General features: G+C 37.0%; 44 protein-coding genes (1 of these 44 cut by a window edge). 27 read left to right on the top strand and 17 right to left on the bottom strand.

Annotated elements, in window-relative coordinates; genetic code table 11:
• From argB to ACOXY8_RS02905, 10 genes are all read left to right on the top strand, one after another.
• On the top strand, positions 1-818 hold the 3' portion of the coding sequence (gene argB, locus ACOXY8_RS02860) for an acetylglutamate kinase (RefSeq protein ID WP_458330051.1). The gene continues 13 nt to the left of window position 1, outside the view; only the last 818 of its 831 coding nucleotides appear in the window; its start codon lies off the left edge, out of view; its stop codon occupies positions 816-818.
• 1 nt (position 819) lies between these two features.
• Positions 820-2,004: an acetylornithine/succinylornithine family transaminase gene (locus ACOXY8_RS02865; RefSeq protein WP_458330052.1), complete on the top strand. Its 1,185-nt coding sequence runs from the start codon at positions 820-822 to the stop codon at positions 2,002-2,004.
• Position 2,005: 1 nt separating this feature from the next.
• On the top strand, positions 2,006-3,043 hold the full coding sequence (gene argC, locus ACOXY8_RS02870) for an N-acetyl-gamma-glutamyl-phosphate reductase (protein ID WP_458330053.1): 1,038 nt from the start codon (positions 2,006-2,008) through the stop codon (positions 3,041-3,043).
• A gap of 4 nt (positions 3,044-3,047) precedes the next feature.
• Positions 3,048-4,259, top strand: coding sequence for a bifunctional glutamate N-acetyltransferase/amino-acid acetyltransferase ArgJ (gene argJ / locus ACOXY8_RS02875; RefSeq protein ID WP_458330054.1), 1,212 nt, complete (start codon positions 3,048-3,050; stop codon positions 4,257-4,259).
• Positions 4,260-4,526: 267 nt separating this feature from the next.
• A complete protein-coding gene (locus ACOXY8_RS02880) occupies positions 4,527-5,228 on the top strand; it encodes a response regulator transcription factor (RefSeq protein ID WP_458330055.1) in 702 nt (233 codons plus the stop codon).
• Positions 5,229-5,292: 64 nt separating this feature from the next.
• Positions 5,293-6,672 (top strand): sensor histidine kinase, encoded by a 1,380-nt coding sequence (locus ACOXY8_RS02885; RefSeq protein WP_458330056.1) that lies wholly within the window; start codon positions 5,293-5,295, stop codon positions 6,670-6,672.
• Positions 6,673-6,926: 254 nt separating this feature from the next.
• Complete coding sequence (locus ACOXY8_RS02890; RefSeq protein WP_458330057.1) at positions 6,927-7,424, top strand: hypothetical protein; 498 nt, start codon at positions 6,927-6,929, stop codon at positions 7,422-7,424.
• Between the two features lie 14 nt (positions 7,425-7,438).
• On the top strand, positions 7,439-7,906 hold the full coding sequence (locus ACOXY8_RS02895) for a hypothetical protein (protein ID WP_458330058.1): 468 nt from the start codon (positions 7,439-7,441) through the stop codon (positions 7,904-7,906).
• Between the two features lie 9 nt (positions 7,907-7,915).
• Positions 7,916-8,722, top strand: a complete 807-nt coding sequence (locus ACOXY8_RS02900) for a YoaK family protein (RefSeq protein ID WP_458330059.1) — start codon at positions 7,916-7,918, stop codon at positions 8,720-8,722.
• Positions 8,723-8,955: 233 nt separating this feature from the next.
• Positions 8,956-9,921, top strand: coding sequence for a cytochrome c (locus tag ACOXY8_RS02905; protein ID WP_458330060.1), 966 nt, complete (start codon positions 8,956-8,958; stop codon positions 9,919-9,921).
• Positions 9,922-9,957: 36 nt separating this feature from the next.
• Here ACOXY8_RS02905 and folK read toward each other — a convergent pair whose 3' ends face one another.
• Positions 9,958-10,458, bottom strand: a complete 501-nt coding sequence (folK, locus tag ACOXY8_RS02910) for a 2-amino-4-hydroxy-6-hydroxymethyldihydropteridine diphosphokinase (protein ID WP_458330061.1) — start codon at positions 10,456-10,458, stop codon at positions 9,958-9,960.
• A gap of 168 nt (positions 10,459-10,626) precedes the next feature.
• Here folK and sppA point away from each other — a divergent pair, with 168 nt between their 5' ends.
• The 7 genes from sppA to ACOXY8_RS02945 all read left to right on the top strand — a co-directional run bounded on the left by sppA (position 10,627) and on the right by ACOXY8_RS02945 (position 16,627).
• Positions 10,627-12,384, top strand: coding sequence for a signal peptide peptidase SppA (gene sppA / locus ACOXY8_RS02915; RefSeq protein ID WP_458330062.1), 1,758 nt, complete (start codon positions 10,627-10,629; stop codon positions 12,382-12,384).
• A gap of 26 nt (positions 12,385-12,410) precedes the next feature.
• A complete protein-coding gene (gene bioB / locus ACOXY8_RS02920) occupies positions 12,411-13,397 on the top strand; it encodes a biotin synthase BioB (RefSeq protein ID WP_458330095.1) in 987 nt (328 codons plus the stop codon).
• Positions 13,397-13,732 (top strand): SdpI family protein, encoded by a 336-nt coding sequence (locus ACOXY8_RS02925; protein WP_458330063.1) that lies wholly within the window; start codon positions 13,397-13,399, stop codon positions 13,730-13,732. Before bioB ends, ACOXY8_RS02925 begins: the two co-directional genes overlap by 1 nt.
• A gap of 145 nt (positions 13,733-13,877) precedes the next feature.
• Positions 13,878-14,714 (top strand): alpha/beta fold hydrolase, encoded by an 837-nt coding sequence (locus ACOXY8_RS02930; RefSeq protein WP_458330064.1) that lies wholly within the window; start codon positions 13,878-13,880, stop codon positions 14,712-14,714.
• Complete coding sequence (locus tag ACOXY8_RS02935) at positions 14,711-15,199, top strand: RNA polymerase sigma factor (protein WP_458330065.1); 489 nt, start codon at positions 14,711-14,713, stop codon at positions 15,197-15,199. The genes ACOXY8_RS02930 and ACOXY8_RS02935 overlap by 4 nt, the downstream gene beginning before the upstream one ends.
• On the top strand, positions 15,186-15,779 hold the full coding sequence (locus ACOXY8_RS02940) for a hypothetical protein (protein WP_458330066.1): 594 nt from the start codon (positions 15,186-15,188) through the stop codon (positions 15,777-15,779). Before ACOXY8_RS02935 ends, ACOXY8_RS02940 begins: the two co-directional genes overlap by 14 nt.
• 95 nt (positions 15,780-15,874) lie before the next feature.
• Positions 15,875-16,627: an SDR family NAD(P)-dependent oxidoreductase gene (locus ACOXY8_RS02945; protein ID WP_458330067.1), complete on the top strand. Its 753-nt coding sequence runs from the start codon at positions 15,875-15,877 to the stop codon at positions 16,625-16,627.
• Between the two features lie 12 nt (positions 16,628-16,639).
• On the opposite strand, the gene ACOXY8_RS02950 is transcribed toward ACOXY8_RS02945, so the two are convergent.
• The 10 genes from ACOXY8_RS02950 to ACOXY8_RS02995 form a co-directional block, all read right to left on the bottom strand.
• Positions 16,640-17,968, bottom strand: coding sequence for a TolC family protein (locus ACOXY8_RS02950; protein ID WP_458330068.1), 1,329 nt, complete (start codon positions 17,966-17,968; stop codon positions 16,640-16,642).
• Between the two features lie 13 nt (positions 17,969-17,981).
• Entirely contained in the window at positions 17,982-18,662 is a 681-nt protein-coding gene (locus ACOXY8_RS02955) for an ABC transporter ATP-binding protein (protein WP_458330069.1), read from the bottom strand.
• 225 nt (positions 18,663-18,887) lie between these two features.
• A complete protein-coding gene (locus tag ACOXY8_RS02960) occupies positions 18,888-21,257 on the bottom strand; it encodes an ABC transporter permease (protein ID WP_458330070.1) in 2,370 nt (789 codons plus the stop codon).
• A gap of 123 nt (positions 21,258-21,380) precedes the next feature.
• Entirely contained in the window at positions 21,381-23,843 is a 2,463-nt protein-coding gene (locus ACOXY8_RS02965) for an ABC transporter permease (RefSeq protein WP_458330071.1), read from the bottom strand.
• Positions 23,844-23,855: 12 nt separating this feature from the next.
• Positions 23,856-26,255 (bottom strand): ABC transporter permease, encoded by a 2,400-nt coding sequence (locus ACOXY8_RS02970; RefSeq protein ID WP_458330072.1) that lies wholly within the window; start codon positions 26,253-26,255, stop codon positions 23,856-23,858.
• Positions 26,256-26,290: 35 nt separating this feature from the next.
• A complete protein-coding gene (locus ACOXY8_RS02975; RefSeq protein ID WP_458330073.1) occupies positions 26,291-28,693 on the bottom strand; it encodes an ABC transporter permease in 2,403 nt (800 codons plus the stop codon).
• 84 nt (positions 28,694-28,777) lie between these two features.
• Positions 28,778-31,144: an ABC transporter permease gene (locus tag ACOXY8_RS02980; RefSeq protein WP_458330074.1), complete on the bottom strand. Its 2,367-nt coding sequence runs from the start codon at positions 31,142-31,144 to the stop codon at positions 28,778-28,780.
• 53 nt (positions 31,145-31,197) lie between these two features.
• Complete coding sequence (locus ACOXY8_RS02985) at positions 31,198-33,600, bottom strand: ABC transporter permease (RefSeq protein ID WP_458330075.1); 2,403 nt, start codon at positions 33,598-33,600, stop codon at positions 31,198-31,200.
• A 70-nt stretch (positions 33,601-33,670) separates the two neighbouring features.
• A complete protein-coding gene (locus ACOXY8_RS02990) occupies positions 33,671-34,369 on the bottom strand; it encodes an ABC transporter ATP-binding protein (RefSeq protein ID WP_458330076.1) in 699 nt (232 codons plus the stop codon).
• Positions 34,370-34,371: 2 nt separating this feature from the next.
• Positions 34,372-35,625 (bottom strand): efflux RND transporter periplasmic adaptor subunit, encoded by a 1,254-nt coding sequence (locus tag ACOXY8_RS02995; protein ID WP_458330077.1) that lies wholly within the window; start codon positions 35,623-35,625, stop codon positions 34,372-34,374.
• A gap of 383 nt (positions 35,626-36,008) precedes the next feature.
• Between ACOXY8_RS02995 and ACOXY8_RS03000 the strand changes: the two genes are divergently transcribed.
• Positions 36,009-37,394, top strand: coding sequence for a sigma-54-dependent transcriptional regulator (locus tag ACOXY8_RS03000; protein WP_458330078.1), 1,386 nt, complete (start codon positions 36,009-36,011; stop codon positions 37,392-37,394).
• A 49-nt stretch (positions 37,395-37,443) separates the two neighbouring features.
• Complete coding sequence (locus ACOXY8_RS03005; RefSeq protein WP_458330079.1) at positions 37,444-38,739, top strand: sensor histidine kinase; 1,296 nt, start codon at positions 37,444-37,446, stop codon at positions 38,737-38,739.
• Between the two features lie 67 nt (positions 38,740-38,806).
• Here the strand turns inward: ACOXY8_RS03005 and ACOXY8_RS03010 are convergent, their stop codons facing one another.
• The 5 genes from ACOXY8_RS03010 to ACOXY8_RS03030 form a co-directional block, all read right to left on the bottom strand.
• Positions 38,807-40,177 carry a cystathionine beta-synthase gene (locus ACOXY8_RS03010; RefSeq protein WP_458330080.1) on the bottom strand — a complete coding sequence of 457 codons (1,371 nt, stop codon included), beginning with the start codon at positions 40,175-40,177 and terminating at the stop codon, positions 38,807-38,809.
• An 86-nt stretch (positions 40,178-40,263) separates the two neighbouring features.
• Positions 40,264-41,214 (bottom strand): aspartate carbamoyltransferase catalytic subunit, encoded by a 951-nt coding sequence (locus tag ACOXY8_RS03015; protein ID WP_458330081.1) that lies wholly within the window; start codon positions 41,212-41,214, stop codon positions 40,264-40,266.
• A complete protein-coding gene (gene pyrR / locus ACOXY8_RS03020; protein ID WP_458330082.1) occupies positions 41,214-41,762 on the bottom strand; it encodes a bifunctional pyr operon transcriptional regulator/uracil phosphoribosyltransferase PyrR in 549 nt (182 codons plus the stop codon). Before pyrR ends, ACOXY8_RS03015 begins: the two co-directional genes overlap by 1 nt.
• A 119-nt stretch (positions 41,763-41,881) precedes the next feature.
• Positions 41,882-43,429, bottom strand: a complete 1,548-nt coding sequence (locus tag ACOXY8_RS03025) for a hypothetical protein (RefSeq protein ID WP_458330083.1) — start codon at positions 43,427-43,429, stop codon at positions 41,882-41,884.
• Positions 43,426-43,836, bottom strand: a complete 411-nt coding sequence (locus ACOXY8_RS03030) for an EVE domain-containing protein (RefSeq protein ID WP_458330084.1) — start codon at positions 43,834-43,836, stop codon at positions 43,426-43,428. The genes ACOXY8_RS03025 and ACOXY8_RS03030 overlap by 4 nt, the downstream gene beginning before the upstream one ends.
• Before the next feature lie 202 nt (positions 43,837-44,038).
• Here ACOXY8_RS03030 and polX point away from each other — a divergent pair, with 202 nt between their 5' ends.
• The 4 genes from polX to ACOXY8_RS03050 all read left to right on the top strand — a co-directional run bounded on the left by polX (position 44,039) and on the right by ACOXY8_RS03050 (position 49,875).
• Positions 44,039-45,742 (top strand): DNA polymerase/3'-5' exonuclease PolX, encoded by a 1,704-nt coding sequence (gene polX, locus ACOXY8_RS03035; protein WP_458330085.1) that lies wholly within the window; start codon positions 44,039-44,041, stop codon positions 45,740-45,742.
• Positions 45,743-45,745: 3 nt separating this feature from the next.
• Entirely contained in the window at positions 45,746-46,753 is a 1,008-nt protein-coding gene (locus ACOXY8_RS03040) for a glycosyltransferase family 9 protein (protein ID WP_458330086.1), read from the top strand.
• Positions 46,754-46,959: 206 nt separating this feature from the next.
• Complete coding sequence (locus tag ACOXY8_RS03045) at positions 46,960-47,706, top strand: hypothetical protein (protein WP_458330087.1); 747 nt, start codon at positions 46,960-46,962, stop codon at positions 47,704-47,706.
• 573 nt (positions 47,707-48,279) lie between these two features.
• Positions 48,280-49,875: a tyrosine-type recombinase/integrase gene (locus tag ACOXY8_RS03050; protein ID WP_458330088.1), complete on the top strand. Its 1,596-nt coding sequence runs from the start codon at positions 48,280-48,282 to the stop codon at positions 49,873-49,875.
• Positions 49,876-50,125: 250 nt separating this feature from the next.
• Here the strand turns inward: ACOXY8_RS03050 and ACOXY8_RS03055 are convergent, their stop codons facing one another.
• A complete protein-coding gene (locus ACOXY8_RS03055; protein WP_026750972.1) occupies positions 50,126-50,515 on the bottom strand; it encodes a winged helix-turn-helix transcriptional regulator in 390 nt (129 codons plus the stop codon).
• A 129-nt stretch (positions 50,516-50,644) separates the two neighbouring features.
• On the opposite strand from ACOXY8_RS03055, the gene ACOXY8_RS03060 reads away from it, so the two are divergent.
• The 4 genes from ACOXY8_RS03060 to ACOXY8_RS03075 all read left to right on the top strand — a co-directional run bounded on the left by ACOXY8_RS03060 (position 50,645) and on the right by ACOXY8_RS03075 (position 53,522).
• On the top strand, positions 50,645-51,526 hold the full coding sequence (locus tag ACOXY8_RS03060; RefSeq protein WP_073098406.1) for an SDR family oxidoreductase: 882 nt from the start codon (positions 50,645-50,647) through the stop codon (positions 51,524-51,526).
• A 4-nt stretch (positions 51,527-51,530) separates the two neighbouring features.
• Positions 51,531-51,938 carry a DoxX family protein gene (locus ACOXY8_RS03065; protein ID WP_099542992.1) on the top strand — a complete coding sequence of 136 codons (408 nt, stop codon included), beginning with the start codon at positions 51,531-51,533 and terminating at the stop codon, positions 51,936-51,938.
• 6 nt (positions 51,939-51,944) lie between these two features.
• Positions 51,945-52,838 (top strand): dioxygenase family protein, encoded by an 894-nt coding sequence (locus ACOXY8_RS03070; protein WP_084097626.1) that lies wholly within the window; start codon positions 51,945-51,947, stop codon positions 52,836-52,838.
• 96 nt (positions 52,839-52,934) lie between these two features.
• Complete coding sequence (locus tag ACOXY8_RS03075; protein WP_073098402.1) at positions 52,935-53,522, top strand: glutathione peroxidase; 588 nt, start codon at positions 52,935-52,937, stop codon at positions 53,520-53,522.
• Positions 53,523-53,619: the final 97 nt, after the last annotated feature.

A 53,619-nucleotide genomic window follows, 5' to 3' on the forward strand; every position in this document is an offset into this window, starting at 1 on the left:
AAAAGCCAGTAATTGTAATTAAATATGGCGGTAACGCCATGACCGAAGAATCCCTCAAAACCAATGTACTACAGAATATTTGTAACCTTCAAGAAGAAGGTTTCTATGTAGTAATAGTCCACGGCGGCGGCCCATTTATCCAAAGAATCTTAAGTCAGGTAAATATCGAATCTGAATTTATAGACGGGCACCGTAAAACAACCAAAGAAGCCTTAAAATATGTGGAAATGGCGCTCAAAGGTGAAGTAAATGGCTCCTTAGTCAGTATGCTCAACCAAATGGGTCAAAAAGCAGTTGGCCTCTCCGGAAAAGATGGACAACTGGCTATAGCTACCAAAAGGTATCATAACAAAACTATAAATGGCAAAGTCGAAAAGATCGATATTGGCCAAGTGGGAGATATCGTAGAAATAAATACCGAGCTAATTTCCCTCCTATTACAAAATGATTATCTACCCGTAGTTACTTGTATTGCTGCTGATAAGGAAGGTAATGAATACAATATCAATGCAGATATGTTTGCTGGTCATTTGGCAGGCGCATTATCTGCATCCCAATTTATTGTGTTGACAGATGTAGATGGGTTGCTTATGGATAAAGATGATCCAAGCACAATTATTCGTAACTTGACCATTAGCGAAACAAGTGAACTTATCTCTAATGGAACCATCCAAGGTGGCATGATTCCGAAAATTGAATCATGTATAGTAGCGCTAAAAGCAGGAGCACATTCCTCCCGCATAATCAATGGCACAAAGCCTCAGCAAATCACCCAACTAGCTGAAAATAAAAATACTGGAACAACAATTTCAAAGTAATATGACTGACATAAACCAAAAATATCAGCAAATTGACAAAGAAAATTATCTTCAAACATTTCGTCGCTTCCCAATTACTCTCAAAAAAGGTTTGGGAGCAAAAGTATGGGATGTGGACGGGAAAGAATACATCGATGCGCTGGCTGGTATTGCGGTAAATAATGTAGGCCACTGTCACCCAAGAGTAGTAAAAGCCTTACAAGATCAAGCCGCTACATTAATGCACATTTCTAACTTTTTCTTAAGCGAGCCACAAGCAATGCTTTCCAAAAAATTGGTAGAAATATCTGGTTTAGATCGTGTATTCTTTAGCAATAGCGGTGCAGAATCGGTAGAAGGAGCTATAAAAATCGCACGCAAATATGGCCACTCCAAAGGCCGCTCTGGCACCATTTTGTCGATGAACGACTCATTTCATGGCCGAACGATGGCAACTATTGCCACGGGCAAAAAAGCCATGCAAGTAGGCTTCGACCCTATTCCGCTGGGCTTTAAGCAAATTCCTTTCAATGACTTTGATGCATTAGTGGAAACGGCTGACCAAAGTGTAAGTGCCATCCTGATGGAACTCGTACAAGGTGAAGGTGGCATCAACGTAGCTGACAAGGAATTTGTACAAAAGGTAAGAGCCTTCTGCGACGAAAATGATATTGTCCTGATTTTTGACGAAATACAATCAGGTATCGGCCGCACTGGAAAGTGGTTTGCAAAAGATCATTTTGGAGTGCAACCTGATATTATGACCTTAGCTAAAGGGCTTGGCGGTGGTGTACCTATTGGAGCAATATTATCAAACCAAAAAGTGAGCGATGCAATTGACTTTGGTGATCACGGGACTACTTTCGGCGGGAATCCGCTTGTTTGTGCTGCCGCTCTTGCCGTAATTGAAACCATCGAAGAAGAAAATTTACTAGAAACCACGCTTGAAAAAGGTGAATGGTTTAAGAAGAAGCTTGAAGAAATAGAAGACCCGAGACTGAAGCAAGTAAAAGGCATTGGGCTGATGATCGGAGTAGAATTTGACTTCGAAACCAAACCTCTAGTTATTGAAATGCTTGAGCAAGGAGTAATTGCCAATGCAACAGCAGGAAACATACTCCGTCTTGTCCCGCCTCTTACGATCAATTATGAGGAGTTAGGAAAAGTATTAGTTGTATTGAAAAATGCACTTAAAAAATTAGAATAAGATGACAAAAAAGAAAATAGGCGTAATAGGTGCAACCGGATACACAGGATCAGAACTTGTGCGCATACTCAAATATCATCCTGAAATAGAGATTTCAATTATCACTTCGGAAAGCAGAGCAGGCGAAAAATTCTCCGATGTCCATCCTTTTTTTCAAGGTATTGTTGACGATGAATTACATACTGCTGATAAGGTAGATGATATGGAATTAGATTTGGTATTTCTTGCCCTTCCTCATGGGGTATCGATGGACTATGTGAAGCGGTGGAAAGACAAGAAATTCAGAGTCGTGGATTTATCTGGAGACTTTCGTTTAGATAGCCCAGAAATCTATGAGGAGTGGTACAAAAAGGATCACACATTTAGAGAGGGATTCGCAAATTCCACCTATGGTTTACCTGAATTGTATAAGAGCAAAATTAAAACTGCTCATTTGGTCGCCAATCCTGGTTGCTTCCCAACTGGTAGTATTTTAGGCCTTGCTCCTGTGGTAACTAAAGGAATGATAAATGTGCAAAACATTATTATTGATGCTAAAACAGGTGTGACCGGTGCAGGCATAAAAGCAAATGCAGTGACTCATTATTCCAATGCCAGTGATAATTTTAAAGCTTATGGATTAAAATTCCATCGTCATAGCATTGAGATTCAGAGTAATCTAGAAAAAAGCGGGAGGATAGAGCCTAATATTCAATTTACCCCTCACCTATTGCCAGTAGATAGAGGCATATTAACAACTGCTTATGGACAGGCTACAAGACCAGCCAGCCAACAAGAATTACAAAAAGTGTATCAAGATTTTTATCAAAATATGCCTTTTGTCAGAATTGTAACAAAGCCGCCATCAATTAAAGATGTGAGAGCGAGCAATTACTGCAATATATATGTAGATTATGACGAGCGCACCAATAACATAATTGTAATAAGTGCAATCGATAATTTAGTAAAAGGAGCTGCTGGTCAAGCAGTACAAAACATGAACATTATGTTTGATCTTGAAGAAACCTTAGGCTTAAACCATATTCCAATTAATCCATAAAAAAATGATTAAAAATATAACTAACGTAAAAGGAATTAAATGCTGGGGCGCCCACTCTGGAGTGAAGTCCCTTAGAAGAGATTTGGCTTTGATATACTCTGTAGTACCTGCAAATGCTGCTGCAGTATTCACAAGAAATAAAGTTGTTGCTGAGCCAATCAAAATTTCTCGTGAGAATATAAAAGGTGGAATTGTACAAGCCATTGTAATCAATGCAGGCAATGCAAATGCATGTACTGGCAAAGATGGCTACGCAGGAGCTGAAGCAATGATGAAAGCTACTGCCAAGCACTTAGACATAGACGAAAAGCATGTGTTGGTTGCAAGCACAGGCATAATCGGCAAGCCCTTTCCTACTGAGGATATTGTAGCTGGAATTGAAAAAATAGCTCCAAAACTTAGTAATCAAAGTAGTGCTGGCTCTTTTGCCGCCAATGCTATATTGACTACTGATACATATCCCAAAGAAGGATTTTTGGAATTTGAACTACATGGGCGAGAAGTAAATATGGGTGGTATTGCAAAAGGCTCAGGCATGATACATCCCAATATGGGAACAATGCTTGCCTTTATCGTAACAGATGCAGCAATAGAATCAGCTTTATTGCAGAGAACGCTAAAATATTGCGTGGATCGTACTTTCAATATGATTACAGTAGATGGCGATACATCTACCAATGATATGGTAGCGGTGATGGCTAATGGCAAGGCAGAAAATGATATGCTTACTAGCGAGGAAGACGACGGCTATACAGATTTTAGATCCAATCTGCTAGAAATGATGGAACATTTATCAAAATTGATTATTTCCGATGGTGAAGGATCATCTAAATTTGTAGAATATAAAATTGTGAACGCAGCAGATGAAGAACTTGGAAGAAAGCTTGCTCGAAGTATTTCAAGTTCGAATTTGGTGAAAACAGCCATGTTTGGTCGTGACCCAAACTGGGGAAGAATAATTTGCGCTGCTGGAAATGCAGACGTTCCATTCGACTATGAAAAGGTGGATTTATTTCTTGGTAATGAAGACACGATGATTCAAGTATTAGAAAAAGGCGTTCCGTTGGATTATGACGTCAATTACATGAAAAAACTTCTACGAGAATCACATATTTCAGTAAAGATGGATCTCCAAGATGGAGACGCCGAAGCGACAGCATGGGGCACCGATCTTACAACTGATTATGTATTGTTCAATTCAGTTTATTCAACTTAAGATTTCATATCATTTGTGCTAAAAAACAAGGTCAAAAGCTAGGCGTATTCAAGTCGGGCTTTTGACTTTTTCATTTCATAACCTCCCGCCAATATTTCCGCGTTGTAGATAAAAGGGATGTAGCAATAAGTGATAAAGGTTAAATAGTGAAAATAGTAATCATTTTAATCTATCAAAACTTCCAAACTATCCATAAGTTGATAATTTTACATTATTAAAAATTGCTTACCTTATGTACAACTACCCACCCAAACAACTCAGATAGATATGAGAAAGGTATTATTAGTAGAAGACGAGGCTCATGTTGTGTCATTTATCAAAAAGGGTTTGTTGGAAGAAGGCTTCGAAATCACGGTTGGACTTGATGGAAATATGGGTTTGCAATTATACAATAGTGGTAAATTTGACATTATTATACTGGATATCATGATGCCAGGTATGAATGGTCTTGAGCTATGTAAAGAGATTAGAAAAAAGGATGATAAAGTACCCATTCTTTTTTTGACAGCACTAGGAACATCCGAAAATGTGGTAGTTGGACTAGAAGCGGGAGGAGATGATTATCTCGTGAAACCATTCAAATTTATTGAACTAACGGCTCGAATCAAAACCTTATTAAGGAGAACAGAAAATAACGGTAATGACGAAGAAACCTTGCCTGATGAAATTTTCCGCTTTGCCGACTTGGAGTTGAATGACAAAACCAAGACTGTAAAGAGAGATGGTAGAGAATTGTCATTGACGAGCACAGAATATCGATTATTGCTTTTTTTTATCAAAAACAGAAACAGAGTGCTTTCCCGTAGTGATATCTTGGAAGAAGTATGGGGAGTAAATTTCGATATGGGAACCAATGTAGTAGATGTGTACGTAAACTACCTCCGCAAGAAAATTGACCGTGAAACTGATTCTAAACTAATCCATACTGTAATTGGAATGGGCTATGTGCTGAAACAAAGCACTGATTAATAAGGCAGGAGGATTGAACAAATAAGTCCTCCAGAGATTTATATCCCTAAACCTTTGTTGGCAAATGAATACCCAAACCAAAACTACCCTCCTCTTTCTCTCTTCTTTTCTGGCAATAATTCTTATTTTCAGTGGATTTATATATGCTCAAATCTCTAGCTACTCCTACGTAGATTTTTTCAACCTTTTAAAAATTCGAGCAATTACCACTGCCAAAGCGGAACTTGACATATTGAGTGAGGAAATGGCCGAATTCCGCATGGAATATTTAGATCAGTTGCCTAATGAGCAAGACTATATTTTCAAGATTAGAGATACCAGTGATTTCACAATAGTGTCTTCTGAAGTACAGGCCATTGGCTTGCCATATAGTTTTTTCGAAAGTATAATCCAAACTGGACAAGCGGATTACAATAATAAGGGAATGTTCTATAAGGGCATTTATTACCGAAATGATCGCGGAAACTTCATTATAGTATCATCTGCTGAAAACTATATGGATGTCCAACACACTGCCTATCTTCGAAAATCCTTGATTGTTTCGATTACGGCCGCATTTTTACTTTCGATACTAATCGCCCTGTTTTTCTCGAAGCGTACCTTTAAACCCATTGCCAAGATTACCGAAAAAGTAAAGGAAATAAGCTCTGAAAATCTCCATTTGCGACTAGACCTGAAAGATCAAAAAAATGAATTAGGAGAACTTATCCGAACATTCAATAATATGTTAGATAGAATTGAGACTTCATTTGAAACTCAAAACAATTTCATTAGCAATGCCTCGCATGAATTAAGGACTCCCCTTACAGCCATTATTGGTGAAGCTGATGTTGCATTAAGTAAAATACGCAAACCTGAGGATTATATCGAAACCATAAGAGTAATGCTCGATGAGGCAGAAAAATTAGATGCGAAAACAAAGGCTCTTTTCTTTTTAGCTCAAACTGGCTTCAATGGCAAAGCACAAAAATTTGAAAAAATGCGGATTGACCAATTGTTGTATGATGTAAAAGATACAATTCAAAAAATCAATCCAGAATCAAAGGTGCATTTGGATATGAGTTTATTACCAGAAAATCCAAAATTGCTCAAGGTAAAGGCTAACGAGCAATTACTTCACCTAGCACTTACCAATATTATATCTAATGGTTGTAAGTATTCCAATGATAATGTAGTGAAGGTTTCCCTTGGGGCTTCAGACAACAAAGTAATAGTTGTAGTGAAAGATAGCGGGATCGGGATCCCAGAGAATGAACTAAAGTATATATACGATCCATTCTTCAGAGCTTCCAATACTGGCAATTATGAAGGCTTTGGTATTGGACTACCACTTACAAATAATATCATAAGAATGCATAAAGGTGACTTGAAAGTAACCTCTATTGTAAATAAGGGTACTACTGTACAAATAATTTTACCAGTTGGTGATCGCGACACTGTCTAGATTACTTTCCTCTTAATTCCATTGAACTGCTCACCTAAGACTACGAGAATCAAAATCACATACAGCTTAATTATATAAATCACCTAATTTACCTCCCGCTTTGGTTTCCTTCCTATAGCGTTTTACCGCATTTAATGAGAATTCTAATCTGATTTTAATTTGGATGAATACATTCTAATTCTATTCTAATACAACCCTCATTCCGCTCTAATATCGTCCCCGTTTATTTGCAATGTAACTAAACCAAAAAGACGATGATTAAGAAAATTTTAATTCCGACAGATTTCTCAATTCAATCTTTGAACGTGCTAAAAAGTGCACTTAACGATTTAAATGAGGGCGACAAAGTTGACATTTTGATGGTTCATGGCATGTACACCTCATCAAACATCACAAGTCTTCTTTACTTTTCTAAAAAAGAAATCATAGACACTGTTGCTAGCGATTCTTTTAGAGATGCTTGTCAAATAATCAAAAGTAAATATTCTTCTAAAATCAATTCTATGAGAGAAGAAATTTTCACAGGTTTTACGCAAGCTGCATTTTCAAATTTTATGGAAGGTAATAGAATAGATGAAGCTGTAATTCCTCAAAACTACCAAATGCAATTAGAAAACAAGAAGAGTTTTGACGTAACTCCATTTATCAGAAGAAGCCAAATTAAAGTATCGGAAGTAAGCTGGAAAAACGACATAGCTGCACCAGAAAGAGGTCAATTAGCTGAAGTTTTTGTGGGCATGGCCAACGGTTAATAAATAATACAACTATGAGATTTTGGACAATATTCGTAATAATCTTTTCGCTAGGCGCTCTATCCATTTATGGCATGGTTACCAACGGCTCAAACCCTGAGAATATGGTGATTGGGCAATGGAATGAAGTGAAGTGGGAATATGAGCTGTATGACAGGGTGGAAAGTAAAACGGATGGAACGTCCAAAATCATTCCTGAAGATTTGAAGCCTTACGTTGGCGGTGATTTAAAAATCCATGAAGCAGAAATGTGGAAATTCGAGCCTAATGGTAAACTCACTCTTACCGACAGAAACGGAAATGAGCTCAAGCAATTGAAATGGGCTTTTAAAGGACGCGGAAATGTATTGTATCTGAAATATGACGACAATTCCAGTGAATCTTACATAGTAACAACTATAAATCAAGATAAACTCGTGTTGAATATTGACTTACATATTGGTGCGAAAGGACTTGCTAAACTCACATTTGAAAAATTCTAGGAGGAAATAATGCTAAGAAAATATAGTAACAGTAGGTCGCTGAGTGATAATCTTAAACTAGGATCACTCTCAGCCTTTAGTGCAGGTATGGTCAATGTAGCCTCTTTGATTATCTTTTTCGGATTTTCATCGAACGTCACGGGTCACTATGCAATCCTAGCCGAAGAAATTTCGCTCGGAAATTGGAATCAAGTTGCCGTCGTATTTTCATGGATATTCCTGTTCTTTTTCGGAAATTTTGTATCCAATTTGATCATCATTAATTTCAACAAGAAATACACATATGTTGCTCATGCAACGCCAATAGTTCTTGAAATCCTATGCCTTCTTGTGGTAGGTATTTATGGACAATTCTATTACACAGAAACGCTATTTGAAACGGAAGTTTTATTAGGCCTGATGCTTTTTGCAATGGGCTTACAAAATGGCTTAACAGCTAGTATTTCGAACTTCGCTGTTAAGACTACTCACTTGACAGGTGCTACCACCGATTTGGGAATATTATTCTCAATGTTCACTAAAAAGAAATATCGCGAGCACCCTGAACTTTTAGGAAAGGCAAAGCTTATTGGAACCATTGCAATATCTTATTTATCAGGTGCTGTGGTTTCAGGATTACTCTACAAAAGCATGCAATTCAAGGTATTCTATGTAGTATCAGCCTTCTTAGTAATCATCATTAGTTACGACTGGTACAAGATATCTTTATTGAATTACTTGAAAACTAACAGACAAGTAGAAGCAAAAAGCAAATACAGAGAATTGGAGATTTTCCCTAAAGCCAAAAGAGAAAACGAAGGTTCACTGGCAAGTTAGCATTAAGATTTGAGAGTAGATCAGATGGTGGTATCTGATTCTATAGAAGGCAGGCTGTAATGGTTTGCCTTCTTTTTTTTGGATGATAACTAATTAGGATTCATCATAAAATTAGGCATAAAAAGGAATCAAAATATCCATAATTATAATGTAGTCAGTAGGTTATAAATTTCAATTTACTATTGCAATTGAAAATAATTAGTAAATTGTATTCATCACCAAACCTGAAAGCCATGAAAAAAATCTTACTCATTATTGCAGGAATTGTTTTCCTCGTTATTCTTAGTGGCCTTTCTTACCTAAAGCTTGGATTACCAAATGTTGGTCCACCCCCAGACTTATCAGTGGAAATTACAAGTGAACGACTTATTAGAGGTCAAACCATTGGAATTGGCTGTATGGATTGCCATTCGGAAAGAGATTACACAAAATTTGCTGGACCTTTAAAACCTGGAACCTACGGCAAAGGAGGAGAAGTTTTTGATCATGCCATGGGGCTTCCCGGTAGAATCGTAGCCCCAAATATCACTCCTTATGCTCTCAAAGATTGGACAGATGGTGAGATTTATAGAGCTATTACTGCTGGGGTATCCAAAGATAATAGGCCACTATTTCCAATTATGCCCTATCATAACTTTGGGCAATTAGAGGATGAAGACTTGTATTCCATAATAGCCTATTTAAGAACACTAGATCCTATTGAGTATACACCAGAGAAAACCAAACTGGATTTCCCAATGAATTTGATTGTTCATACGATTCCCGCTCAACCGGCACGAAAACTTAAAAGGAATAAAGAAGACCTTATAGCCAATGGCGAATACATATTCACACTCCAAGGTTGCGGAGACTGCCACACGCCAATGGACCAAGGAGCCCCAATATCTGGAATGCTATTAGCGGGAGGAATGGAATTTGAATTACCAACTGGAGGTCTTTTGAAATCATCTAATATAACTCCACATCCAACGACTGGCATTGGAGCTTGGGATGAAGAAAGGTTTGTTAGAGAATTTAAACGTTTTGATGATTCTACTTATGTTCCGACAAGTATTGGCCAAAATGAATATAACACGATAATGCCATGGATTATCTACAGTAAAATGTCCGAAGATGATCTGAGAGCTTTATATGCGTATTTACGATCAATTCCGCCAGTAGAAAATAGCGTAATGAAATTTGAATTAGTTGAAAATTAGATAATTATCATTACTGAAAAAGTAACTAAGGGGCAATCAAATATGGTTGTCCCTTAGTTTTTTTACAGCTAATGGATCGACGCATTGCTCAAGCATTTGTAGTTGGCTAAGTTTCGTGATTGGATGAATAAAATCTGCTCCAATTTCCACCAAAGGTTCCAAAGCAAATCGCCTTTCTTGTATGCGTGGGTGCGGTATAGTGAGTGATGGCGTGTCCAGTATTTCATCACCAAAATACAGAATATCAATATCGATATTTCTAGCTCCATAGCGGGCCTCTGGGTTTCGTAGTCTCCCTAACTCAATCTCAATTCCAAGTATTATATCTAGCAACTTAATGGGAGTGCAATTGACTTCAATTTCAATAACTTGATTAATAAAATCAGCCTGATTTGCATCACCCCATGGAGCAGTTTCGTAATAACTACTCCTAGTGATAACGGAGCCGAATTTTTGCTCTAGTTTAGATATTGCCTTAGCCAAAAATTCCTCCCGCTTTCCTTGGTTACTCCCCAACAGTAAAAATACCCTTTCCATCTTCGATTTTTTACGCAAATACAAAACTTGGCAACTTTAGTGAATATATATAGTTATTTTGAGCAAATAAATTAGGTGAAGTTCGACAATTTTCAATCTACCCTTCAATTTATATAACTAGCTAACATCAATAGCTAAAAAATAGAACCAAAACAAAACTTAGAAAATATGAAATTCTTTTTGAATGTTTTATCCACAATTGTGGGTCTAATTCTTTTTATGTTTATCGGATTTTTCATTTTCGTAGGACTCATCGGAATACTGTCCTCTGAGCCAGAAGTGAGAATCAAAAATCAATCTGTATTGCATTTGAACCTGAACAGGGTAATCCAAGAGCAAACAGTTGACAATCCTTTTGCCGAATTGGGAATGTTTGGAAGCGGCGTTAACAGTCCGTTAGGATTAATTGATCTTAAAAAGGCACTCAAGGATGCTTCTACAGATCCAAAAATTGAAGGTATTTATTTAGAAAGTAATTTCCCAGTAGCTGGTTTTAGCACATTGAGTGAAATCAGACAATCACTTCAAGAGTTTAAGGATAATGGCAAATTCATCGTGGCTTATGGTGAGTTTTATTCAGAACAAGGCTATTACATAGCTTCCATTGCTGATGCCGTTCACATGTTTCCAGAAGGTGAAGTTGAATTAAATGGACTTGGATCCGAATTCGTTTCCATCAAAAATACGTTGGAAAAGATTGGTGTAGAACCTGAAATTTTCAGAGTGGGGGATTACAAAAGTGCTGTTGAACCGTTTTTGAACGAGAAAATGAGTCCTGAAAATAGGGAACAGACAGAGTCATTCCTCAACTCAATTTATGACACGGTAATAGAAAGAATCGCTGCCTCTAGAAATATTGAACTTGCACGACTTCACGAAATCTCTGACGAGATGCTTGTTCGCGAACCAGCTGATGCTGTTACTTACAAATTGGTAGACCAGCTTTCTTACCAAGATCAAATGTACGCTGATATTAAAAATAGATTAGGCCTTGAAGAAGAAGCTGATATTGAATTTGTATCGGTAAATAAATATATGAAAGTGACCAACATAGATAAATATTCTCCGAATAAAATTGCCGTAATGGTAGCAAGTGGAAATATCGTATCGGGAAAAGCGGGAGGTGGACAAGAAATCATCGCATCAGATAGCTTCAACGAAGAAATCAGAAAGCTGAGAGACGATAATAGTGTGAAAGCAGTAGTCTTAAGAATTAACTCTCCTGGTGGATCTGCTCTTGCATCAGACGCCATGTGGAGAGAAATTGAATTGCTAAAAGAGAAAAAGCCAGTTATCACATCTATGTCTGATTATGCTGCTTCTGGCGGATATTATATGGCAATGGGCACAGACTATATCATGGCTGAACCAACTACAATTACAGGTAGTATCGGCGTATTTGGTTTGTGGTTCAATGCTGAGAGATTATTGAACGACAAACTTGGGGTAAACACTGATTATGTATCTACTGGAAGATATTCGAATTTCCTTAGCTTAAGCAAACCTATGACTGAAGAGGAAAGACAAATAATGCAAAAAGGAGTAGAAAGAACCTATGCAACTTTCACAAACAAAGCAGCTGAGGGAAGAGATATGCAAATTGAAGATTTATTGGCAGTAGCTTCAGGTAGAGTTTGGTCAGGAGCTCAGGCTGTTGATAATGGCTTAGTAGATGAACTTGGTGGTTTAGATGATGCGGTGAAAAAAGCTGCTGAAATGGCTGAAGTTGAAGAATATAGAGTCTTAGTTTTTCCTCCAAAAGTTGATTTCATTCAAGAATTAATTAATAACTTAAATCAAGATGTATCTGTAAGAATAGCAAAAGCGCAATTGGGAGAGCTCTATCCAATTATGGAAAACATTAAAGCTATTAAACAATATGAAGGCCCACAAGCCAGAATGCCTTTTGAACTACGCATACGCTAGGTTATATTGCGAAGGCAAAAATGAAAATTATGGAGATTAGAAACGACTGGACAAAAGAAGAAATAGCTGAAATATATAATAGTCCTTTGCTTGACTTGATATACAAAGGAGCTACGGCTCATCGCGAATATCATGAAACAGGTGAAGTACAAGTTTGCACATTACTTTCGATTAAGACTGGCGGATGTCCAGAAGATTGCTCTTATTGCCCACAAGCAGCGCGCTATCATACAAATGTGAAAGCACAGAAACTGCTATCAGTAGATGAGGTATTGAGCTCGGCGAAAGAAGCAAAAATGAGTGGCAGCACGCGCTTTTGTATGGGAGCAGCCTGGCGGGAGGTAAGAACCAACCGCGATTTTGATAAAGTAATTGAAATGGTAAAAGGCGTTTCCAACCTCGATCTAGAAGTTTGCTGTACTTTAGGTATGCTTACTGAAGAACAAGCGCAGAAATTGAAGGATGCTGGATTATATGCTTACAACCACAATTTAGATACTTCTGAAGAGCATTACGAAGAAATTATCAGCACGAGAAAATACGACGACCGTCTCAAAACCCTTGAAGCTGTAAGAAAAACCAATATTTCTGTTTGCTCAGGGGGCATCATCGGGATGGGCGAAACCATAGAAGATCGAATTGGCATGCTTCATACATTGGCAACATTGCCTGAGCATCCTGAATCAGTTCCGGTAAATGCACTTGTGCCTGTAGAAGGAACTCCAATGGAAAATCAACCTCGAGTGCCTGTGTGGGATATGGTAAGAATGATTGCTACAGCGAGAATCATAATGCCAAAAGCTATGGTGAGACTATCTGCAGGTAGAGTTACTATGAGTATGGAAGAGCAAGCTTTATGCTTTATGGCTGGTGCAAATTCGATTTTTGCTGGTGAGAAGCTTTTGACCACGCCAAATCCAGAAGTAGATATGGATAAGCAAATGTTTCAAACCTTGAATTTGAAACCTCGCAAAGCTTACAAAAAAGAAGAAGAAACAGTAAATATGGCGTAATGGCTACATTCTGGCCTATTGTGATATTAGATGTCTTAATCATTGGGTTGCCACTTATATTTAAACTGGCCCAACCCAAAGAAATCAACTCCTTATTTGGCTACCGAACCAAGCGCTCAAAGCAAAATGAGAAAACTTGGAAGGTAGCCAATTTATATTGGACCAATATCATGCTATTTGGATCGTTGATGGTAATTGCCTTTCAATTAGTGTTGATCGTAGTTCAAGAATCTATTCCCACAATTTTATCAGCCACCTGTATTGCTTGGATCATTACGCTAATAGCAGGGATATTTTTAACCGAATCATTTTTGAAAAAGACTTTTGGGAAATAATCTATTGATCAAGACCTTACCATTAATAGGCTTGAAAATTAAGCAATATGTTATTCGCTTAGAAGCAGGAACAAAAAAATAATCCTCCCGCCTTGTAACAATTCATGTGAATTTGAACCTAAGAGAAAAATCAAATTCAAAACACATGAAAAAGTTCACATTTACCATCACTCTTATTTTCGCAACCTTTATTGCGTTTGCTCAAAATCCGGCCATCTACATTGAGAAAGTTGGCAATGGAGATCCCATTCTATTTTTGCCAGGATTTACCACACCAGGCTCAGTTTGGGACGAAACAATTGAACAATTACCCACTGAATATTTGTCAATCAAAGTTTCTTATGCTGGATTCAATAATTTACCTGCCATTGAAATGCCTTGGTACGAGACTATCAAGACGGAATTGATTGAATATATTCAAAAGGAAAATCTCAATAAGATTACCATCATTGGACATAGTATGGGCGGTATGCTTGCTATCGATTTGGCTGAATCAATTCCCAATAAAATACATAAATTGGTTTTGGTGGATGCACTTCCAAGCATGCGCGCCTTGATGATGCCAGGTGTCCCAGCTGAAGCTATCCAATACGAAAGTCCCTACAATACTCAAATGCTAGCTCAAACAGATGAAGAAATTCTTACAATGGCTAAAATGACCAGTCAAAATATGACTTACAAAGCTGACCGAATAGAAGAGTTGACAAAATGGAGCTTAGAAGCAGATCGCAAAACCTTCATTTATGGATACACCGATCTCTTGAAGTTAGATTTGAGAGATGCTTTAAAGTCCATCAAAGTTCCAAGTTTGGTTTTAGGAGCCAGCTTTCCTGATAGAGAAATTGTTAAAAAGAACTTTGACGAGCAATACGCAAACTTAAGCAACAAAGAGATATTATTAGCTCCTGAAAGTAAACACTTTATTATGTTTGATGAACCTGAGTGGTTTTACTCAACTGTAAACAAATTTCTCGCTAAATGAATTTAACCACAACCTTTGAGGAGCTTCATAAACAGTACCAGCCAATGGTAATGCAGCTATGCTTAGGATTTGTAAAAGGTGAGATTGATCAAGCTAAAGATCTTAGCCAAGAAATTTTCATCAACGTGTGGAACGCATTGGAAAAATTCGAAGGCAAGTCAAGCTACAAAACGTGGATATACCGGATAAGCATAAATACTTGTCTGCTACACATCCGAAAGCACAAAAAGGCAATCAACATCCCTTTAGAAAAAGTGAGTGTGGAACTTCAAAATTCCACTGAGGTTGACAAAAATTACGCTTCACTTTATCAGGCAATTGGCAAACTCGGCGAAATAGATCGTCTTACCATAATGCTGGTCCTCGATGAACTAAGCTATGATGAAATAGCTGAAATCATGGGTATTAACCCAACAAACTTGAGAGTGAAAATTCACAGAATTAAGAAAAAACTTAAAGAACTACTACAAGATGAAAGAGCTTGATGACTTAAAAAATAAATGGCAATCTGGTAAAAAAGATTTACCATCGATGCCAATAAATAGCCAAGAACTGATTAAAAAAGCCCAAAAGAAAAAGAAGGCAAGTGTTTTGGCTCACTATGGTACAATCACCATTCTTAGCATTACACTAATTGTACTTATCCTTTTCTTTACGAAAGTGGCTGTCTTCCAAGAGACGTTAAGCCACATAGGTGTTGCATTGATGGCGGGAGGATTGGCGCTAAGAATAATTGTGGAAGCTTATAGCTTAGTCAAAGCAAAAAGGATATCATTGGAGCAAACCACAATTGAAAATACAGAGCTGAATATCCACTTCTATAATTTCAGAAAGAAAATTCATAGCACCTTTACCATTATTATATTCGCTTTGTACATTATTGGTTTCTATATGCTTACACCAGAATTTAGCCAATACATCGAATTCAATTGGATGCTTCTTATGGATGGCTCATTTGTAATAATTATGCTTGGCTTGATATGGATTATCAGAAAAAGCACTAGAGAAGAATTACAACACCTAAAGGATCTTATCGAACTAAAACAAAATTTGAAAGAAGCTTAAAAAATTTGGGAGGTGCAATTCCTCCCGCTTTTTCTTCTTTCTATTCAAGGCTGGTTCTGCGAACTTCGAGTTTGATAGATAAGCAAAACATACTCATGCAAAAACTGGCAATTATCACAGGAGGAAGTAAAGGATTAGGCAAATCGCTTGTTGAAGAATATTGTAAAAGAGGATATCAAGTAATAAGCATTGCAAGGTCTAGCTCAGATTATCATCATCCCAATTTACGTCTTCAGATTGAATTTGATTTATCAGATATTGAGCATATTGAAACCACTCTTCACAATAAATTGAAAGAGGTATTCAGTGATAACTTTGATAAAGTAACCCTTATAAATAATGCTGCTACTTTAGGCCAAATAGGTAAAGTAATTGATTATACAGCTACAGATTTCAATAAGGCTGTCCAATTAAATTTCACCTCTCCTATCATTTTAAGCAATCTCATTATCAATATTTTAGAAAATAAGAATATAGAGTTAAGTATATTGAATGTATCATCTGGCGCAGCAAATAAAGCCATAAATGGATGGGGAATGTATTGCTCGACCAAAGCTGGATTGGACGCAATAAGTAAAGTGATGGCTGGAGAAAGCAATGGACTAGGATATAAAATTGCCATTGTCAATCCTGGTATTATGGACACCGAAATGCAAGGTGCCATTAGAAATTCATCCCAAGAAGATTTCCCATTAGTCGAGAACTTCCAAAAATATCATAAGGATAATCTACTCGTTCCACCCGCTACTATCGCTCGACTAATAGCAGAAATGGACGAAAAGAATGACTATGAAAATGGCGAAACGGTGAGAATAGAGGATCGATTTGATGCACCTAGAAATCAGTAGGGTTCTTTTTAATCAAAAGTTTAATGTTCCTAAAGCATACTTCAACATAACATCTTGAAAATATAAGGTGTACGTTGCTTGTGCATAATCTGCTTGAGCTTGAGCCAATTGGCGATTAGCTTGGGCAAGGTCTACAAAATTGCTTACTCCTAATCGAAACCTTTCCGAAATTGCCTTTTGAGCTTCTGTGGCTGCTGCTAGTTGTAGCTCATTACTTTTCATTTTTGCAATGGAAGCCTTATAATTTTGATAAGCTAATCGAACATCTTGGTAAATTTTTCTTTCTAAATCAGCACTACGTAATTCCTCATTAATAACGGCTACTTTATTTTGGCTGACCCTTAATTTATTCTCAAAATTTGAGAATATTGGAATTGATAATCTCAAACCCAAAGCCCGCTGTGGATATATATTCAAGAACTGCTCATTAAAACTCCTATCATCAAGTGATGTAAAGAATGTATTATAATTAAAGTAAGCAGACAGTTGTGGATAATATATTGACTTGGAAGCCTTTAGATCCATCCTAAAAGCCTCTTCAGCAAATCGCTGACTTTTCAAATCACTTCTGAATTGCATTGCCTGACTCACGAGTTCATCAATGCTGAGATTTAGCCACTCATTTTCAACAAATTCAGCTTGTATCTCTTCAACGATTGGTATTTGACCAGGCATTAGCTGAAGTGTCTCAGCCAAAAGTAACTGATCATTTTCCAATTGCATTTCGGCATCTACTTTTACGGCTTCTAATCTGGCTACTTCTGATTGCTGGTTATATTGATCTGATAATGTGCGAAGTCCATTTTCTACAAAACCCTCTATTTGTCTTAATTGCTCTTGCTGGTTTATTAAATTCTCTTGGGCAATGTTAAGTAATTCTTGATCCAATAAAATTTGCAGGTACCTAGTTCCTACCTCGAAAATTACATTTTGCTCTGAGCGATTTACATTCTCTTCACCTGCATCTAATCGAAAGCGGGAGGCATGGTATGTATGAATCCTCCTGAATGCATTAAAAATTGGAGCATTTACGTTAAGTCCAGATGAAACTACATTATTGGTAATATTCTGGACAATTAATTCGCCTTCAACCTGTTGAAATTGCTGCCCAGTAGAGCTTGAAACATTTGTACTTGCAGATACACTGGGGAAATTAGCGAAAAAAGCCTGCTTTTTCTGTGCTTGTACAACAGATTGCTGATTCAAATTAATTTGATGATTCAGATTTTGCTCTAATGCAATCTCCACAGCTTTATCGAAACTTAATCTCAAACTATCCTGCGCCAAAATTGGCAAATATGTACCCAAAACAAGAACTAATACGACTATAGACTTCTTCATCTTCAATTACTAATTAAATTTCAACCTGTATATCTTGGTGAACTGCTCCATCTATCAACTCAATGATTCTACTCCCATATTGGGCATTTTCTTCAGAATGCGTAGCCTGAATGATGGTAGTTCCTTCACTATTTAATTCCTTGAATACTTCCATAATATCCCTTGCTTGGGCTGAATGCAAATTACCCGTAGGCTCATCTGCTAGTAACACTCTCGGATTTCCTGCGATTGCCCTTACTACACCCACTAACTGCTGCTGTCCACCGGATAACTGCGAAGGAAATAAGTCTTTCTTAGCAACCATGTGAAAGCGATCAAGCAAATTCGCAATAATACTTTTACGTTCACTCGAACCAACCTTTCTATACAGTAGAGGAGTTTCAATATTTTCAAAAACAGTTAGCTCATCAATCAAATGATATGATTGAAAAATATAGCCGAATTCACTTTTATGCAGTGCACTTCTTTGTTTGGCTTTCATACTTCGTATATCCAATCCATCGAATTGAAATTTACCTTCATAATCATCGTCTAATAGCCCTATTATATTCATCAAGGTAGATTTGCCAGCTCCACTAGGCCCCATTAGTGACACGAATTCGCCTTGCTGTATTTCGAGACTAATTCCTTTAAGCAAGAATGTTCGTTGAAATCGGGATTCAATAAATTTATCGATATCAAAAAGCTGTATCATATAGAAGTTTGGATTTTCAGTACCATGAACCATTGAAATTTGGTTGCACTACCTATTAACAATTTCATGCCATTAATAATAGCCTTAAAACACTCATTTTGGCTCTTTTCTTATTGCCACACGTTCTTTATTGGACAAAATCGTCCGAATACGATCAAAATATTGGAGTGTAGGAGGAAAATTTTAACAGCATAATCCTCCTGTATTTATAGAGCGTTATAAAGCTTAGTCTCTTTTGATTGAATGAACAGGATTTACCAATGCTGCTTTTATCGATTGTGAACTCACCGTAAGTATAGCAACAACAAAGGCGATCAATCCTGCAAGTGCAAATATTAACCAATTCATTGAAATGCTATAAGCAAAATTTGCTAACCAATATTTCATCCCATACCAAGCTATTGGAATAGAAATAATGAACCCCACCATTACCAACTTAAGAAAATCCTTCCCTAGCAAAGTAACAATACTCATAACACTTGCACCCATCACCTTTCTAATACCAATTTCTTTAATTCGCTGCTCTGTTGAGAATGATGCCAGTCCAAACAAACCTAGCACAGAAATAATGATTGCCAGTAAAGCAAAAAATCCGAAAATTTTCCCGACCCTTTCCTCAGCTTCATACTGCTCAATAAATCTATCTTCAATAAATGCTGGATTAAAAGGAGATTCAGATCTCATTCCTTGCCATTCCGAATTTAGATAAGCAAGGACTTCATCTCTATACCCATCCTTTATCTTTATGGCTACACTATTCATGCGGTCTTCAGGGATCATGAATACAATTGGGGCAATTGGTTGATGCAAAGACTCAAAATGAAAATCCTTCATCACTCCAACAACATACCCTCTCCTACTTCCATAATTGAATGGCTTTTGAATTGCCTCTTCATTAGTAGCCCAGCCTATTGCTCTAACAGCTGTTTCATTTAGAATAAATGCCTCTGTAGAATCACTTGCTAAATTTTCATCAAAATTCCGCCCAGCTGCCATTTGTATACCCAGCACATCAATAAAAGAATGACTCACATGAATATCAGCTATCCTTACATCAAGCGGAGTCATCGCTCCATTAACTTCAGTAACTGTTCCTTGAGAATCAAGAAGTCGGCCTGAAGGAACTCTACTTGCAATGGCAACACCTTCGATTCCATTGTGTTGTAACAAGCGATTCTCCATTATATCATAGTTGGCAGTAAACTCACTATAAGCCGGTAATACTACAATTTCATCTTTATCAAAACCCAATTCTCTATTCTTCATAAAATCAAGTTGGTTGATCACAACTATCACAGAAACAATCAAAATTATTGAAATTGTAAATTGCCCAATTACTAGAGCAGAGCGTAATCTTTCATGGACAGGATTCGTTTTGAAGGTACCTTTCATTACTCTTCCAGGCTGAAATCCTGATAGATACAACGCAGGGTAACTTCCTGAAAAAACACCAACTACTAGGATTAATAAGGCAATCCAACCTAAATACTCGGGCTGATCAATTAAATTGAAATTAAGTACTTTTCCAGTAAAGTTTGCAAACGTGGGCAATGAAATATAGATAAGTAAACAAGCAATAATTGATGCAAGGATAGTCAACATGAAAGACTCTCCCATGAATTGCTTTACTAATAATTTCTTATCAGCTCCCATGACTTTTCTGAGTCCCACCTCCATTGCTCTTTTGGCAGAACGAGCAGTAGATAAATTCATGAAATTGACACAAGCAATTACCAAAATGAAAAAAGCTATTGCTAGATAAATGTAAACATACTCAATACTACTATTTGGCTCAATTTCCGAATCCAAATTAGAGTATAAATGTATATCTGTAATTGGCCATAAATTCAGTCGTGTACTAGCTGAGGCAGGAACTCCAGTATTACTGGCAGACATATGCCTGTCAATAAATGCTGGCAATTGTTTCTCAAATTCATCTGCTTTTACATGATCTTCTAACAATACATAGGTGGAGAAAGAGTTGCTCCCAAAATTCTGTAAAATTTGATCAGGACCTCCAAAAAAATCCTCTACGGGATCAAAAGAAGCTAGAAAATCAAATTTGAAATGAGATTGATCAGGAGTGTCTTTTATAATGCCTCTTACTTGAAGAGTGAATTCTATATTTGCCAAATTTATCTCTAACCGCTTCCCCATTGGATTAACATCTCCAAAATACTTTTTCGCAGTACTCTCCGTAATAATCACGCCGTCAGGATATGAAAGTGCTTCCACAGGATCGCCTTCTACCATCTGCCAAGTAAATATCTTGAATGCAGCAGGCTCGGCGAAAAAATATCTTTCTTCTATAAATGATTTATCCTCGAATTTCACCTGAGGATTTGCATTGAATAATCGAACTGATTCCTTAATATCACTACTGAAATCTGAAAGCAAAAGTGGTGAAAATGCAGGGGCTAAATGGCCTAAATGCAAACTTGTTTCCCCCTCCTGATTGAACCATTCTCGAGAAATACGGTAAATATTATCCGTATTTTCATGGTACTTATCATAACTTAATTCATGCTGGACAAAAAGTAGTATAAGTACACTTACGGCCATTCCTACCGCCAAACCCACTATATTAATCAACATATAAATTGGATTTCGCTTCGCCCCTCTCAGTAGTATCTTCAGATAATTCTTTAGCATAATTTTAAATTTCAGTTCTCAATAGTTTACATTAATTATGACCCAATTTCCTAGAAGGGAATGACATCAATCATTTTTCAGTGTACTTACCGGGTTACTCCATGAAGCACTTATTGTTTGCCAGCTCACTATGACAATTGAAAAAACTACTCCTGCCAATAACGATAGTGAGAATACGCCAACACCTAGTGGCACCTTAATGATGAACTGATTAAGCCATTCATTCATCATCCAGTATGTAATCGGAATCGACAGAAATATTCCAACTAATGTTACTTTAATAAACTCCTTATTAAATAGTAATGAAATTTGGGTAGTACTTGCTCCTAGCACCTTTCTAATACCTATTTCCTTTAATCTACTAGCAATTGACAAGGAAGCTAATGCAAACAATCCCATTCCCGAAATTACTATGGCAATAACTGCCGCAATTGAGATCATTTGGCTTAATCGTTCATCTTGCTCATACTCACGCTCAATCGCATCATCAAAAAAGCTATACTCAAATGGATCCGCACCGTAAATGTCTGACCAAATTTGTTGAAACTTAGCCAGCGTAACTTCTAAATCATTTGATTGAAGTTTTACAAAAAGTTTAGGTCGGACATCAGTAGAGATCATAATATTATTGAAACCAGCAAAAAAATTATCTACATCCATCACCATCATGGCTGGTTCAATTTTGGAATAGAGGGACTCAAAATGAAAATTTTTCACCACTCCTATCGCTCTATTCTCCCCAAAACTAGTTCCTGGTAAAGTCTCTCCAACAGGTGCATCCCAACCCAGTAAATTTGCCATTGCTTCATTTACAATAAAGCCACTGCTTTTATCAGAAGGAATGTCAGCAGAAAAATTACGTCCTTGCAAGAATGTAAATCCCATTAAATCAGCATAATTCTCATCAACAACATTTAAGTTAAAGTAAAATGTATTCCCATCCTCCTGCTGAAACCCTACATTTATCCAACTATCATCACCATATACAGATGTTGCCAAGCCTTGCTTTATCACGTCTGGTTGTGATTTCAGTTCATTTTTCATCCTTTGTCCGTACTCAAAACCTTTCTGAATCATATCGCCTAAACCATTTGCCGCAGGTGGAGGAATATTTATTTGCAATACGGCCTCATGATCCAACCCAAGATCATAATTCCGAATCTCTTCCATTTGCTGATACATGATAACTGTTGCTGAAATCAGAGAGATAGAAATGAAAAACTGAAACCCAAGTAAACCTTTTCGCAATCCTATTTTCCCGAAATTCAAGTTAACTGTACTCTTAAGTACCTTAGTAGGTTTAAAAGAAGCAAGAAATAACGCAGGATAAGATCCTGATAATAGTGCAATGCTGGAAGCAAGCAAAATCAAGATTAAAACTTGGTTTAATGAGTAATGAATGACAAGTTGTGTATTGAGCAATTGATTAAAAATAGGCAAAAGTACCTCTGCCATAATTACTCCTATCAACAAAGCTAGCACAGTAATAATAATTGCTTCAGTGATGAATTGAAAAAATAATTGTCCAAAACCAGCACCCATCGTTTTCCTTACACCAACTTCCTTTGCTCGGGTTACAGATTTACCTATAGCCATAGTTGTGAAATTGATACTGGCAATTAGAATAATCAGGAGCGCAATTCCTCCTAGTACCCAAAGCAGTCGAGGGTTTACAACACTTGCATTTCCTGTTGAAATCTTATCATTTAAATGGATATCTGTAAGTGGCTGTAGCTGTAATTCATAATCAATATCAGCTGCACGCTCTCCCAATGCATTCTTCATCATGGACTGAAATGGACTGACTAAATCGCTTGGAGTTACTCCATCTTTCAACATTACATAGGTATCTCCATATACATTAAACCAAGAAGAAATTGCTCTTTCTGAAAAAACTAGATCAACATTATCATCTAACATGAGCATCTCAAACTGCATACTGGAATTAGCGGGAGGATTCTCTATCACACCTTTTACAGTATATGGAATATAATTATCGGCCATTTGTAGCCTCAGCGTTTTCCCTAAAGCTGGTTCATTTCCAAAGTACTTTTCGGCACCGGATTCAGTCAATACTATTGAATTTCTATCCTGGCTATTTGATAAAGGCATTCCACTCACCATTTTGAAATCGAACATCTCAAAAAAGCCAGGGCTTACCATTGTAATTACTTGATTAAATGTATCATCATTGTCGGTTTTAGCAAGAGCATTATTATCAATCCAACGAGTATAAGAATCTATACCTGTAATATTCTGACCCAATGCAGTTGCCAATACAATTGGGACGGACGGTCCAGAAGATTCTTCTTCTCCTACCCACTGTTCAATTCTCAGGACTCGATAAAGCTTACTTTCATTTGTATGGAATGTATCAAATGAAGTTTCTTGCTGTATGTATAAAAAAATTAAAATTCCTACCCCTAACCCAATGGAAAGGCCTAGTAAGTTTATTCCCGTATATAGCTTATTTTTCAAAAGTGATCTAAAGCCAATTTTAATATAATTTTTCCACATTGTATTATTCATTAATGGTTGTAATTATTCATCCTTTAGGACTTCAGCTGGATTCCTAGTAGCTGATCGGATAGAATGTATCCCTACAATAAGCAATGCTAACAAGAGCACGAAACCACCTGCTAGTGGAAATAAGAATATTGGCATATCGATCCGATATGCATAATCCTTAAGCCAATCGTCTAAAAAATACCACGCTGGAATAATCGAAAGGACAAATGATACTATCACTAGAACTATGTATTCTTTACTAATTAAGTACAGAATATTTTCGATTGAAGCTCCTAATACTTTGCGAATACTAATTTCCTTGGTTCGCTGTGCGATGGTAAATGACGACAAACCAAATAGGCCTAGGCAACTTATCAGAATGGCCAGAATCGTGGTAAATGATAACACACTACTTAGTCTTTTTTCACTGTTGTATAAGTTTTGTATTGACTCATCAAAAAACTTAAATTCCTGTGATTCATTTGGATAAGTTTCTTTATGCAACTGATCTAGCATCATTTTCGCCTCAGCAATATTTGTATTCTTCTCAAGTTTAGCACTTATAACATAAAAATAAGTCGGTTGATAATACATCATTAGTGGTCTTATTTCCTCCCGCAATGACCGAGAGTGTAGGTCGCCAACCACTCCCACTATTTGCATCTCTCCAAGATAATAGCTGATTTGTTGCCCAATTGCTTCATTTACACTTGCAAACCCTAAATTCTTGGCCAATTTTTCATTTATCAATACCTCATCACTTACATTCCGAATGTTTCTACCAGCTAGTAACGGTATGCCATACACATCGACAAAGCTGCTATCAATTTCTTTTGTCTGCGTATCAAATTCTTGTTTTTCTCCGTCCATCTCATATTCAAAAGTGGTGGTGCTCAAATTGCCAGAAGCTAAAGCATCATTACTCAAACTCACACTTTTTACGAAAGACAATTTTTCGATCTGGGACTTCAATGTTTCGTTGCGTTTGAGTGGGTCTGCAAATGGAGTCATTGACACCATAATCTCTTCGTTATCAAAGCCTAAATCCTTATTTGATATATAATTGATTTGAGCAGATACCACTAGAATTATGATAATAAAGGAAATTGATAAGGTAAACTGTAAAACGGTAAGATTCTTTCTTAGAAAATAACCAAAAGTAGACTTTTGAACGGGTGATTTTTCCCTGATGGCTTTTTGTGGTTGATAGGAACCTAAAATATAGGCAGGGTAAATTCCTGAAAGCATCGTTATGCTAAATCCAAATAATAATAGAAAAGCAATGTTTTGGCCACTTAAATAGTCTATTTGCAGTGACGATGGAAGAAAATCCTGAAAATAGCGAAGAGATAATTCTGTTATCAGAAAAGAAAGCACCACAGCTAACATTACAATTATGTAGGTCTCAGTCAAAAACTGTAAGATCAGTTGAGAACGACTGCTTCCTAAGGTCTTTCGGATGCCAATTTCCTTGGATCTATTGATGGCTTGAGCTGTCTCCAAATTAATAAAATTGAAACAGGCTATTAACAATATAAATGATCCTATTAAAAACAAGCCTTTTAGTATCTCCTTGCTGCCTGTATAGTTATTATAATTGTCTGAAAAATGTAGGTCGCTTAAAGGCTCCAAATGGAATGTCCTCCCACCATCTTCATCCTTTTCGGTATACTTTTCTAAAATTGCCTCAAGTCCAGATAACACTTCTTGTTTTTGATCTAATGAACTCAGCTTTATAAATAATTGTGAAGAGGAACTTACACTCCCCCAATTAGTTAGATTTTCCATATAACTCCCATGGCTATTAGTGAGTGACGCTAAGGAGATAAAGTCAGTGAATACGATATCAGAATTCTCTTTGAAATCCTCCACCACCCCAACTACAGTTGTGACTAATGTGTCATGATAGATGATTTCCTTGCCAAGGACTTCACTTGGGCTAATGGATCCAAAATACCGGTCTACGGCATCTTTAGTAAGTACTACCTCATTAGGTGCCTCTAATACAGATGTGCTATTTCCCGCCAACCAGTTTCGTGGAAAAACTTCGAAGACAGAATTACTTGCATACACTACATTACTTTGTCTCCCAAAGTTTTTTGCTGGCTCTTGGGTTCGCACCATTACACCACCTGGTGTATTAAGCTGTACTTTATTAGTAATACTAGCAATTTCAGTATCAATCACTTCACCTAAAGGATAAGGAACTCCAGAATTTGGCCACGTCTCTCCTTTGTACTTGGTAATAGTGTTTACTCTGAAAATTTTATCTTTATCTGGATGGAAATTATCAAAGCTGTACTCAAAAGCATAAAAGTTGAAAATGATAAAGCAAGTAGCAATCCCAATTGCCAAGCCAAGCAAGTGGATAACTGATCGAATTTTATTTCTTAGCATATTTCGCCAAGCTAAAATGACATAATTACGAAGCATAGTATTATCTATTAAAGCGTTATGAAGTTTAATATCTATTCATCTTTGAGTACTTCAGCCGGATTTCTCGTAGCTGATCGGATAGAATGAATCCCTACAATAAGCAATGCTAACAATAGCACGAAACCACCTGCTAGTGGAAATAAGAATATTGGCATATCAATCCGATATGCATAATCCTTAAGCCAATCATCTAAAAAATACCACGCTGGAATAATCGAAAGTACAAATGACAATATCACCAGAACTATGTATTCTTTGCTGATCAAATACAAAATACTTGTAATTGAAGCTCCTAATACTTTGCGAATACTAATTTCCTTGGTTCGCTGTGCAATGGTAAATGACGACAAACCAAATAACCCTAGACAACTAATTAGTATTGCCAAAATGGTAACAAACTGTAGTACCTTACTTAGTTTGTACTCACTCACATAAAAGTTATCAATTGCCTCATCAAAAAAAGTAAACTCAAAAGATTCATCAGGGAAATTCTCTTTATGAAGTCTATCTAAGCTTGCTTTGGCTTCCAATAAATCGGCATTCTCTTTGACTTTCACACTTACCAAATAAAATTGGCTAGGTTGATAATGCATCATAAGTGGTTTTATTTCCTCCTTAAGAGATTGTGAATGTAGATCCCCAAAGACTCCTACAACTATCATCTCGCTCTTTGAATAACTTATCTGCTGGCCAACTGCTTCATTTGCATTTGTGAACCCTAAATTCTTGGCTAATCTTTCATTGATCAATACTTCATCACTTACATTCCGAATATTTCTTCCGAACAATAACTGTATTCCATACACGTCAATATAATTACTATCGATTACCTTTGCTTGTGTTATGAATTTTTGTTTTTCATTATTTCTCTCAAATTCAAAAGAAGTTTGGGTAAAAAACTCTGCTGCAAGTGCCCCGTTGCTTAGGCTTGCATTTTCTACAAATGATAAGCTTTCGAGTTGACCCTTAAATGAATTATTTCGATCAGCCATATCATCTGAAAATGAGGTCACTGAATACAAAACTGCATTTTCATTAAACCCTAAATCTTTATTAGATATAAAACCTATTTGAGCGTATACCACTAGAATTATGATAATAAAGGAAATTGATAAGGTAAACTGAAGAATAGTAAGATTCTTTCGTAGAAAATATCCTATTGAGGACTTTTGAACAGACTCATTTTCTCTAATGGCTTTTTGCGGTTGATAAGAACCTAAGATATAAGCAGGGTAAATTCCTGAAAGCATCGTTATGCTAAACCCAAATAATAATAGAAATGCAATGTTTTGACCGCTTAAATAGTCTATTTCCAGTGCTGATGGAAGAAAGTCCTGAAAATAGCGAACGGATAATTCTGTTATTAGGAATGAAAGCACTACAGCCAACATTACAATTATATAGGTCTCAGTCAAAAATTGCAAAATCAGCTGAGAGCGGCTACTTCCTAAGGTTTTTCGGATTCCAACTTCCTTGGATCTATTTATGGCTTGAGCTGTTTCTAGATTAATGAAATTGAAACAGGCTATCAATAAAATAAACAAGCCTATAAGGAATAAGCCACGTAATATTTCCTTGCTACTTGTATAATCGCTGTAATTATCTGAAAAATGTAATTCGCTTAATGATTCTAACTGGAATTCTCTCTTTTGATTAATCTCAGCTGAATATTTTTCTAAGATAGCTTCAAGCCCATTTAGAACTTCATCCTTTTGGTTTAATGAGTTAATTTTTATAAACAACTGGGAACTTGAACTTACACTTCCCCAGTTTCCAATATTAACATCAAAGTAACTCCCTTTACTGCTTGTAATTGAAGCCAAGGAAACATAATCCGTGAATATGATATCCGAATTCTTTTCGAAATCTTCTACCACTCCAACAACAGTTGTGACCAATGTATCATGATAGATGATTTCCTTGCCCAGTGCTTCACTTGGCGTTATTGATCCAAAATATCTATTCACCGCATCTTCAGTAAGTACCACTTGATTTGGAGCTTCTAGTCCTGTTGAAGCATTACCTGCTAACCAATTTCTTGGAAATACTTCGAAGACTGAATGATTTGCAAAAACCACTGTACTTAGTCTACCAAAGTTCTTTTCCGGTTCTTGGATACGCGCAGGCACACTATATTGAACATCTAATTGAGCTTTGTAAGCGATACTTGCAATTTCTTCATCAATTACTTCACCTAGGGGAAAGGGAATGCCCGAATTAAAACTCGGGCCGCTTTCATAATGAGTAACCGTATTTACCCTGAAAATTTTATCCTTGTCAGGGTGGAAATTATCAAAGCTATACTCAAAAGCATAGAAATTGAAAATGATAAAACAAGTAGCAATACCGATTGCTAAACCAAGCAAATGGATGCCTGATCTAACTTTGTTTCTGAATATATTTCGCCAAGCGAGAATGACATAATTACGAAGCATGGTTTTCTTTTTACGTTACATCAAATTGTATATAGAAAGCGGGAGGGTATACTCCCTGTTCTGTTTGTCTCAACAATGGTCTATTCATTCATTCATTAGCGTGTCAACAGGGTTTTGTCTTGCCGCATTGAGTGATTGGAAAATCACTGTAACAATCGCTATAAAAAGAGATAGTAATCCTACCGCTAGAAATAAGAAAATACTAACTGATGTTTTATAGCTAAAGCTATTAAGCCACTGTTGCATAATAGCGTATGCAATTGGCGTTGCAATCAAAAAGGAGATGATTACCAATCGTACGAAATCATAGGTGAGGGTATACACTATACTAGAAACACTTGCTCCAAGCACTTTCCTTACTCCTATTTCCTTACGCTTTTGCTCTGCTGTATAGGCAGCCAAACCAAAAAGTCCCAAACATGAAATAGCGATTGCTAAACTGCTAAATAAACTAGTCAACTTAGCCGTTTGCTGTTCATTGCTAAACTTTTCAGCATATTTCTGATCTACAAATTCGAATTGAAGAAGGTGATCAGGGTCATATTCTTTGAAAACAGATTCTATCTGCGCAATATTTTCTTGTGTCTCTCTTTCTCCATTCAACCTCACCGTTAGAACATTAAGATTTGCTGCTGGGCCTTCTACTATTAATGGAATAGGATCATTGTAAGGAGAAGAAATCATAAAATCTTTGAATACACCCACGATTGTCCAAGTGAGAAAATTGTCCTCTACTTTTTTGCCAATAGGATCACTGTAGCCCATAAGTCTGGCAGCTGTTTCATTGATAAGCATAGCTGTAGAATCAGAGGCAAACTTTTCAGCATCAATATCTCTTCCTGATATAAGCTTTACTTCTGTTGTTTTTACCCAATCTTTATCTGCTCCAAACCTGTACAATACGATTTTATCATCCGGGTTTTTTCCTTCCCAATCAATGCCATAAGAGCTATTTGTTGCTCTTGTCATGGCTGCACTTGTTCTAGTTAAGGAAAGTACCGAATTGCTATTGGCAAGGTCGTTTCTGATGATTTCAATTTTATCACGTGTTACATCATTCAGGTAAATAGTAATAAGCTGATCTCGATTATAACCTACATCCCTACTTTCAGCATGATTTATTTGCTCTCTTATTATAAGCGTGCATAAAATAAGCCCAATGGCAAAACTAAACTGAAGTACGACTAATAGCTTTCTAGGATTAAAGGAAGAGTTAATTTTGACATGGGTGCCTTTTAGTACAGTCGCCGCTCTAAATGAGGATAAGAAAAATGCTGGATAGCTACCTGCTATAAATCCAGTGATTAAAATAAAACCTACAATAGATACCCAAAAATAACTCTGCTGAAATGGAATCTCGAATTGCTGTCCAATCAAAGTGCTGAAAAATGGTAACACTAAGATTACTATGCCTATCGCTATTATTCCAGATACAAATGTGAGCAATACCGATTCACATATAAACTGATAAATAAGCATATATCTTTCAGCACCAACTGTTTTACGAATGCCCACTTCTTTAGCCCTCTTTTCGCTACGGGCAGTGCTCAGATTCATAAAATTGATACAAGCTATTAACAGAATAAATAAAGCAATGGCTCCGAACATATATACTCTGTCGATTCTACCTCCCGCTGGATTTCCATTTTCAAAACGATTAAATAAATGCCAGCTTTTAGCAGGGTATAAAAACACATCGAAATCAGCTATTTCATCCTTATTTCGACTTATATTCTTTATCTTCTCATTAAAAGATTGGAGATCGGTGTTCTCCTTCAAAAGCACAAAGGTATTGACATAGCTATTTGACCAATTATGCGGTGATCGGTCTACAATACCCATAATAGTGCGTAACTCCCAACTTAATACAGCATCTAAGCTGAATCTAGTATTCGTTGGTAAATCACTCAATATACCTGTAACTGTGACTAAGTAGTTGTCATCCACAAGAATTGTTTGTCCTATTGCATTAGTTACTCCAAAGAGTTTCTCTGCTGTTGTGGCCGTTAAAATAATAGAATAAGGGTCTGATAAAGCTGTTTGGGCATTTCCAAATTCGAACGGGAAACTGAACATTTGAAAAAAGGAAGGATCAACAAATGTGCTCGATTGAGTAAATACAATATCGTCAGTGCTAAAATCAAAGTCGTAGCCAAAATCATATCTACTTGCCTCTTCTGTTTCAGGATATTCTTGGACAAATGCTGGCCCCATAGGTTCAGAGGTATAGTTTGAGCTATGCAGTATCCCATCGAATTCTACTCGGTGATAAGCTTCATATAACCTATTTCCATTAGTGTGAAATCGATCGAAACTAACCTCATGCTGAATCCAAAGTAAAATCAACATTGCTCCTGCCATACCTATAGCAAGACCTAGGATATTGATGCTTGCATAGCCCTTGTTTCTTTGCAAGCTTCTGAGTGTGATTTTCAAGTAGTTCAGGAACATGTATTTCGAATTAAATTCTATTAACTAATAAATTATTTTAAGATTGCATAATTCTAGTCACCTTTCAATGCTTCAACAGGATTGAGCAAATACACTTTGATAGCTCTATATCCTATAGTAAGAAGTGAGATGCTTGCCACAATCAAGATTGCCAATACGAATATGCTTGGAGACACTTTAACCTTATAGGCAAAGCTATTCAGCCAGACTTTTGAGAACCAAAGACCAAAAGCTATCGCCATAAAGGAGGATATGATGAGAAGGCCAAAAAAATCATTAGATAGCACTTTCAATACATCTAATGAATTAGCTCCAAGCACCTTACGGATACTTATTTCTCTTGTTTTCTTGAGGGCAATATATGAAACAAGTCCAAACAACCCCATGCATGCAATGAATACTGCAATGGCAGAAAATATAGTGAATATTGTTCCTACTTTCTCTTCACTTTGATACATACGTGCATAATCTTGATCTACAAAGCTGTAATTGAAAGGTCGCTCTGGAACAAGTTGTTGCCATATATCCTTCATCTTGGCTAAATGTTCTGTAGGGTTTCCTTTTTCTAACCGTATGAGTAGAACGTTAGCTTGTTCTGGCTCAATAAAAATTCCCAGCGGGCTTACTTCGTGATGTAATGAGTTAAAGTAAAAATCCTTCACGATCGCCTTTACAATTGTGGGGGTTCCACTTACATATACTGATTTACCAACTGCTTCCGCAGCATCCCATCCTAAATGCCTTACTGCAGCTTCATTAAGTATTACAGGGAATTCAATCTGATTCTCATTAGCCGTTGTTCGACTCAAATCCTGATCATTAAAATCTTCACCCTCTAAAACTTCTAAAGTAAGGGTTTCAATAATTTCTGCGTCTGCAGGATAGCCAATTAAATCAATGGTTCTAGTATTATCTCCACCCGGTGTGATGGAATAACCTCCTTTGATTAGAATTGGAGATTCAGACGCTTGTGAAATTGAGGCTGCAACTCCAGTGCGAAGTAGTTCGCTTTTCAACGTCGGAATTGCACTACGCATATTGTAATGGGTATTAATTGAAATCAATTGCTCCTTATCATATCCTAAATTGACTGATTGCATGTAGGACAATTGATATTGAATGATCAAGGTGGCTATTAAAAGGCCAATTGATATGAAAAATTGAAATATGACTAAGGACTTTCTTAACCAAATGACACCCCCGGAACTGCCGTTTTTACCTATGGACCTCAACGGCTGCATTCCTGATAAGACAAATGCTGGATAGCTTCCAGATAAGATTCCTACAACTACAATTATCGCTAACAACACGAATATTCCCGTGGAAGAATAAATAAGATTGATCTGAGCTGGAACTCCTGTAATATTCTCAAAACTAGACTTTAGTAGATAAATAAGCATTATGCTGATCAACATACTAATTGTCGTAAGTATAAGGGACTCAGCTATAAATTGTGTGAAAAGCTGTTTGCGCTCAGCACCCAATACCTTACGAATTCCAACTTCCTTATTTCTTTCAGTTGCTTCTGCTGTAGCCAGATTTATGTAATTAATTATTCCAACTAGAATTATTATGATGGCAATAATTCCGAAAATATATAAGTAGGCTTTATTTGAACCAGGTTTGTTCCCTTGTAGCTCACTATCGTCGAAATGTATATCCTTGATAGGATTTAACAGCAATGTGCTTCGCATATTGTAACTTTTCAACTCTTCACCTATATACTTATCTATTAGCTGATTTAGCTTCGGCTCAAGTAATGAGGCAGAAATACCCTCCCGTACTTTTATGTATGTATAATAATTACTAGGAGACCATTCTGGAGTCTTTCCATGCCTATGCGTTGCAAACGAGCTAATAAAATCAAAGTCAAGATGGCTGTTAGACGGAAAATCTACCATAACTGCACTAACATAATAATCAGCCCCGCCATTAATTTTCAGTGATTTACCCAAGGCATTAGCTGTTGTTCCGAAATAACGTTCAGCCGTACTTGCAGTCAATACTATTTGATTAGGCTCTGTTAATGCAGTTGTTGGGTTCCCATGCAGTACCTCGAAATCGAAAACGTTAAAAAAATTATGATCAGCATAAGCAAATTTTGACTCCTCTTGAATGATATCACCATTGCTAACTACGACAGTAGAAAATATACTAAGATCAAACACAAGTGTACCTGTTTCAACTTCAGGAACTTCTTCTAAAATAGAAGGAATTAAACTAGAAGGTGTAGTACCTACTTTTCTAGAATCCTCACCCGTTTCAAAATTTTGATTAACCTTGTATATCCTATCAAAATCAGCATACATTCTATCATACCCCCACTCATGTTGGATATAAAGTAAGATTGCCAAAAAACTCACAATAGCAATTGTCAATCCCAAAAGATTAATTGCAAATACAGAACTTTTTTTTCTAAAATTTCTGATGGCAAGTTTGATATGATGCTTAATCATAATTGTGAAATTTTATATCATTAATATTGACTAGGGTAACTAAAAGGGTAATTTCTTACTTTCATTATGATCAAACATGAAATTGCTCTTTGATATTCTCGGTCACTACTTTTCCATCAAAGAGGTTGATAATTCTATGAGCGTAATTAGCATCGTAAGGTGAGTGAGTAACCATTACAATTGTAGTCCCTTCATTATTGAGCTGCTCAAGTAAACGCATCACTTCCTCTCCATTAGCAGAGTCTAAGTTTCCTGTCGGTTCATCAGCCAGTATCACCGAAGGTTTAGCAACAATAGCTCTGGATATGGCAACACGCTGTTGTTGTCCACCAGATAGCTGCTGAGGAAAATGGTTACGTCTATGCATTATATTCATTCTATTTAAGACTTCTTCTACCTTCTTTTTCCTTTCATCTGAAGGAACTTTCATATACAAAAGTGGGAGTTCTACATTTTCAAAAACTGTTAACTCATCAATCAAATTGAAACTTTGAAATACAAAACCAATATTTCCCTTTCTTAAATGAGAACGCTGCCTTTCCGAAAAACCTGCTACTTCCTTTCCAAGGAAATAGAATTCACCTGAATTGGGATTATCTAATAGTCCTAAGATATTGAGCAGCGTAGATTTACCGCAACCAGACGGCCCCATAATTGCTACAAACTCACCCTTCTTAATCTCGATTTGGATATCATCCAATGCAGTAGTTTCTACTTCTTCGGTGGTATATAGTTTTCTCAAATTCACCGTTTTAATTACATTCTCCATTGCTAGTTTTTTATGATTAATACTTCATTATTTCCGAAATTTTCATAACTGGATATCACGACCCTTTCGCCGCTCTCTAAACCTTCTAATATTTCATAATATTCTGGGTTTTTCATACCTAAGCGGATGTTTCGTTTTTCCGCTCTATCTCCTTCTCTATTGACAACAAACACCCAATTCCCACCTGTGTCTTTAAAGAATCCTCCTGTTGGTAAGAGTAAGGTTTGATCAGTATTACCTAATTCAAGACGGATTCTAACAGTTTGTCCTCTTCGTATTCCTTCTGGGACATCTCCAATAAAATTCATGTCAACCTCAAATCTACCATTAGTTATACTTGGGTAAATTTTGCTTATTTCCAATGTAAATTCACTTCCTGCAAGACTAAAAAACCCTTGCTGTCCTATGCCTACTCGCGGGAGGTAAAGCTCATCAATTGGTACCCTTACTTTGAAATTATTCAAAATATCAATTTGTCCGTATCTCTCTCCTCTATTTATTGACTGACCAATTTCCAGCTGCTCCGTTGCCAACTGACCAGCTATTGGAGCTGTAATAATCAAATTATCAAGGATGTGACTCACACCTTCCAATGAGCGTTGCATTCTTGATTCCGACTCATTTAATTGGCGCATTTGAATTACTCTTGCGATTGAATCATTCCTATATGATTCATAAGTCAGTCTTCTCCTTTTTACATTGTATTGATATTGCTCCTCTACTTCTTCTAGTTCGCGATCGGAAACAAGTTTTTGATCATGCAAATTTTTGAACCTACGATATTGCGGGGCTAGTAGGCTTATTTGATAATCAATTTCTGCTAATTGAGCTTGTTGACTTAGATCATTTTGATCAAGCAGTAATCTAGTTTGTCTCAAATTATTTATTTGTTCATAAAGCTGAGTTTCTCTCTGCATCACATCTAACTGCAAATTGGAATTAGTTAAAGTGAGAATTGTATCTCCCTCTTTAACAATTGCTCCCGATTCCCTCACGATTTCCTGAATAATACCGCCTTCAATTGCATCTAGAAAAAAGGTTTCACCAGGAGCAATTGACCCATTTACTGGGATGTAATCTTTGAACTCCCCCATGCTTACCGTTGCTATTGTTATCCTGTCTTTCTCTACATAAAGTGATGAGCGTCTATCAGCAAAAAATAATTGATATACTATAACACTTACTACTACAGTACTCCCAGAAATCATTGCGATGAATTTTGGCGTCCACTTCTTTCTCTTAATCTTCCGATCCATAAGGCGTTTTCAATCTCGATGTTTTTTGTCATTCCTAGCCAACAAAGATGCCAATGAAAAACTAGCTTTAATGCACTAAAAACGGCCATTCTAAATTTGCTAATGTGTCAAAATGGACAAATTCGTCCGCTGGCGGTCAAAATTCTAACCCTTTATTATTACTTTTTATTTGATCTCCCTTAATTCAAAAAAATAATTCAACTCTTTTAGGCATGGATGGGACATTTACCCTAAATTGTATAGACTGCAACAAACTCGGTATAGCAATTGAAAAGAGCTAGAAGGAATTGATGGGAATTGAAACACACATAATTCAAGGTTCTCAGAATGTAGAACCTAATTAATGCTTCTATATAAATTTAAATTTTCAACCTATTTGGATAATGAAAGATCTAAAGAGTCATAAACTGTTAATTATTGACGATAATGAAGACTTGCTTAAAGCAGCAAAAATATATTTGAAACGCCATTTCGCACAAGTTGATACGGAATCAAACCCAAAACTGCTACCTACACTTCTGCAAAATGAATCGTATGATGTGATTATGCTTGACATGAATTTCACGCAGGATGTCAGTAGTGGTGAAGAAGGGTTTTACTGGTTAGATAAGATTCTAAATATTGATCCTTCTGCAGTCATCATATTAATTACCGCTTATGGAGATGTGAATCTTGCAGTAAAAGCAATTAAGGAAGGTGCTACTGACTTTGTGTTGAAACCATGGGAGAATGAAAAACTACTAGCAACCCTACATTCTGCAATACAATTGCGAAGAACTAAACTTGAAGTGAATGATCTCAAAAGTCATCAAAAACGGCTTTATGAAGATATGGATAGTAAGTTTAAGGAAATAATAGGGAATAGCCCTTCCATGCAAAATGTTTATAACACGATTGACCGAGTGGCTGCTACTGATGCCAATGTACTTATTTTGGGTGAAAATGGAACTGGAAAAGAACTTATCGCTAGAGCAATTCACAGAAACTCCCATAGATCAAAGGAAGCTTTTGTTGGAGTCGATTTAGGATCCATTACAACCTCCTTGTTTGAAAGCGAATTATTCGGTCATAAAAGAGGCTCTTTTACGGATGCAAAAGAAGATCGAGCTGGACGATTTGAACAAGCGAACAAAGGCACACTCTTCCTTGATGAAATCGGTAATTTAAGCTCTTCTTTACAATCGAAACTCTTAGCTGTACTACAAAATAGAACAGTTACCCGAGTAGGTAGTAACCAATCAAAAAATGTTGACATACGATTAATATGTGCGACAAACATGCCTTTGTATGCGATGGTAGATGATAGTAGTTTTAGACAGGATTTACTTTATAGAATTAATACTATAGAAATTACCCTCCCGCCATTACGCGAGCGTGTAGACGATATAGAATTATTGGCAAACCACTTTATCGAGATTTATTCTAATAAATACAATAAGGATGTACATAAGGCTAGCGAAGCCTTAATTAAACGGATGCAGAAACATCATTGGCCTGGAAATATCAGAGAGCTGCAACATAGTATTGAGCGAGCAGTTATTATGAGCACCCACAGAATTTTACAACCTGAAGATTTATTCTTTAATAAAAATAAACACCTAGACAGTACCGAAGCAGTCTCTTTTGATCATTTGAATATTGAGGATGTTGAAAAGATTCTAATACGAAAAGCGCTCCAAAAGCATGGCGGTCATATTACCAAAGCCGCTGATGAGCTTGGTCTTACGCGCTCATCTTTGTACCGTAGACTAGAAAAGTATGGTCTTTAAAACATTTGCCTTTGGGGTAATTTGGCGTGTTATTGCAATAAGTGCTCTCATGTTCATTGCTCTATGGTTTGTTTTGCTCGAAAACTCGATTATTGTCTTTATTGCATTACTTGTTCTAACCATAATATTGATTGCCAATCTGATAAAATTTACTCTAGGTACCAATCAAAAGATATCCCGTTTTCTAGAATCTATTCGCTACTCCGATTTCACAACAGGATTTACGGGTGATAATGAATTGGGTTCGTCATTCAGAGAACTAAATGATGCATTCACTGAGGTAATGAATGTGTTTCGAAAAACCAGAGCGGAAAAAGAAGAACATTCCCTATTTCTTTATGTCGTTATTCAACACATCAATGCTGGAATAATATCGTTTGACTCCCATGGCCGAATTGGCATTGTAAATAATGCCGCTAAGCATTTATTAAAAATAACGCAATTCAAAAACATTCAGGATATTAAAAAACTCTCTCCAGATTTGCTATCAAGGATTCAAGAAATGAAGCCAGGAAACCGAGACTCAATCAAAATAAATGAAAAGCTCCATCTAATCATTCAATCTACTGAAATAAAGATGGGTGGAGAAAATTGGACTTTACTATCGCTTCAAAACATAAATGCAGAGCTACAACAAAATGAGCTAGAAGCTTGGCAAAACCTTACCAAAGTACTTCGTCATGAAATAATGAATTCAATGGCTCCAATTGCAATCCTTGTTGGATCCATGCGAGATATTCTAGATGGTGAGGTAAGAATAGTTGATAATGATGTGTTAGAAATTGAAAAAGAGGGTTATTCGGATTTGAAGGAAGGATTGGTAACTATAGAAAATAGAAGTAATGGACTTATAAAATTTATTAATGCTTATCGTGATTACACGAATATCCCTACCCCTGAGATCCGTCCAACTTCAGTTAAGGTAATGTTAGATTCTATTTTCAGACTATTGCGGGAGGAATTACAGATGGCTAATATTTCGCTAGTTATAAAAGTAAATCCAACCGATTTAATAATTAACTTGGATCAAGAACTGATTCAAATGATTTTGATAAATCTAATAAAAAATGCCAAAGAAGCACTTGAAAGTCACACACGAAAGGAAATCATTATCACAGCAAATAGAGAAAGTGAAAACAGGAAATATATTAGTGTGACAGATTTTGGGCCTGGAATTAAAAATGAATCTTTAGCAAGAATATTTGTCCCTTTTTATAGCACTAAAAAACATGGAAGTGGAATTGGTCTTTCTATTTCAAGACAAATAATGAATTTGCATAAAGGCTCACTAATAGTGAATTCTACATTGGGTCAAGAAACAACATTCACTTTAAACTTTGAATAAAAAAACTCTGCCAAATTGATCGAAAGAAACAATTTAACAGAGTAACTCTAATCCCAAAAAGCAAAACTCAATTTGCCATTGCTACCAATAAATCATGTTGGGTTACAATATGTACTCTGTTTAATTCGTCTCTTACAAGAAGTGCTTTATTCTGACTATTAATCAATGAACTAAGTACATCAACGGTATTATCCATACCTACAAATTGCAATGGTTTATCCATTACTTCAGAAACTCTTTTGTCCTTCACGGCTGGATCTTCGATAAGTAGATCAAGTATTTTAGAATCAATAATACTTCCTACAAATACTTCTCCTTCCACAACTGGAGCCTGATCTACACCAACTTTATGTAATATTTTAACAGCCTCTGTAATAGTTGCTGTTGACGGAATTGTCACTAAATTACCCGTTCCATTTTTACCCGAGATAATATCCTTTGCTGTACTGAAATTCTTCTTTTCAATGAAGCCGTGATTTTTCATCCAAGAGTCATTGTAGATTTTGGCTAAATAGCGCGTGCCATGATCTGGCAAAATAATCACCATCACATCAGCTTCTTTTAGGTTTTCCTTGGCATACTCTAATGCGCCAAATACAGCAGAACCACAAGACCATCCGCAAAACAATCCTTCCTCACGGGCCAGTCTGCGAGTCATAATGGCTCCGTCCTTATCAGTCACTTTCACGAAATGATCAATCACAGAAAAGTCTACATTCTTTGGTAAAATATCTTCACCAATCCCTTCTGTCATGTAAGGATAAACTTCATTCTCATCAAAAATTCCTGTTTCCTTATACTTCTTAAACACAGAACCGTAAGTATCAATACCTACACTTACCACTTCTTTATTTTGCTCTTTTAAGAACTTAGCTACACCACACATAGAACCACCTGTGCCTACACCAGCTGCATAATGAGTGATTTTACCTTCAGTCTGTTCCCATATCTCAGGGCCAGTAGTTTCATAATGCGCCAAAGCATTCGACAAATTATCGTATTGGTTTGGGTAAAATGAGTTTGGAATATCTTGATTGAGCTTTTTCGCAACTGAGTAATAGCTTCGTGGATCGTCCGGAGTCACATTGGTAGGACAAACAATCACCTCTGCTCCTACTGCCTTTAGAATATCAATCTTCTCTTGACTTTGCTTATCCGACATCGTGAAAATGCACTTATAACCTTTTGCAATAGCCGCCAAAGCCAAGCCCATACCAGTATTGCCCGAAGTGCCTTCTATAATCGTTCCACCCGGCTTCAAAATACCCGCCTTTTCAGCGTCCTCCACCATCTTCAATGCCATCCGATCTTTCATACTATTGCCAGGATTGAAATACTCTACTTTTACTAGAATAGTCCCTGGAATGCCTTGATTGATTTTGTTAAGCTTGATCATAGGGGTATTTCCTATGGTTTCGATGATGGAATTGTAGTACATGTTCTTTTGATTTATTTTTTGCAAAAATAAGAAATATTAAGGCCTTATCGGCATGTTTTCAAATTAAGCTACGATGAAGAAATACCTTAGTTTGGCATTTGAGCAGCCAACAAATACAAAACAGCCATACGAATGGCCACACCATTTTCCACTTGGTTGAGAATAATTGACTGAGCAGAATCAGCTACATCAGTAGTAATTTCAACACCTCTATTGATTGGACCCGGATGCATTATGGTAATGTCTTTAGAAATAGAATCGAGCAACCTGCGATTAATTCCATAATAAAGAGTGTATTCCCTCAAGCTTGGAAAATACTTTATTTGCTGACGTTCCAACTGAATACGGAGCACATTGGCCACATCACACCATTGCAGCGCATTGCGTACATTATGCTCTACAAGTACACCCGTTTCCGCAATAAAACGCGGGAGGAGTGTTGGTGGTCCGCATACCATCACCTCCGCTCCCAACTTTTGCAAAGCGTAGATATTGGAAAGCGCAACTCTAGAATGAAGTATATCACCGATTATTGCGACTTTCAATCCCTTCACATCACCGAATTTCTCTCGAATAGAAAAAGTGTCTAACAAAGCCTGCGTTGGATGTTCATGTGTACCATCTCCTGCATTTACAATTTGGGTATTTTTTCCCAATTTGGTCTTTGCCAGCTCTCTAGCCAAGAAATGTGGAGCACCTGGACTTGCATGGCGCATTACTACCATATCCACTTTCATAGCCAAAATATTATTGACTGTATCGAGCAAGGTTTCCCCTTTTTTCACCGAGCTGTTCGATGATGAGAAATTCACAACATCCGCAGAAAGCCTCTTTTCAGCCAGTTCAAAGGAAAGTTTGGTTCGTGTGGAGTTTTCGAAAAAGATATTGGCAATGGTAATATCTCGTAAGGAAGGCACCTTTTTGATCGGTCTGTTTATCACCTCCTTGAAATTGTCAGCCGTTTTAAAAATAATGTCGAGATCATCTCGGGTGAGGTCTCTGATTCCTAAAAGATGCCTGACACTCAGTTTTTGCATTAGTCTAATTCTTTACTTATTAGCCAAATTTGATCTTTACCATCCTGTTTATCCGACCAGTCTGCAAGTACCTTCTCCGTTGGAAGTGTATTTACTGCTCTCCCTACATAATCCGCCTCTATCGGCAATTCACGTGAATATTTTCGATCTATTAAAATCAACAATTCTACTTTATTGGGTCTTCCAAATGCGATCATTGCATCCATTGCTGCGCGCACAGATCGGCCAGTAAATAGCACATCATCTACTAAGATTACATTCTTATTTTCTACCAGAAAAGGCACATTAGTGGTGTTAGCCTGTATTGGCAAATCTCTTCGTCTAAAATCGTCGCGGTGGAAGGTAGAATCTAAATAACCTAAGCTTACTTCTTTGCCCAATTGCTTGGATAATTGCTTCACTATTCTGTCTGCAAAAAACACGCCTCTGGGCTGCAAACCTAAGATTACAGAATTATCAAAAGAACCATGATTTTCAATAAGTTGCTGGCAAAGTCTCTTAAGGATAAGATCCAGCTGCTGATGGTCGATGATTAGGCGCTTTTGCATTGCTGAACGCAAAGATAAAATAATTTGGCCGTGGATTGCATAAGCTGTGGCAGATATCAGAAAAAAACATAGATCCCTCTTGTAATAATGGCGGGAGGAAATTCGCTAAAGCGGTGTCTTTAACGGTAAACTACCTTATTAATGTAGAACACTTTTCGATCATTTTCCACTTCCTCTACCTCCCTATTTCTGATACGCTGTACTCCAAAAGCAAAGAAATACTCATCATACCAATGTTGTAAGCCTTCAGTTTCATAGGTAAAGGAACGAATTTTATCTTCCTCATATTCTAAAGCAACCTCCTCATAAGTTTTCGGTTCAATTAGCTCATTCTTATTTACCACTTGATATACAATTTCATTTTCGCTCATATACATCATTATGGTGCGATATGGCTCAGGATACACATAAACGAAATCCTCTAAGCTTGGTAATTCCTTGTCTCGAAGTTCCATCACATTATCCCAAAGTAGCTTGCCTTCATTATCGAAAGCTATAATTGATGCAAACTCATATCTGTAAGCATTTACCTGCTGTTGCATAGACATAAAATCCGTTCCGAAGCGGTTAGGAAAATATTGGTATCTCCTAGCCATGTTTGGATTGCGGTCTGTAAATAGTGGCTGATAACCTGTGGCTACCACAATGTGTCCATTTTGAGTAGGCACTAAATTACTTAAAATCATGCGCTGATTTAACAGAGCAGTCCGGCCATTGTCTTTGCTTCTGTACTTTCGCATCATCCTATCACGTCTATTAGGAGGCATGTAGGAAAAGAAATTATTCAAATCGCCATAAGTATGGTAATCAATAGTTTGAGTTCCATCCATTTTAAGATTGGCAATAAAAAAGCCTTGACTTGCATAGTTTTTCTTATTGGAATAATTCCCAATAATTCGTTGACCCATTGCATCCAAAGCGGTGACTTTTCCTGAAATAAGAGCTTTATCAGAATCGGTATTGATCCGGGTATCGCTTATTAAATCACCTTCTTCATTGAAGTTTTTGACAGCGATAGTGTAGTTCTTGTTTTCCTCCCGCTCCGATACCAATACTGTGAAAACATTATTCAATTCATCTATTTTAATATCTATCAAATCTGCATTTTCATTGAATACATTTGGCAAAACCACCGCCAATTTGGTGGCAAGAGAAATGACCGCAACTACAGGTTTATTATTATAATAACCACCCAAAATAATCTTATTATTTAAGGTTTCGAAGTAGGTAATCTCCATCTCAACTACACTACTAAAGTCAAAAGACTCCACTGCCCCTGTTTCAACTGTAATCCGCTTCAATATCAAATTAGCATCTCTATTCTCTCCTCTTTTATAAAGCAGATAAGCATAACGGCCTCGATGATCGTACCCAAAAAGTTGGAAACTTACATCCTCTACAAATGTACTTTTCCACACTTCTTTCAAATCTGTATCGTAGCGCACAATCTCCCAATCTCTATCTTTCATCGAAGATAAATTATTCAATACCTGCCTGATCAGTAAAACACCTGATTTCTTGAGGGAGATGATATTGTAGACCGACTCATCCCAAGCTATTTCAATTTCGGCTCTTACTGGTTGCTCAATTTGGGCACGAAGCTGCCCCTTCACTCCAAAGAAGAGTAGAATTAAGATAATCGCGCTATGATGAATTTTCAGTCTCAAGCTTTTTGAGCCATTTCTAATATAATATCAAACTCTTCAGATTTTAGTGGCATTACAGAAAGTCGCGATTGCTTTACCAATGCAATATTGAGTAACCTTTCATCGCTTTTTACTTGCTTCAGACTTACACTGTTTGGCAGTTTTTCGACTACTTCCAAATCTACCGAAACCCATCTACTATCATCTGTAGTTGGGTCTTGATAACTCTCTTTCACTACTTTGGAAATGCCCATAACACATCGTTCATCACCACTATGATAAAACAACACCAAATCTCCCTCCCTCATATCGGTGAGATTATTTCTAGCTTGGTAATTTCTTACACCATCCCAAACATCCTTTTTCACTTTCTCAAAATCGTCCCAAGAATATTTATGCGGCTCAGACTTTACTAACCAATAGTTCATTTTTCTTTATTTTTAGGTTTTAAATTAATTTCAAATCATTTAACAGGCAAAAAGGTTTATTGCTTTGCAGCTTTCATGCAATTTGCTTCAAAAAATCATTCGATCTGAAATTTAGGTTCTTTTTATTCTTATAGCCAATAAAACAAAATTAGCTTGCAAAAAAAACCTGAATGGAGATTTTCAATTTGTAAATACAATACTCTTGGAAAATAAAGACATCGTAAAAATCATAAAGAAAACAGCTGAGCTCATGGAGCTCCATGAGGAAAATGCCTTCAAAGTCAGAAGTTTTCAAAATGCCATTTTCAAGCTGGAGCGTTTAGAACAATCTCTGGCCAATTTGTCATCAGCAGAATTAGAAAAAATTGATGGTATTGGCAAATCATTAGCGCTAGTAATCGCTCAGATTATTGAAAGTGGCAGTCATCCAGCTTTAGATAATTTGCTTGAGCAAACACCTCAAGGCGTTTTGGATATGCTCAGCATCAAAGGAGTTGGACCAAAGAAAATACGATTACTGTGGAAGGAGTTGGAAATTGATAATTTAGATGATTTGCTCCAAGCCTGCGAAGATAACAAAGTAGCCAAAGTGAAAGGCTTTGGTGAAAAAACGCAGGAAAACATCAAAGAAGCCATCCTATTTAAAGCATCCGTAAGTGGCCAATTACATTATGCCGAAGCTGAAGAATTGGTAGATGAAATAGATGAATTATTGAAAGCTGCCGGCGTGAAAAAATGGAGCAGCACAGGCGATTTCCAAATGAAGCGGGAGGTAATTACTCAACTCAATTGGCTTATTGCTGATATTGATGCAAGCACAATTGAGCAAAAAATAGCAGACGAAGAAATTATCGAATGGGACGAGCAGAATAGTGGCCCACGTACATTACGTGGCAAATTTCGCTCGAAGCCTATTCCTGTTGAATTCAGATTTTGTGATCAAGTTGAATTTGGGAGTTTGCTTCTTACCAAATCCGCTTCACCACAACACTTAGGTTTCCAAACTGAGGACAATAAAACTCTTCAAGAAATCGCTACAAAAGAGCCTTTCGCTACTGAGGAAGAAATTTACAAAAAAGTAAATTGGCCCTATATAGCACCAGAAATGCGGGAGGGACTTGCCGAAACTGAATATATCAAAAGTGGCCATACGCCCAAGCTACTTGAAGTAAGCGACCTTAAAGGAATCCTACATAATCATAGTACTTATAGCGATGGCAAGCATAGCTTAAGAGAAATGGCAAGCTATTGCAAAGAACTAGGCTACGAATATTTGGGTATCAGCGACCATAGCCGATCTGCATTTTATGCCCAAGGACTTGAGGAAGAAGCCATCATCAAACAGCATAAAGAAATTGACGAATTAAATGCGGAATTAAAGCCCTTCAAAGTTTTCAAAGGAATAGAATCCGACATCTTAAACGACGGTGCATTGGATTACCCAACAAATGTGCTCGCTAGTTTCGATTTTATAGTGGCCTCTATTCATAGCAACTTAAATATGGATTCGAAAAAGGCCACTGAGCGATTGATTAGAGCCATTGCAAACCCATATACCACCATGCTTGGCCACCCAACGGGCCGATTACTTTTACGTCGTGAAGGCTACCCAATAGACCACAAAGCTGTAATTGATGCTTGTGCACATTATGGAGTCATTATCGAAATCAATGCCAACCCATGGCGACTCGATTTGGATTGGCGCTGGGTGCATTATGCATTAGAAAAAAATGTGATGCTCAGCATAAATCCCGATGCGCACGAAAAAGCTGGATATGAACACATGAAATACGGCGTATATGTTGGCCGCAAAGGTGGACTTACTAAGAACATGACTTTCAATGCAAAATCTTTGGCTGAGGTTGAAAAGCACTTTGCAGACAGATTGAAAAAAGCGAGCAAATAGAATATGAAAATCCTGATCCTCCGCTTTTCGTCAATTGGAGATATTGTGCTTACTACTCCGGTGATTCGTACGCTCAAAACACAGCTAGACAATGCCGAAATTCACTTTGCTACTAAGAAAAACTATTTCAGCATTTTAGAAGCTAATCCTTATTTAACCAAAATCCACCTGCTCGAAAATAGCACGAGTGATTTAATCAAGGAGCTTAAAACAGAGAAATTTGACTTTATCGTCGATCTGCATAATAATTTGAGAACTAGACAGATTAAACTGGCCTTAGGAGTGAAATCGAAGAGCTTTCAAAAACTGAATGTCGAAAAGTGGCTTAAGGTGCAATTGAAAATCGATCGTTTGCCAAATGTCCATATCGTAGATCGATACATGGAAACAGTAAAAGATCTTGGGGTGAAAATGGATGCTTTGGGGTTAGACTATTTTATCCCTCACAAATATGAAGTAGAGAATGATTGGCTTCCGGAAGCATTTCAAAAGGAATATGTAGTCTATGCAATTGGCGGACAACATGCCACAAAAAGACTTCCATTGGGCAGAATGATCGAGCTCTGTGATAAGATAAACAAACCCATAATATTGATTGGAGGCAAAGAGGATAAAGAAACTGCGCAGTCAATTGTCGATTTTTTTGAAAGGCGGGAGGAAAATCAAGACTATGAGCCCAAACTTGCCGAAATGAACAAAAAGGCAATCATTTTTGACACTTGCGGCAAACTATCTATTAATCAATCTGCTAGCATTATCAAAAATGCTAATTATGTATTCAGCCACGACACTGGAATGATGCATATTGCAGCTGCATTTCAAAAACAGCTTTTTACTATATGGGGCAACACAATTCCTTCGTTTGGAATGTATCCTTATCGAACTAAATTCGTTATACTGGAGAAACAAGGACTAGGATGTAGACCTTGTTCCAAAATTGGATTTGACAAATGCCCAAAAGGTCACTTTGACTGTATGAACAAAATAGTGTTTGATTTTTGGCTTCCTTAGAAATTTTTTAAAATCTTTAGCCATTCCAACCTTTTGGATCCAAAGTTGTCTTGTTCTTAGTGAATCAGTTTAAAATATTAATAGAATTCCTGCACCCCCGTCTTTTTCATGGTTAAGGTTTGTTGGATGAATGATCTCCTAAGTAAGTAGAGGTACTAAAGGAGTTCAGTTGGGGTGCAGGTTTATTTTTAACGGGGTCAATAGCATTGAAATTCAATAAATATTTAGGGAAAACCCTTTTTTACTTTTTAACTGTATTCTCCCTTTCGGTGGCATGCAACGACATCACTGACGAAACACCATTAGGTATTGTACTGGTCAGCGATTTTTCTGAAGGCCCACAAGGCTGGTCGCCATTTTTCACCAATATCCCAAGCAATTCCGTAGAGGAATATCAACTTCAAATTAACATCACTCCACTTCCGGGAAGCACGGGTCAATCACGTAATGGATTGTATGTGTCAGGAAGCAACAAAGGCTCAGAGATACATTTTTTCCTAAAAAAAGAAGTCACTGGCCTTACTCCTAATAAGCTATTCAGGCTAATATTTAGAATGGATGTAGCAACAAACATTGCTGCTACTCCAAGCAACTTTGTTAGCAAATCTGCATCAAATGAAAGTGGACTAAGAATGCTTGCGGGAGCTTTAAGTTTCGAACCAAACATCATTGGAAACTCGCCACTCACAGGACTGCTAGAACCCAACTTCAATAATCAGATTCCTATTACCGTTGGCGATAGTAATTCCGATATTATCAATCTTGGCCCGTTGCAACATCAGGATGAAGGCAGTGACTTCCAGGTTGTACAACTTGAGAATATCAATTACCCTTTCTTGGCCCGCTCCAATAATGCTGGCACAATTTGGTTACTCATAGGATTCCACACAGACAAACCCGAAGACTTCGAAGTTTACTTCCGATCTGTAAGAGTGCTTTTTACGGAGCTATAATTCTTTAATTCAAATTAGTTACATCCAACTGTTCGACCATTGCAATGTCGTACTCCAGATAAATAGGATTTGTAATCCTCAATAAGAGTAATTACAAATTATCCAAGGTCATCGCAATTGTCTGAACTATGATTAGAGATGATTTTTTTGATGGACTATGATTTCAAGCTCCAGAGGAGCGAAATATCCATAGCCCATGGTTTCAACCATGGGATAATGGAATAGCACAAATTATCCTCCCGCACAGTCGTCTGAAAATATAATTAGAAATCAATCAGCAGATATTCAACCCTAAAAACCAACTGTTCAACATTTGCAATGTCGAACTCCTGATAATGAGGATTTGCAATCCGACTTTCGGTAATGAGCGAAAACCCACATCCTCCGCAAGGTTCACCGCTCAATCTGTGGGATAAAAAGCTACATTGCTTCTCTTACCTTAAGGATGTTGACATCAAAAATTGTTAGAAGATTGTCTTAATTTATATTTTACAATGCGCCCATTTAAAATTTTCAAGAAAGTTCGTATATATCCACTATTGGAGGCTAAAGCGCAATAAAAATTTAACTATTATGGAATTATGTAAAACGAAAGTAAGAGGAATAGAAAGGATTACCATATCATTTGGATACCATGCAGATACAGCGTCGAAGGTTAAAAAATTAGAAGATGCTAAATGGAGTCAAAGTCAAAAATTATGGCACGTAGCTCCTTCCGATAAAAACTTAGAATTAATTGAACAAATGTTTCCTTTTGCGAAATGGCGGGAGGATAGTAATACTACAAAGCAGCTAACCACTCAAAAAGTTGGATCAATCAAAGCCGAAGTATTTACAAAGAAGATTTTGCTAAAAATGCCCAAGAATGAGGCAGATATCACATTCGTAAAAGGAATACTATATTCAAGATGGCTTCCTAAAGATTTTATGTGGCAAGTCCCAAATTATCCGGGCAATTTGGATAAACTCAAGCAATACTTTGGTAAAAGATTATCCCTAACCTTTCATAAGGAACATGAAGGTCCTGAAAATGACCAAAATCTTAGGCAGGCTAAGGATGGCACAGTATTACTAATATTAACTGCTAGCTCCCAAGTCAGAATCATATTTCAGTTTATTCCTGAGCTTATTCACTTTATCAAAACCCTACCTTATGCAAAATGGGATTCGAAAAACAAATGGTGGCAGATTCCCTATTCGGAAAAATATTATAAAGAGCTTAAGAAAGAGATTAATAAGCTAGCATTAGATATAAAGGAAGAAAAACAAAATCCTTCTCGAGGCAAACCAAGGATTAGTCCTTTGGATATTCCAAACTATCGTAAATGCCCAGAGCAATACATTGCTAAGCTGGAAGAATTGAGATATAGTGCAAGTACGATAAAGGTCTATACATCACAATTTGAGGAATTTATAAATTATTTTCATCGTGAAAATATAGATGAACTCAATGAAAAACATGTAATGGAGTTTTCCAGGTATTTGGTAACTGAGCGGGAGGTTTCAGCATCTTATCAGAATTTAGCTATCAATGCAATAAAATTCTATTTTGAGCGGGTATTAGGAGGAAAGCGAAGATTTTACCGAATAGAAAGACCTGAGAAAGAAAAGAAACTACCAACTGTATGCAGCACAGAAGAAATACAAGCTATTCTAGCAAATACTGAAAATCTAAAGCATAAGGCCATTTTGATGACAATCTATTCAGCTGGGTTAAGGATAAGTGAATTAATCCAACTGAAAATTTCAGATATCGATAGCAAACGAATGCAAATACGGGTGGAAAACTCAAAAGGGAATAGAGATAGATATACTTTATTATCAACCAAAACCTTACAAATACTCAGAGAATACTTCAGTAAGTACAAGCCATATAATTACGTTTTTGAAGGAAATGATAGCACCAAAGATCAACCGAAGCAATATTCAAAAAGAAGTATTCAACAAATACTAAAATCTGCTTTAGAAAAATCGAAAATTAAAAAAAACGTAACTGTCCATACCCTACGGCATAGTTTTGCCACACATCTTCTTGAGAACGGTACAGATTTGCGGTATATACAAACACTACTAGGACACAGTAGCTCAAAAACAACCGAGATTTATACCCACATGACCACCAAAGGATTCGATCAAATTAAAAGTCCTTTGGACAAATTGGATATCTAGTTTGAATAACGTATGTTTATAAGCAAACAATGAAAATTAATAAAAATACCGCCTCAGACAAATGGGAAATAGACGCAACAGTTGCGTTAATCCATCTAAATTGGTGAGGTTAACGCAACTGAGTTGCGTCTATAAACAAGTTAGCGGCAATGGTAGGACGAAACCGCAATACCCAACCGACCGACCTCTGACAGACAAATACACGACCTGCCGACACAGTAAAAAAATTTAAAAAAAGTCCACCACTTTGTTAAACTCTGACAGTTTCAGCAACCTTCTCCTTTTTTCCGATTACCATTTTGCGGTGTTGCAAGCCCCATCCTATCATAGCATCCAAAACCGTATTGAGCGAATTTCCCGATTTCGTCAATTCATACTCTATAGTAACAGGAGTGGTATTATAAACAGTGCGGGTTACTATGCTATTAACTTCCAGGTCTTTCAGCTCTTTGGAAAGCATACGGGGCGTGATTTTAGGAATTTCCCTTTCCAATTCCTTGAAGCGTTTTTTACCATAGAGCAAAGAACCTATAATGGGCAGTTTCCATTTGCCATTTAAAACGTTCATCGTGTCGTTTACGGCTAAAACAAACTCTCCCGAACATTTCTTTACCTTAACTAATTCTGATATTCTGCTCATTTTATTTTTTATTTACTTATGCTATACCAAAGTATAGCGATATATTATGGTATAGTAGTTACTAAAGTATAGCAAAAGTAGTATCTTTGTCCGGTTAAAAAAATGTTTCACTAAAAAAATAAAAAAATTATGAGCAAAGTATTCATCACAGGAGCAACAGGACAATTAGGAAAATCAACTATTAACTTTTTGCTTCAAAAAGGAATTGCAGCAAAACAAATTTCAGCATTGGCAAGAGATGAAGCGAAGGCAGCAGAATTAAAATCTAAAGGTATAGATGTCAAAATAGGCAACTATGATGATTTTGATTCCTTACGCACTGCAATGCAAGGCGTAGAAACTATGCTTCTGATTTCTTCCAGCGAAATGACCAAAAGCAGAGCGGTGCAGCACATCAATGCAATCAAAGCTGCTAAAGAAAATGGTGTGAAGCATATCATCTACACAGGTTTTATGAGAACCCATGAAGACCCAACATCTCCGCTGTGGTTTATAGCCGAAGATCATGTGAAAACAGAAAAATACCTTAAAGAATCCGAAATTACCTATACCATTTTTGCAAACGGTTTTTATATGGATATGTTGATGGATTATGTGGGGGAACAGATATTGGAAACCAAAACCATTTTTGTTCCGGCAGGTGAGGGAAAAATAAATTTTGTATTGCGAAACGAAATTGCAGAAGCGCTTGCTAATGTTTTAACTACAGGCGGACACGAAAATAAAACTTACAACATCGGTATCGAACAACCTGTATCGTTTGGGGAAATTGCGAAGCACATTTCTGAAGTTACCGGAGTTGCGATCAACTATGTTTCTCCCGAACCAGAAGTTTATCAGCAAACCTTAATGCAACATGGGGTTCCGGAGGATTACGCACGTATGTTTACAGCATTTGCAGTTGCTTTTGCAGCCGATACTATGAATATTTCTACCACTGATTTAACACAATTGCTTAGTCGTAAACCAACCACTGTCCAAGAATATCTTTTATCTAAATTCAAAAAGTAAATAAATGGAAAAGAAGAACAATAAAACCCTGAATATTGCCTTGTGGGTGGCACAGGTATTACTGGCAGCCATGTTTTTAATGGCAGGAATCATGAAAGCAACACAACCCATTGAAGAGCTTAGTCAATCAATGACTTGGGTAAATGACTTTTCTGCAGGCATGGTCAGGTTCATTGGTATTTCTGAATTGCTTGGCGGTATCGGGCTTTTACTGCCTGCCTTGTTGCGCATTAAACCAATTTTTACGCCATTGGCAGCTTTGGGTCTTTTTATTATTATGGTATTGGCTTTTATATATCATATATCCAATGCCGAATATCAAGCATTAGGTATTAATTTGATTTTAGGAGCAATCGCAGTTTTCATAGCATGGGGTAGATATAAAAAAGCGCCTATTCAACCCAAAGCATAAATCACTATGGAACGCAAAGAATTTCTTCAATCAATTTTAGCTTTAACCGCAATGGGAACATTAAGCAGTTTTAAAAATTTTACTGACGCACTTCCTTCACAAGGTAAAAAAATGCCTGTGCTGTTTACCTCTCATGGAAACCCAATGGATATTCCAGTTTCAAGAAGTGAACGAGCATTTTGGCAAAAGCTTTATGATTTAGGAATTACCCTGCAAAAGAGTCATGAAGTAAAAGCTGCGTTGGTTGTATCAGCCCATTGGTGCACAAAAGGCACGTTCGTAAACATATCGCCCGAACAAAAACAGATTTACGATTATTATGGTTTTCCCGAAGAATACTACAAGGTATATTACAAAGCCAAAGGCTCGCCTGATATTGCCCGCGAAGTAAAGAAAATCGTTCCTTCCGTTTCGGAAACAACCGATTGGGGATTAGACCACGGTGCATGGCCAATGCTGATGCACTTATTTCCCGATGCCAATATTCCTGTTTTCCAGCTGAGCATTGACTATTACGCCAAACCCGAATACCATTATGAGTTGGGCAAACAATTAAAATCTTTGCGTAACAAAGGGGTGCTAATAATAGGCAGCGGTGCGCTTATCCATAACTTGCAGTTGGCAGGACAAAAAATGCGAAAAAATGATATGACCCTTTACGGTTGGGAAGCGGAATATGATGCTTGGCTCAAACAACAAATTAATGCACGAAACTTTGCCAATCTCATTAATTACCAAAACAGTCATAAGTTGGGTAAGTTAGCCGCCCCCACCCCCGACCACTACGTGCCTTTGCTATACAGCTTAGGGCTTACGGACAGCAGTGATGAAATCAAATATTTCTACGAAGCTGAGCCAACAATTCCTGCATTTAGCGAACGAAGTTTCATAATAGGATAGTGACGGGTCAAGCACATACGCAATAGATAATTTTATGAACTTAAAAATTAGATAGAGAATATACTCATAAGGTTCAACAATAAAAACAAACAGATTATGGCAACGTTCAAACAAAAAGCATTGCGTTTTCTTTATCCGTTTACTCGCATAGCGGCTAAAATTGGCAAAAACGGCACGGTTTTAAACAATGAAAGTAAAACGGCACCAACAGTTCCTTTCTACGAACAAAAGGCAACATTGAACAATGGAAAACCAATTGACTTTTCTGCCTATTCGGGAAAGAAAGTTTTGATTGTAAATACTGCTTCAAATTGTGGTTACACAGGACAATATGCCGAATTACAAAAACTACACGAAAAATTAGGCGACAAATTGGCTATAATTGCTTTTCCTGCCAACGACTTTATGGAACAGGAAAAAAGCAATGATAACGAAATTTCACAATTTTGCAAGGTGAATTATGGTGTATCATTTCCAATAGCAAAAAAAGGAGTGGTAATAAAAAACGAGGAACAACAACCACTTTATAAATGGCTTACGGACAGCAAAGCAAATGGTTGGAATAACCATCAACCAGATTGGAATTTTAGTAAATATGTGATTGACGAGAAAGGAAATCTCACAAACTATTTCGGACCTTCAATTTCGCCATTGGACGATGAATTTTTGGAAGCAGTTGAATAGCAATAGGGAACCACAGCCGCTAATCGAGTAGCCCGACCTGAGCCAAATGGCTCAGGTTGAGGCTCTCACACCACCGTACGTACGGGTCTCGTATACG

This window comes from Peijinzhouia sedimentorum, assembly GCF_049340005.1.
Classification (GTDB): domain Bacteria; phylum Bacteroidota; class Bacteroidia; order Cytophagales; family Cyclobacteriaceae; genus CAXBDP01.

What these genes read in the sequence shown, in the direction of transcription:
- ACOXY8_RS02980 (WP_458330074.1), bottom strand. Translation starts at nt 31,144, where the DNA reads ATGTTCCTGAACTACTTGAAAATCACACTCAGAAGCTTGCAAAGAAAC.
- ACOXY8_RS02985 (WP_458330075.1), bottom strand. Translation starts at nt 33,600, where the DNA reads ATGATTAAGCATCATATCAAACTTGCCATCAGAAATTTTAGAAAAAAA.
- ACOXY8_RS02960 (WP_458330070.1), bottom strand. Translation starts at nt 21,257, where the DNA reads ATGTTGATTAATATAGTGGGTTTGGCGGTAGGAATGGCCGTAAGTGTA.
- ACOXY8_RS03005 (WP_458330079.1), top strand. Translation starts at nt 37,444, where the DNA reads ATGTTCATTGCTCTATGGTTTGTTTTGCTCGAAAACTCGATTATTGTC.
- argJ (WP_458330054.1), top strand. Translation starts at nt 3,048, where the DNA reads ATGATTAAAAATATAACTAACGTAAAAGGAATTAAATGCTGGGGCGCC.
- ACOXY8_RS02865 (WP_458330052.1), top strand. Translation starts at nt 820, where the DNA reads ATGACTGACATAAACCAAAAATATCAGCAAATTGACAAAGAAAATTAT.
- ACOXY8_RS02890 (WP_458330057.1), top strand. Translation starts at nt 6,927, where the DNA reads ATGATTAAGAAAATTTTAATTCCGACAGATTTCTCAATTCAATCTTTG.
- ACOXY8_RS02895 (WP_458330058.1), top strand. Translation starts at nt 7,439, where the DNA reads ATGAGATTTTGGACAATATTCGTAATAATCTTTTCGCTAGGCGCTCTA.
- ACOXY8_RS02900 (WP_458330059.1), top strand. Translation starts at nt 7,916, where the DNA reads ATGCTAAGAAAATATAGTAACAGTAGGTCGCTGAGTGATAATCTTAAA.
- ACOXY8_RS02935 (WP_458330065.1), top strand. Translation starts at nt 14,711, where the DNA reads ATGAATTTAACCACAACCTTTGAGGAGCTTCATAAACAGTACCAGCCA.
- ACOXY8_RS02940 (WP_458330066.1), top strand. Translation starts at nt 15,186, where the DNA reads ATGAAAGAGCTTGATGACTTAAAAAATAAATGGCAATCTGGTAAAAAA.
- ACOXY8_RS03040 (WP_458330086.1), top strand. Translation starts at nt 45,746, where the DNA reads ATGAAAATCCTGATCCTCCGCTTTTCGTCAATTGGAGATATTGTGCTT.
- ACOXY8_RS03000 (WP_458330078.1), top strand. Translation starts at nt 36,009, where the DNA reads ATGAAAGATCTAAAGAGTCATAAACTGTTAATTATTGACGATAATGAA.
- ACOXY8_RS03070 (WP_084097626.1), top strand. Translation starts at nt 51,945, where the DNA reads ATGGAACGCAAAGAATTTCTTCAATCAATTTTAGCTTTAACCGCAATG.
- pyrR (WP_458330082.1), bottom strand. Translation starts at nt 41,762, where the DNA reads ATGCAAAAGCGCCTAATCATCGACCATCAGCAGCTGGATCTTATCCTT.
- folK (WP_458330061.1), bottom strand. Translation starts at nt 10,458, where the DNA reads ATGGAAAGGGTATTTTTACTGTTGGGGAGTAACCAAGGAAAGCGGGAG.
- ACOXY8_RS02970 (WP_458330072.1), bottom strand. Translation starts at nt 26,255, where the DNA reads ATGCTTCGTAATTATGTCATTTTAGCTTGGCGAAATATGCTAAGAAAT.
- argC (WP_458330053.1), top strand. Translation starts at nt 2,006, where the DNA reads ATGACAAAAAAGAAAATAGGCGTAATAGGTGCAACCGGATACACAGGA.
- ACOXY8_RS03055 (WP_026750972.1), bottom strand. Translation starts at nt 50,515, where the DNA reads ATGAGCAGAATATCAGAATTAGTTAAGGTAAAGAAATGTTCGGGAGAG.
- ACOXY8_RS03050 (WP_458330088.1), top strand. Translation starts at nt 48,280, where the DNA reads ATGGAATTATGTAAAACGAAAGTAAGAGGAATAGAAAGGATTACCATA.
- ACOXY8_RS02975 (WP_458330073.1), bottom strand. Translation starts at nt 28,693, where the DNA reads ATGCTTCGTAATTATGTCATTCTCGCTTGGCGAAATATATTCAGAAAC.
- ACOXY8_RS02990 (WP_458330076.1), bottom strand. Translation starts at nt 34,369, where the DNA reads ATGGAGAATGTAATTAAAACGGTGAATTTGAGAAAACTATATACCACC.
- ACOXY8_RS02995 (WP_458330077.1), bottom strand. Translation starts at nt 35,625, where the DNA reads ATGGATCGGAAGATTAAGAGAAAGAAGTGGACGCCAAAATTCATCGCA.
- ACOXY8_RS03065 (WP_099542992.1), top strand. Translation starts at nt 51,531, where the DNA reads ATGGAAAAGAAGAACAATAAAACCCTGAATATTGCCTTGTGGGTGGCA.
- ACOXY8_RS02925 (WP_458330063.1), top strand. Translation starts at nt 13,397, where the DNA reads ATGGCTACATTCTGGCCTATTGTGATATTAGATGTCTTAATCATTGGG.
- ACOXY8_RS02880 (WP_458330055.1), top strand. Translation starts at nt 4,527, where the DNA reads ATGAGAAAGGTATTATTAGTAGAAGACGAGGCTCATGTTGTGTCATTT.
- ACOXY8_RS02885 (WP_458330056.1), top strand. Translation starts at nt 5,293, where the DNA reads ATGAATACCCAAACCAAAACTACCCTCCTCTTTCTCTCTTCTTTTCTG.
- ACOXY8_RS02965 (WP_458330071.1), bottom strand. Translation starts at nt 23,843, where the DNA reads ATGAATAATACAATGTGGAAAAATTATATTAAAATTGGCTTTAGATCA.
- ACOXY8_RS03060 (WP_073098406.1), top strand. Translation starts at nt 50,645, where the DNA reads ATGAGCAAAGTATTCATCACAGGAGCAACAGGACAATTAGGAAAATCA.
- ACOXY8_RS03030 (WP_458330084.1), bottom strand. Translation starts at nt 43,836, where the DNA reads ATGAACTATTGGTTAGTAAAGTCTGAGCCGCATAAATATTCTTGGGAC.
- ACOXY8_RS03075 (WP_073098402.1), top strand. Translation starts at nt 52,935, where the DNA reads ATGGCAACGTTCAAACAAAAAGCATTGCGTTTTCTTTATCCGTTTACT.
- ACOXY8_RS02905 (WP_458330060.1), top strand. Translation starts at nt 8,956, where the DNA reads ATGAAAAAAATCTTACTCATTATTGCAGGAATTGTTTTCCTCGTTATT.
- ACOXY8_RS02945 (WP_458330067.1), top strand. Translation starts at nt 15,875, where the DNA reads ATGCAAAAACTGGCAATTATCACAGGAGGAAGTAAAGGATTAGGCAAA.
- ACOXY8_RS03015 (WP_458330081.1), bottom strand. Translation starts at nt 41,214, where the DNA reads ATGCAAAAACTGAGTGTCAGGCATCTTTTAGGAATCAGAGACCTCACC.
- ACOXY8_RS02950 (WP_458330068.1), bottom strand. Translation starts at nt 17,968, where the DNA reads ATGAAGAAGTCTATAGTCGTATTAGTTCTTGTTTTGGGTACATATTTG.
- sppA (WP_458330062.1), top strand. Translation starts at nt 10,627, where the DNA reads ATGAAATTCTTTTTGAATGTTTTATCCACAATTGTGGGTCTAATTCTT.
- ACOXY8_RS02930 (WP_458330064.1), top strand. Translation starts at nt 13,878, where the DNA reads ATGAAAAAGTTCACATTTACCATCACTCTTATTTTCGCAACCTTTATT.
- ACOXY8_RS02955 (WP_458330069.1), bottom strand. Translation starts at nt 18,662, where the DNA reads ATGATACAGCTTTTTGATATCGATAAATTTATTGAATCCCGATTTCAA.
- ACOXY8_RS03010 (WP_458330080.1), bottom strand. Translation starts at nt 40,177, where the DNA reads ATGTACTACAATTCCATCATCGAAACCATAGGAAATACCCCTATGATC.